The organism is Cupriavidus sp. 207A1 (assembly GCF_057798955.1).
On the sequence record NZ_JBYOJO010000011.1, the window covers coordinates 1 to 56,681 of the forward strand.

Here is a 56,681-nt window from a genome sequence, read left to right on the forward strand (position 1 = left end):
CTGCGTTGTCTGCAGCAGAGAAACGAGATTATGCAGAGCTTTCTTCGTTTCGTCAACCGTTTGCCGCAATCTTTTTTGCTGCCGTCAGCGCTGCAAACTTCGCCGCGCCAACCTCCCGGTCGACCCCACATCCCTTGCTGCGCCTGCCTTGCAGGTGCCGCGTTGTGTTGCGAGGGGGCGAATAGTAAGCGAGCGCGACGGGGTTGGCAAGCGGTTTCTGCGAACCAGCCGAAACTGGCACAAATGCGCCGCTTTCGGCGCTTCTCACTGGAGGCCAGGCTGCTTATAGAATGGCCGTTCCGGCCCGCGGGGCCGCTCTTTGACGAGATGGGGACGTTCGATGACTATCCAAGCGACATGGAAGCCAAGCCAGGGCAACAGCATCTGCCAGCTGACCAACGGCACTGCCGAGTGGCAAGCCGATCTGGACGCTTCCGCCGGCGGCGACACCCGCTACCCGAACCCGCATGACCTGCTGGACTCGGCCCTGGCTGCCTGCACCACCCTGACCTTGCAGCTGTATGCGAAACGCAAGGGCTACGCGGTCACTGACGTCCATGTTTCGGTCGGTCATGAAGAAGCCAACGGCACCTATACGATGCAGCGCGAGGTCAGGGTCAGCGGCGACCTGTCGCCCCAGATCCTCGAAGACCTGCTGCGCGTCGCCAATCGTTGCCCGGTGCACAAGACCCTGTCCGGCCAGGTTTCGATCCAGACCTCGATGGTATGACCGGCGCGCGCCGGTCACGGCAGGGGTTGCCACAGAAAATGAGAATCGTTAGCATTTGAGTTCTCGGGTTCTGACACCGCCTGAGTCAGCAAATGGGTTAGCCGGACACGGCATCCGTGTCCGGCTTTTTTCTTTTGCGGGATGCCGTGTCACGGTCATGACCGCCAGCCGCAATACGCTACGCCGCGATCCCACCCCGTTGACGCAACGCCCATGTGCTGTGTTGGCTGGCCCACCAAGTTCCGTCCGGGAAGTGGTCAAAACGGCGGTGCCGACACACTTTGCACCGCACCGCCGGCTTACCATGGCGAAAAGCAAAAACAATAAAAACGCTTAAATAACGAAGCGAGCGGGGGGATGCCTTGACCAATTTCATTGAAGCCTATTGCGCGCAGATACGGCTTGCGGGCGCCGGCGGCGTGATCGCGAAACCCGTCGTGGTGGCGCGGGACAGCAGCTACGCCATGCACTACGTACCGTGCGAATACCTGAATCCGCAGGCAGCGCTGGTGCTGGTCAGCACCACGCCGGGCCATGCGCACGTGCGGCTGGCCGCCGCGGTGACCGAGGAACTGCTGCGCTCCCATGCGCCGGGCCGTGTAATCCAGCGCGAGAACAAGCGGCGCGTTGAACTGGGCGGCAAGCTGGTACGGCCCAACCTGATCCGCATGCTTGACCACTTCCGCGTGCCGGAGCTGGTGGGGCTGCCGCACGCCGCCGCATTGTGGAACGATGGCTTCGAGCGCCTGCAGCCGCTCGCCCTGTTGCCGCATGCCACCACGCGGCGTGGCCTGGCATTCGATGGCCCGCTGGAAGAACTGCTGGACGCGCCGATGCTGCGCGACGTCTTCGAGACGCAGTTCCTGGGCGCCGTGCGGCAGATGCGCACCGACGCGCTGTATATCGCATTGGGCCGCACCGCCTGGGCCGCGCTGCAGCACGCGGTCACACGCCGGTTGCTGGCGCGCCGCCAGTTGCTGGGAATGATGCCGGTGCCGGCGCGCGCGGGCAGCATGGTGCGTTACTTCCTGCGAGAGATCGCCGCCAGCGCCCTGTCGGCCAAGGATCCGGTTCGGCATCGCGTGGACTGGCTCGACGCAGCCCACGCCGAACTGGAAGCGAATGTCCGCAAACTGCGCGCCTCGGTCCGACCAGAGCCGCCTCCCGCCTACCTGATCGCGTAAGCGGTCGCTCGCATTCATAGTTGTGATCCATAGACCCCACGGAAGAGGGGTCTTGGGACGCCGGTTTGCGTCGATAACGTCTCCTGAGGAATTTGACACTCCTCGCATTCCCGATTTGCGGCCCCTCGTGGGCCGCGATTTTTTTTGTGGTGGTCAGATCGGACAGGGTCCACGGCGCTCGGGCACACGGTTTGCGTTCGGTCCCACGTCTCGTATTCCGCTGATCCGCCATGACGACCACCCATGCGTTGCCCATTGCCCTGTGTGCCACGCTGCTGCTGGCCCCGCTTTCAGCGCCGGCGCAGAGCGGCAAGCCTGGACTTGTCCTTTCCGACCGCAAGCCGGGCGGCGCGCTGCCGAATGACTGGAAAAATTTACCGGTCGCCGAAGGCAAGGCCAGGACCGAGTACCAGCTGGTGACCGAGGGCGGCACCACGGTGCTGCGGGCGCAAGCCAAGGACTCGGCGTCGGCGCTGATGCATGCGGGCAACGTGGACCTGTCGCGCACGCCCGTGGTGGCCTGGCGCTGGAAGGCAGAAGGCGCGATTCCCGGCGCCGACAACCGCGATGGCGCGCGCGAGGACGCGCCGGCGCGGCTGGTGTTCTTCTTCGACGGCGACGCCAGCAAGCTCTCGCTGGGCGACCGCGCCGCGATGCAGCTGGCGAAAACCGTGGCGGGGGAGGAACTGCCCTATGCCACGTTGATGTATGTCTGGTCGACCAGCGCCGCGCCCGGCAGCGTCATCCCCAACCCGCATACCGGCCGCGTGCAGATGATCGTGGTATCCGGCGCCGACGATGCCGGCAAATGGCAGAACTTGCGGCGCAATCTGGCGCGCGACTATGAACGCGTGTTCCACGAGCCGCCCGGACCGCTCAAGGCCTACGGCCTTATGACCGACACCGACAATACCCACGCCGCCAGCCGCGCCTGGTATGGCGATATCCGCTTCCTGCCGGACACCGCGGCGAAGAACTAGACCGGGGCGGGATGCTGTCCGAGGCTCCATCGCAGCGCAGCCGCGACCTCGGGCATCAGTGCGACATCGTCCTTCACGGCGTGTCCGGCGGACAGCAACGCCTCGCGCACGCTGACCACCTTGTCCGCGCCATACCGCCGTTCGCTGCCGATGGCCGCCTCGAAGGCATTGGCGCGCGCATTGATCTGCTCCGGGTCGGCGCTGACCAGCAGCACCGCGTGGGCAAGCACCAGGTGGCGCTGGCCATCGGCCGCCTGCATGGCCGCTGGCGCGCGCCGCCAGTACTGGGCCGTGCCGGCGATCTTGCGGGCGGCTTCGGGCGGGCCCCAGGCGAGGTTGTAGCGGCCGTCGCAAAATGAGCCGGCCACCGCCTGCCAGTGGGTCTCGATGCCGAGCGTTCGCAGCGCGCCGCCGATCACCGCGCACAAGTGCAGGTAGACCGCGTCGCTGAGCGCGCCTGGCGGCTGGCCGACGGCGTAAGCGAGGCTCAGGTTGAGGATGCCGGGCCCTTGCGGAACCAGGCCGCCGCCGGACATGCGCAGGAACACGGGGCAACCCTGCTGCGCGAAATCGGCGCGCGCAGTCTCCAGCGCCGCGTGGCGCAGGTAGGTGCGCGGCACCACCAGCGACAGCGGTGCCTCCCACAACCGTGCCACCTGCCGGCCCTGCGCCGCGAGTTCGAGCAGCGCCAGTTCTTCCTGCAGCGGGTCGCTGCCCGCGTGGTCCGGGGCGACGGTATCGACAAGTTCAAACGGCATCGGTTGGGAAGCTGCCCGGGAATGGCGATGCGCCGAGTCTAGCAACCCTAGGCGTTGAGCGCATCGAAATACGCCAGCGCCTTGGCCGCGTACATCGCGCCGGGGCCGCCACCCATCTCGATATTGACGGCGAGCACTTCGGCCAGTTGCTCGCGGCTCGCGCGATGGCGCAGTGCCTGGCTGGTGTGGAACAGCACGCAGTCGTCGCAGCCCTTCTGCACGGCGAGTGCGACCGCCACCAGTTCCTTGAGTTCGGCGGGCAGGCTGCCCTGTTGCGTGGCAGCCTTCATCACGCCCTGGAAGGCGCTCATGGTGCCGGGCTGGGCCTGGCCGAGCGCGCCGAATTGCTTGTTGATCTCCGCCAGGCGGGTCTTCAGGTCTGTGGTCATGTGTAAGTGTCCTTTGGTAAATCGGCCCCGGGGGCCGCCTGGACGGCGCATGGTGGCGCCGTCCGGGGGCGGCATCAGCCGGCCAGGTGGGTCTTCAGCAGCGCGTTGAAGTCGTTGGCCTTCTCCATCTGGCTCATATGGCCGGCATCGGCAAAGACCTTGACGGTAGCGTCGGGCGGCGCCGCCTCGGCATGCGCGGCCGGGATGATGCGGTCCTGGCCGCCCCACACCACCAGCACGCGCTTGCCGCTGTCGGCCAGGCGCTGGCCCGGCTGCTCGCTCTGCCGGCCGCCGCCGAACAGGCCCTGGCCGAGCGCGGTCAGTGCCTCGTCGACGCCATCGAGCCGCTTGTAGCGCAACAGGTCGTCCAGCATCTGCCGGCTCACCAGCCCCGGGTCGGCAAACAGCAGCTCGACCACGGGCTTGAGCTCGCGCCGCGACTGCGCCTTGACGAAGCCGTCGGTGTAGGCGCTGTTGACGGCTTCGCCGAAGCCAACCGGCGACACCAGCGCCACCGACAGCACCCGCTGCGGCGCATCCACGGCCAACTGCGCGGCCACGCCGCCGCCCATCGAGTGGCCGACCACATGCGCGGCGTCGATCCCGGCTTCGTCCATGAAACGCGCTACAAAGCCGGCCATCTGCGCCAGCGTCGTGCCCGCGAGCCGCGGCGACGACTGTCCGTGGCCGGGCAAGTCGAGCGCCACCACGGTGTACGCGTCGGCCAGGGGATCGAGGTTGAACAGCCAGTTGTCCAGGTCTCCGCCAAAGCCGTGGATGAAGAGCACGGCCTGGGCGCCGTCGCCCTTGCGGGCATAGCGGACCCGGATGCCGTCGACCTCGGCAAACTGGTACGCGCTGGCGGCATCCTCGTCGCCGCTGTCGTCCGCCGGCGTTTCATAAGCCGCGACGTATTCATCGATCTGCGCATCGCTCACCTCCGCAGGGGCCAGCACGCCAAGCAGCGCCTTCACCGGCAGCACGTCGCCGGCCTGCGCCACCTTGCGGCGCAGCGTGCCCGCGTCGGGCGCCTCCACCGCATTGGCGATCTTGTCGGTTTCCACATCGAGGATCGGCATGCCCACGGTGATCTCGGTGCCTTCGTCGACCAGCCAGGCATTGACCGTGCCTTCCTTCATCGACAGGCCCCATTTGGGCATCACGATCGGGGTGATTGCATCCGTTGCCATCAGTGCTTGCCTCCCTTCACGGTCTTGCGCGCGGCATTGACGATCTGTGCCGCACTGGGGATATACAGGTCTTCCAGCGTGGGCGAGAACGGCACCGGGGTATGCGGCGGGCACACCATCTCGATGCCGGCCTTGAGCGCGCCGAAGGCCTGCTGCGCGACCTGCGCCGAGATATCGGTGGCGATATTGCAGCGCGGGCTGGCTTCATCCACGACGACCAGGCGCCCGGTGTTCTCTACCGACTCCAGCACCGTATCCATGTCCAGCGGCGAGAGCGTGCGCAGGTCGACGATCTCGGCCTCGATCCCCTCCTTCGCCAGCGTCGCCGCCGCTTCCAGCGCCCGATGCACCATCAGCCCGTAGGTGACGATCGACACGTCCTTGCCGTCGCGCACGATATTGGCCTCGCCGAACGGGATGGCATAGGCGCCTTCCGGGACATCACCTTCGAGGCCATAGAGGTTCTTGTGCTCGCAGAAGATCACCGGGTCGTTGTCGCGGATCGCCTGGATCAGCAGCCCCTTGGTGTCGTACGGCGTGGACGGGCACACCACCTTCAGGCCGGGGATATGCGTGAACAGCGGCGTCAGCATCTGGCTGTGCTGCGCGGCGGCGCGGAAGCCCGCGCCGACCATGGCGCGGATCACCACCGGGGTCTCGGCCTTGCCGCCGAACATGTAGCGGAACTTGGCGGCCTGGTTGAAGATCTGGTCGAAGCAAACGCCCATGAAGTCGATGAACATCAGTTCCGCGATCGGGCGCATGCCGCACGCCGCGGCGCCGATGGCGGCGCCCACGTAGGCGGATTCGGACAGCGGCGTGTCCAGCAGCCGTTCGCCATGCTTGGCATACAGGCCCTTGGTCACGCCCAGCACGCCGCCCCAGGCGTCTTTCTCGCCGTCTGCGCCGGCGCCGCCGACGATGTCCTCGCCCAGCATGATGACGCTGGGGTCGCGGGTCATTTCCTGGTCGATCGCCTCGTTGATCGCCAGCTTGATGCTCAGTTTGCGAGCCATGTCTGTCTCCTGATAATTGGTTTGCGCGTGGCGGATCAGTAGCTGACGTAGACGTCGGTCAGCAGGTCTTCCGGGCCCGGCTGGGGCGCCGCCTTGGCTTCCTGCACGGCGTGCTCGATCAGCGCGGCGACTTCGCGGTCGATCGCGTCCAGCTCTTCGCGCGCGATCACGCCGGCTTGCGTCACGGTGCGGCCGAACAGCTTCAGGCAATCCTTGTTGGCGCGGATGTCATCGAGTTCGCCGGCAGCGCGGTAGGTCTGCGCATCGCCTTCGAAGTGGCCGTAGAAGCGGACCATCTTGCATTCGAGCAGCGACGGGCCGCCGCCCTCGCGGGCGCGGCGGATGACTTCGCCGGCGGCTTCGTGGACCGCGAAGAAATCGGTGCCGTCGACGGTCACGCCCGGGATGCCGAAGCCCGCGGCGCGGTCGACGTAGCTGTCGACCGCGGTGCCGTAGTCGCGCGAGGTCGATTCGGCGTAGCCGTTGTTCTCGATCACGAAGATCACCGGCAGGTTCCACACCGCGGCCAGGTTCAGGCTTTCCAGGAAGGTGCCCTGGTTGGAGGCGCCGTCGCCGCAGAAGGTAATGCCGACCTCGCCCTTGCCGCGGAACCTGGCCGCCAGCGCGGCGCCGCAGATCAGCGGCGCGCCCGCGCCGAGAATGCCGTTGGCGCCCATCATGCCCTTGGACAGGTCGGCGATATGCATCGAGCCGCCCTTGCCATTGCACGAGCCGCCCTTCTTGCCGTAGATCTCCTTCATCATCGCCACCGGATCGACGCCCTTGGCAATGCAGTGGCCATGGCCGCGGTGCGTGCTGGCAATGCGGTCGCCGTCGTGCAGGTGATGCAGGATGCCGACGCCCGCGGCTTCCTCGCCCGCGTACAGGTGGACGAAGCCCGGGATGTCGCCGCGCGCGAAGTCCACGTGCAGGCGCTCCTCGAAATCGCGGATGGTGCGCATCTTGCGGTACACCGTCAGCAGCGTCTCCTTGTCGAGCGGCAGCGCGCCGCGGGATTGCGCCGGATCTTGCGAAGCTCTGGCTGTCATCTCTGTCTCCTTCGTTTTCAGGTGTTGCACTTCAAGAAAATCGGTGGGTGCGCGGCCCGGCGTGCTCAGGCCAGGGCGTGCTGCGGCACGCTGCGCATCAGCTGGTGGCGCGCCGCGTGGCGCATGCACGCGGCGACGTCGATGCTGCGGAATGCGTGGTCGTGCAGCGTGACGGTGACTTCGTCGTCCGGGCCGAAGGTCAGCTCGCGCTCGCCGTCCAGCGCGACGACGCCGCTGCGCTGGCGCACGCGATGGGGGCGGCCGTGCGCGAGCCGCTGCCAGCCGGCGATGGGAACGGTGCACATCAGGCCTGGCGCAATTGGCGCGCTCAGTTCGAATTCGCCCGCGCCCGGCGCCGCCAGTTCGATCGCAAGGCCGCCCGCTTCGCGCCGACCCACCGGCTCGAGCAAGCCGGCGATGGCCGACAGCCCGATCGCCTCGGGGTCGGCAAAGGACACGTAGACCGCGGCCAGCGTGTCGGTCTTCCACAGCGCGCGCGCGCCGATGAAGTGTTCGTGCGAGATCACCGCGTCGACCAGCGCGATGTCGCGGCGGAAGGTGCCATTGCCGTCGCGGATGACGATGTCCAGGCGCTTGTTCGACGCCAGCGCCTGGCTGGCTGGAATGCGGCCGGTGGCATAGAGGCCGGTGGCGAGCCCGGTGATGGTGGGCTCGCGCATCTCGGGGTAGGCATTGTTGGTGCCGGTCGACAGTCCCGCGATCGGCACCGCGCCGCATTCGCGCACCACGGCGCGGTGGGTGCCGTCGCCGCCCAGCACGATGATCGCGGCCACGCCGGCATCGGCCATGCAGCGCGCGGCATGCAGCGTGTCGTCGACGCGCGAGGCCACCGGCATGTCCAGATACGCGACCTCGGGCAGGCTCGAATCCGGTCCCTGGCGGTGCGCCAGGTGCCGTGCCAGCATGACGCGCAGGCCCTCGCGATCGGGCATCATCAGCACGCGCTGCACGCCGCACGATGACAGCGCGGCCAGCAGCCGCAGCACGATATTGACGCGGTCAGCCAGTTGCAGGCTGTTGGCGTTGGCGATCACGCGGCGGATGTCGCGCGCCGAAACCGGATTGGCGATGATGCCGACCAGCGGCGCATCGGCGAACCTTGGCTGCCCCATTGCCTGTCTCCTGTGTTGTCGTTGTGGTGACAGGCGACTTTGCAATGGCTGTGCCAGTGGCCGGATGGCATCGCGATGGCACAAGGCGGGCGGTTGCGGGGCCCTGGCTTCAGGGATAACCCGCAAAAATCGCTGCCGCTTGCGCCGGGCGAGCGGCCTGGGTGGCCGTCAGGGCGAGACAGGTGTCACAGTGCAGGTGTACGGAGTGGACACGCGTAACGTCTTATCACCGGCGTGGCCGCACGCCTGGCGAAAGCCGGCGTCAAGAGAAATCCGGAAGACGAAAGGCCGCGAACGGCGTCGCAGAAACGGGTACGCCCGGCAGCCGCGCCAGCGCTGCCGGCCTTGCCTACGGCGCAGTGCTACGCCTGCTCCCCGCCGTCGCGCCGGTTAGGCGACTGGATGCCGTAGCGCTCCATGCGCCGGTACAGCGTCATGCGGCTGATGCCGATCTGGCGCGCGACCGCGCTCAGGTTCCAGCCCGAGGCGCGCAGGTACTGCATCAGCAGCATGCCCTCGGGGGGCAGCTGGTGCGGGTCGAACGGGGCGGCGGTGCCGTGGTCCGGGGCGCGATCGGCTGATGCCGGCTGGGCCGCTACGGCAGCCGGTTCGGCGGTGCCGGCGACGGCATCGGGCAGGTCGTGCACGTCGATATAGCCGCCGCTGCAGACCGCGCGCGCGTACTCAAGCACGTTGCGCAGTTCGCGCAGGTTGCCCGGCCAGCGGTGGCGGCGCAGCCGCTCGCTCGCGGCCGGTGACAGCGTCACTGGTTCGACCGCGCCTTCCTGCAGCAGCTTGCGCACCAGCCAGTCCAGGTCGGTGCGGGCGCGCAGCGGCGGCAGTTCGAAGCGCGCGCCGTTCAGGCGGTAGTAGAGGTCCTCGCGGAAGCGGCCGTCGGCCACCAATTGCTCCAGGCGATGGTGCGTGGCCGAAATGACGCGCAGGCGTACCGGCACCGGGCGCGCGGCGCCCACCGGCAGCACCTCGCCCTCGGCCAGCACGCGCAGCAGCCGCGACTGCAGCTCGCGCGGCATGTCGCCGATCTCGTCCAGGAACAGCGTGCCGCCGTCGGCCTCCTGGATCAGCCCGCGCTTGCCGCGCGAGCCGGCGCCCGAAAAGCTGTTGGGCAGGTGGCCGAACAGCTCGCTCTCGATCAGGGTCTCCGGAATCGCCGCGCAGTTCACCGCGACAAAGGGCCCGGCGCGGCGCGCGCTGGCCTGGTGCAGCGCCTTGGCGAAGAACTCCTTGCCGCTGCCGGTTTCGCCCTGGATCAGCAGGTGGATCGGGGAATCGACCAGACGCGCGGCGCGCTCCAGCTGCTGCGCCAGCGCGGCGTCGCCGCCGCTGAGCGCCGCCAGCGGCGCCGGCATCGCCACCTGCGCCGGTGCCGCTGGAGCTTGCCAGCCCAGCGCGGGCGGCATCACGCTCAGGTACAGCAGGCCGCCGCTGCGGTTGAGCGCGACCAGGCGCTGCTCGCTGGGACGCGAGTAGACATAGCGGCCCAGGTCTTCGAGCCGGGCGTCGAACAAGGTCTCGAACGGCTGCCCGAGCACGGTGGCGCCGGGCATGCCGGCCAGTTCGGTTTCCAGCATCAGGCGGGCGCGATGGTTGTGGCCGACGATGCGGCCGGCATCGTCGAGCGCCAGCAGGTATTCCGGGTTGACGTCGACGAACTCGGGCGCAACGTTCAGCTTCAGGATCCAGTCGCGCCGGTGCGCGCGCAGGAAGTTGGCGTTCTCGATATGCGCGGCGTAGATGCGCACCATCTGCAGCGCCAGGCCCTGGCTGTCCTTGGCCTGCGGCGAGACCAGCGCGGAGATGTCGAGGATGGCGTGCAGCGTGCCATGCGTGTCGAACAGCGGCGCGGCGGTGCAGGTCAGCGGGATATGGGTGGCATCGAAATGGTCGGCCTGGTGCACGGTCAGCGCCTGCCCGGTGACCAGCGCGGTGCCGACCGCGCAGGTGCCGGCGCCACTCTCGCTCCATTCCGCGCCAAGGTAGAGGCCGGCGTGGCGCAGCGCGGCATCGGTGTGGGTGTCGCCGATATAGTCGACCGTGACGCCCTGTGCATCGGTCAGCAGCACCACATAGCCCAGCGCCGCCACCTGCGCGTGCAGGCTCTGCAGGCCGTGGCGGGCGATGCGGGCGAAGTCGTCGATGCGTTCCTGGTGTTCGCGCAGGCGCGTCTGCGGCAGGATGCGCGCCTCCTGCATGCGCGAGGGATCGAGCCCGTACTGGTGCACGCAGCGCCGCCATGAATTCTGGATGATCGCGTCATGCGCGATGCGCTCCGCGAGCAGGGCTGGCGGGGATAGGTAGGCGGTGGCCTGGACCACCGTCTCGATGTGCTCGCGTTGCCGCAGGTCCATCGCTGTCTCCTGTCGTCGCTGCCCCTCGGCCCCGGGAGATTGCTTGGGGGCGGCGGATCGGGCGGACTATGCGGGCGCGTGCCCGGGTGGCCACGCCTCTGTCTGGTGTCGGCCTTCTAATGTATCCGAGCGCCTCGGCGCTATGCAAACCAGAACCGGCAGGAAATGAAAGACAGCGGCAGGCGCACGCCGCAAGTGCGGCGTGCGTCATACCGGCAACGGCTCAGAGCGCGGCGTTGGCCTTGAGGCTGCGCGCGGCAGCCGCGGCGATCTCGAACGATCGCAGCCGCGCCTGGTGCTCGTAGATCTGGCCGGTGATCATCAGCTCGTCCGGCTGCAGGTCATCGACAAAGCGCTGCATGCCGGCGCCGACCACATCCGGGTCGCCCACCACGGAGCACGCCAGCGAGCGCCGGATATGGTCAGCCTCGCTCTCGTTCCAGAGCGCTTCGATATCGTCGACCGGCGGGCGCAGCTGCCCCGGCGTGCCGCGCACCAGCGCCAGGAACTGCTGCTGCAGCGAGCTGAACAGCCGGCGCGCCTCGTCGCCGGTATCGGCCGCGAACACATTGAGGCCGAGCATCACGTAGGGCCGGTCGAGCGTCTCGGACGGGCGGAAGGTGCGCCGGTACAGGTCCAGCGCCTGGCGCATGAAGCCCGGCGCAAAGTGCGAGGCGAAGGCGAACGGCAACCCCATCGCCGCGGCCAGCTGCGCGCTGAACAGGCTCGAGCCCAGCAGCCAGATCGGCACCTTCAGGCCGGCCCCGGGCACCGCGCGCAGGCGCTGGCCCGGGCGCACGTCGTCGAAGTAGGCCTGCAGCTCTTCCACGTCCTGCGGGAAGGTATCGGCGCTGTCGCTGGCCAGATGGCGGCGCAGGGCGCGCGCGGTGGCCTGGTCGGTGCCGGGCGCGCGGCCCAGGCCCAGGTCGATGCGGCCCGGATAGAGCGAGGCCAGCGTGCCGAACTGCTCGGCGATCACCAGCGGCGAGTGGTTGGGCAGCATCACGCCGCCCGAGCCCACGCGGATGCGCTGGGTGCCGTTGGCGACATAGCCGATCAGCACCGCGGTGGCGGCGCTGGCGATGCCGGGCATGTTGTGGTGCTCGGCCAGCCAGTAGCGGTGGTAGCCCAGCTGCTCGGCATGGCGCGCCAGGTCGAGCGAGTTGCGCATGGCCTGGCCGGCATCGCTGCCTTGCGGGATGGGGGCGAGGTCGAGCACCGAATAGGCAACGCCGTTGCCGGCGGGGAGAGAGTCGCGATTCATGTCGTGGTCTGGCGGGCGCCACACGTGCGCCGCCGCTGCAATGCGGATGGTTCGCTATGTTAGTGAGCCTGCGCCGATCGTGCTGGCGGCGGCTTTGCGGCCCTGCGGGCGGCGTGGGTATCGCCGGGCGCGGTGGGGCCACAGCCGGGGCGCAAGGATTGAGCCGCGCGCCGCTTGCCCTTACCATTCAGCCCGATGCGAAGGAACGATCGATGACTCTCAAGACACTGGACGGCGCGCTGGCCTTGCTGACCCACTTCACCGTGCGCCAGCCCACCTGGGGCGTGCGCGAGCTGGCCAAGCACAGCGGCGTGCATTACGCCGTAGTGCACCGCGTGCTGGCCACGTTCGCCGCCAACGGCTTCCTGGTGCAGGATTCGGCCACCGGCAAGTATTCGCTGGGGCTGCGGCTGTTCGAGCTGGGGCAGGTAGTGCGCAAGAGCTTCTCGCCCGACGAGATCGTGCGCCCGGTGCTGGAGAAGCTGGCCGCGCAGAGCGGCGAGACCGTGTTCCTGTCGTGGCTCGACGGCCATGAAGGCCTGTGCGTGGGGCTGGTGCACAGCCAGCACCAGCTGCGCTTTTCGATCGAGCTGGGCGAGCGCTTCCCGCTCCATGCCGGCGCGCATGCCAAGGCCATGCTGGCGTTCCAGGACGAGGCCTTCCGCGACGAGGTGTACCGCCAGGGCGTGGCGCGCATGGGTCCGCATACCACGCTGGAACGCGAGCGCATCGAGCAGCAGCTGGCCGAGGTGCGCGAACGCGGCTGGGCGCATACGCGCGAGGAAGCCGCGGCCAGCGTCGCCGGCCTGGCCTTGCCGCTGTGGTCGCGCGACCGCAGTGCGGTGGTGGGCTCGGTCGCCATCGCCGGGCCGCAGCAGCGGCTTGACGACGCCGCCGTGCCGCGGCTGCTGGAAGCGTTGCGCGATGCCAGCGGCCGACTGGAAGACGTGATCGGCTTCGTGCGCTGAGGCCCGCTTGGCGCGCGATCAGGCCAGCAGCGCCTTGCCCACGTCGCCGCCCAGCACGCGCTTGCCAAGCGCGTGTCCCAGGGCCCGGTAGCTCTCCCATTGCGCCTCGTCGAAGAACTGGTCGCCGGTGCCTTGCTGCGGGAAGGCCGGGTGCGTGGCGCCATAATGCCGCACGTCGGCCGGCGCCCATGACACCAGCCGCGGCTTGATCAGCACGATGCGGCAGACGCGCGCGCGCGGCGCCGCGCAGGCCGGGTCGGTGCGGAACACATCGAGCAGCACCGCGCATTTGTCGCCGGCGCCGGCGCTGGACGGCCGGCCCGGCACGAAATCGTCCGGCACGCCGAAGACTCGGCTCAGCACCGGATGCGTGGTGGCGGCCTCGGTATCGACAACGATCTCGAGGCCATGGTCGATGCGCGCCAGGCGGATCAGGTTGGCAAGGTCGCCGAAGCGATAGTCGGGATCGGCCCCGCAGTCGCACAGCACGATCAGCGCGACGTTCCGGCCCGGACGCAGCAGCTCGTAGACGCCGGTGTTGTCGAAATGACCGCCGTCCGACAGGTATTGCCAGCCGCGCCGCGTGCCATGGAAGCGGCCGCTCAGCTCGCACCCCAGGTAATACTGCGTGCGGAAGATGCCGGCGGCCAGCCACGGATGCGTGGCGCGTTCGGGATGGCGCCAGCGCTCGCCCTCGCGCCCGCCGCGACGCGCGTAGCGGGCCGGGAACGACGGCCACCATGTGCCCAGCCGCAGGTTGGCCAGCCCGAGCAGCAGCGATGTGCCTAGCGTCGTGGCACGGCCCAGCCCGGTGGACACCGCCGCGCCCGAGATCGCGATCCAGTCACCCACCGTCAGCGCTTGCGCCAGCTTGCCCGACGAGGGCCATGACAGATCCGGGCAGCACTGCCAGCCATCGACGGTGAAGCGCGCATAGGCGTCCGGCGCGACCGCGCTTGCCGCACCCGGCTGCGGCAGGCCGGCGCCCGGTGCCAGGCACAGCGGCTTGCCCTTGCGGTCGCGCTGGACCAGCTGCTCGGCCGGATCGACGGTCAGGTTCAGCGTCACGTTGATCAGGTGCAGCGGCGCCAGCACGTGCGGATCGTAGTAGGCATTGAGGCTGAGCTGGTCGCCCGGCACGGGCTCGGCCACGCTGAAGCGCGCGCGCCGGCGCCGGTCCGCCACCGGATCGGGATCGGGCGCGGCAAAGCGCTCGCCATTGGATGCGCCAAGGTAAGCGCGCGTGAGGCGCGCCGCGTAGAAAGGTTGCAGCGTGGACAGGTTCAGGAAGCCGGTAAAGCGGCCGGCGACCAGCGCCAGCACCAGTGCCACGGCCGTCAGCGTAGCCAGCGCCGGCCCGGTGTAGGCGGTGCCATACACCAGCCAGTCGACCGGCTCGCGGCCATTCCAGCGCACCCACAGCACCAGCCACGACCACAGCACGTACAGCAGCAAAGCCAGCACCGCCGCGGCCGCCCCGGCCAGCAGCGAAACCGGCAGGCGTGCCCACAATGCCCGCCAGGCAGTACCGGCGCTGCCCTTGCGGCCTTCGTCGAGCCGGCGCGCGCCGTAGCGCACCAGCCAGACCAGCACGCCCAGAGCGCTCGCGGGCAGCGCCACCCCCCACGGATGGCCGGCAGCCTGGGCATACAGGTAAGTGGTGCGCGCGACGGTATCGGCCACGCCCAGTGCCGCCAGCCACAGCGTCAGCGTGACCGCCGTGCGCAGTGCACGCGTGGCCCGCACGCGATAGCCGGACACCGTGCGCGGCTCGCCCTGCAGCATTACCAGGCAGGCCAGCACGCCAAGCCAGGCCAGCACGCCCAGCGCGGCAAAGAGTTGCGCAGGCAGCGGCTGCGCGCCGATCCGTTCCGACCAGTACGCGGCGGCGAGCAACAGCAGTCCCAGCAGCGTGGCCAGCATCGGCGCGGGGCTGAAGAAACGGCCCGGCGCCTGCGGCTCGCTGGCGCGCGGATAGACCAGCCAGTACGCCAGGCCGGGCGGCACCGCGCCGAGCACCACCGTCACCAGCGGCAGCCACAGCAGCGGGCTCCACCAGATCGCGCATTCGCCCTGGTTGAAGGCCTGCCGCGCATCGTGGAGCAGGTCCATCTCATAGCGTCCGAACCCGTACCAGGCGCCCGCCGCGCCGTGCAGCAGCAGCGCCAGCAGCGACAGCAACACCAGCAGCGCGCTGCCGATCACGTAGTGCATCGCCAGCCAGTTGCGCGCCACCAGCGCGGCGGCATAGAGGTTGTCGCCCGCGCCCGTGGGCGACAGGTAGCGGCCGTTCTCGCGCAGCCACGCGACCGCGCCGCGGCCGGGATCGGCGGCATAGGAGACCGAGGTGTGGATGCGCCCTGGCGGCTCGCATTGCAGCGTGTGGTACGCCTCGGCCGCGGCCTGGACCGGGCCGGTGCCGCGGCGCAGGCGACCGGGCACGAACAGGCTGACGAAGAAAGCGCCGAGGTAGCCGCCGCCGCTGACGGTCGACAGGTAATCGAACTGGGCCAGCAGCGAAGCCAGGCCCGGCACGGTCTGCGCCGAGGCGGCGGTGCTTGCCGCGGGGGTCTGGGGCCTGCTGCTGTCCGGCGTCGCAGCCGTGGTGTTGGCCGGCATGTCGGTGCCGGCCAGCGCCTGCATCACGCCAAGGCAGAACGTGGCGCTGCGGATGCCGCCGCCGGACAACGCCAGCGCCCAGTTGCGCTGGCCCTCGTGCGTGCGCGGCGCGATGCCGAGCAGGCGGCGGCGGTGAGCGATGCGGGCCGCTTCGTCGCCGTAACCGTGGTCTTCCGCAGCCATGGGCGCCTCCCGTAGCAGTCGGCCTGCGCCAAGTATAGGCAAGGGCGCATGGGTCGATATTCGCCCCGATCCGGGAGACGACTGCGCGTTAACCCTGATTGTTGCGGTTGACAGCGAGGCCTAGCATTTCTCTGTATCAGAGACGTTGTCTCTTATATAGAGACAACTCAATTCGAAGTTCAGCTCGGCAATGCTCAAGACCCTGGACGGCGCGCTGGCGCTGTTGACCCACTTCACCGTGCGCCAGCCCTGTTGGGGCGTGCGCGACCTGGCGCGCCACAGCGGCGTGCACCATGCCGTGGTGCACCGCGTTCTGGCGACGTTCGCCGCCAACGGCTTCCTGGTGCAGGACGCGCAGGGACGCTACGCGCTCGGGCTGCGCTGGTTCGAGCTGGGCCAGGTCACGCGCAAGACCTTCTCGCCGGCCGAGGTGGTGCAGCCCGCGCTCGAGGCGCTGGCGCGGGAATGCGGTGAAACCGTGTTCCTGTCGTGGCTGGACGGCGACCACGGCCTGTGCACGGACATCGCGCACAGCCAGCACCAGCTGCGCTTTTCGATCGAGGTGGGCCAACGCTTCGCCCTCGAGGCGGGCGCGCATGCCAAGGCCATGCTGGCGTTCCAGCCGGAGGCGTTCCGGCGCCGGCTTGGCGGCGACGCGCCCGGGCTGGAAGCGCGGCTGGCGCAGGTCCGCGCCGACGGCTGGGCCTACACCTGCGAGGAGTCCGCCGCCACGGTGGCCGGGCTGGCGCTGCCGCTGCATCACCGCGACACCCAGGCGGTGGTCGGGTCGCTGGCCATCGCCGGTCCGCTGCAGCGGCTGACGCCGGAGGCGGCGCCGCGCTGGCTGCAGGCGCTGCGCACGGCGCGCAGCACCATCGGCCCGGTGGCCGGTTTCATGCGCTGAGCGCGCGCCAGGCATCACACACAACAGACAAAACCAGACAACACTACGGGGAGCGGTGGAAGACATGACCATGCCAACACAACTGAACGCGCCGATGGCGGCGCCGCCCGCGACACGGACGCGCTTCATGGAGCCCTTGCTGCTGCTGGTCTCCGTGGCGCTGTCCGTGTTCGGCGCCATGATCGGGATGCAGCTGATCGTGTCGCTGGGGATCTCGGCCAACACCTCGATCATCGGCGCGCTGATCGCGATCGTGTTCTCGCGCATTCCGCTCGAGATCACGCGGCGCTTCCGCGTGCTCGAGCGCCAGAACCTGGTGCAGACCGCGATCTCGTCGGCCACCTTCGGCGCCGCCAACTCGCTGATGATCCCGATCGGCGTGCCGTATGCGATGGGCATGCCCGAGCTGGCCACGCCGATGCTGATCGGCGCGGTGATCGCCATGTTCGTCGACGGCGCGATGCTGTACTTCCTGTTCGGCAGCAAGATCTTCCCGGCCACCGGCACCTGGCCGGCCGGCATCGCCACCGCCGAGGCCATCTGGGCCGGCGACCGCGGCGGGCGCAAGGCGGCCTTCCTGGGACTGGGCATCGCCGTGGGCGTGGGCGGCGCATGGCTGGGCGTGCCGATGTCCGCGTTCGGCGCGGCCTTCCTGGGCAACCTGGCGGCACTGACCATGTTCGGCATCGGCCTGCTGGTGCGCGGCTATTCCGTGGCGCTGACCGGCATCGACATCGCCAAGGCCTATATCCCGCACGGGCTGATGATCGGCGCGGGCATCGTCGCGCTGTTCCAGGTGGCCCATGAAATCCGCCGCGCGCGCCACGCCCCGGCGGCCGACGCGCGCACCATCGAAGTTCCGGCCGCGCGCGCCAGCCGCATCCTGTCGGGCGGCTTCCTGGTCTACCTGGCGATCGCGCTGCTGATCTCGGTGCTGGCCGGCCATATCTCGGACATGTCGCTGGGCATGCTGGTGCTGTTCGTGCTGTACGCGGCCTTTGCCGCCTACGTGCACGAGCTGATCGTCGGCATCGCGGCGATGCATTCGGGCTGGTTCCCGGCCTTCGCGGTGGCGCTGATCACGCTGACCATCGGCATCCTGATCGGCTTCCCGCCCACGGCGCTGGCGGTGCTGGTGGGCTTTTCGGCCGCCACCGGCCCGGCCTTCGCCGACATGGGCTACGACCTCAAGACCGGCTACCTGCTGCGCGGCGAAGGCCGCGACATGGAGGCCGAGCTGGCCGGGCGCAGGCAGCAGTTCCTGGCCGCGATGATCGGCTTCGCGGTGGCCGCGGTGGTGGTGCTGGTGTTCCACGGCAGCTTCTTCGCGCAGGGCCTGATCCCGCCGGTGGACCGCGTCTACGCGGCCTCGATCAAGGCGGGCTCGTCGGCCGAGATCGCGCGCAACCTGATGATCTGGGCCGTTCCCGGCGCCCTGCTGCAGTGGCTCGGCGGCTCGAAGCGCCAGCTCGGCATCCTGCTCTCGACCGGCATGCTGATCGCCTCGCCGCTGGCCGGCTGGGCGGTGCTGGCGGGCCTTGCAATCCGCTTCGTGCTGCAGCGCCTGCGCGGCGACAAGCATGTGGCCGAGATGAGCGCCTTCGCCGGCGGCGTGATCGCGGGCGATGCGCTGTTCAGCTTCTTCGGTTCGGTCACCAAGCTGAAGAAGTAAGCCCTACCTGCGGGCGCACGCGCTGCGCCCCTCTGTCATTTCCCGAGACGTTCCATGGATATCCAGGCAATCCGCGCCGACACCCCGCTGACGGCTTCCACCATCTATCTCGATACCGCCGCCGCGTCGATTCCGCCCGACGCCGTGCTCGACGCCGTGCGCAGCTACCTGCTCGACACCGGCCATGTCGGCATCTACCTGCCGGCATTCCGCAAAGAGACCTATGCGCGCGTCGAAGCCGTGCGCGCCACGCTGGCCCGATGGCTGAACTGCGCGGCCGACGAGCTCGCCTTCACCAAGAACGCGACCGAGAGCATTTCGATCGTCGCGCGCGGCATCGCCTGGCAAGCCGGCGATGAAGTGCTGGTGGCCGACACCGAGATGCTGAGCAACCTGCTGCCGTGGCGCCGGCTCGAGCAATCGCACGGCATCGTGGTGAAGATGGTGGCCGCCGATGCCGAAGGCTTGCTGTCGGCCGAGGCATTTGCCGCGGCCATCACGCCGCGCACGCGCCTGCTGACGTTTTCGCACCTGCCCAATTCCACCGGCACGGTGCAGCCCGCCGCGCAGATCTGTGCGGTGGCGCGCCAGCACGGCGTGCTGGCGCTGGTCAACGGTGCGCAGAGCGTGGGCATGCTGCGCTCGGACGTGGCCGAGCTCGGCTGCGATTTCCTCGCCGGCTGCGGCCGCAAGGCGCTGCGCGCGACCGAGGGCTCCGGCTTCCTGTACGTGCGCCGCGAGCTGATCGCGCAGGTCGAGCCGATGCTGGTGGGCTGGTGGAACGGCGCCTATGACCGCGCCACCGGCGCACTGTCGCTGGTGCCGGGCGCGAAGCGCTTCGAAGCGGGCTGCCCGATCGTGCCGGCCATCCTGGGTCTTGGCACCGCCATCGACTACGCCGCCGCGATCGGCATCGACGCCATCGAAGCGCGTGTGCGCGACCTGACGGAATACGCGGTGGCGAAGCTGTCGTCGATCCCCGGCTTCGAGCTGTACGGCCCGGCCGACGTGGCCCAGCGCATCGGCATCGTGCCGTTCAACGTGCGCGGCGTCGACCCGGCCCGCATCGTCGCCGCGCTGGAAGCGCAGCAATGCATCATCGAAGCCGGCAGCTTCATGGCCGATTCGATCCTGGCGCGCTACGGCGTGTCGACCATGGCGCGCGTGTCGCTGCACTACTTCAACACGCATGACGAGATCGACCGCGTTGCCGCGCTGGTGCGCGCAGCGATCGCCTGACCTCACACCTGAACCGACGGAAAGCAAGACATGACCCAACGCATCCTCCTGATGAGCAGCTCGCGCAAGGACAACCTCGGCTATCTCGAGCACGCCGGCGAGCAACTCCACACGCTGCTGAAGCATGAGCCGCGCAAGGTGCTGTTCGTACCGTTCGCCGGCGTGACCTTCAGCTTCGATACCTACGAGGGCATGGTCAGGCCGGTGTTCGAAAAGCTGGGCTACGCGCTGGAATCGATCCATCACAGTGCCGATCCGCTGCGCGCCGTGCAGCAGGCCGAGGCCATCGCGGTCGGCGGCGGCAATACCTTCGCGCTGCTCAAGCGCCTGTATGACGCCGGCATCGTCGAGGCCATCCGCGCCAGGGTGCGCGCCGGCACGCCGTACGTGGGCTGGAGCGCCGGCAGCAACGTCGCCTGCCCGACCATCCGCACCACCAACGACATGCCGATCGTGCAGCCGCCGTCGCTGCGCGCACTGGGACTGGTGCCGTTCCAGATCAACCCGCACTTCATCAGCGGCAAGCCCGCCGGGCACAACGGCGAAAGCCGCGAAGAGCGGCTGGCGGAGTTCCTGCACATCAACGCGCCGGAACAGGTGTTTGCGCTGCCGGAAGGCTCGGCGCTGTATTCCGATGGCACCACCGGCCTGGTGCTGGGCGAGCGCAATGCGCTGTGGTTCCCTGCCGAGGGCAAGGTGGAGACGATGCGCGAGGGCGAGGCGTTCGCGTTATCGCAGATCACTGGGCCGGCGGGGATGGTGGACTGGCCGGGCTTTGAAGTCTGAGTGTTTTCTCCCCTCTCCCATTTATGGGAGAGGGGCGGGGGTGAGGGCGGGAGTCTCCACGAAGTGGCCCGTCGCGATGCTTGCCATGCGCCTGCCCTCACCCCCGGCCCCTCTCCCGCGAGCGGGAGAGGGGAGCACACACTCGCGATGGATCGTGAATCAGCAAGCGAGCCACATCGGGCCACCAAGCCCATAGCAACCAAACAAGAATCCGCCCGCGGGCTGCCCAGCGCAGCCCGCGAGGCCTCCCTTTTGCCTTCTGGAGGAGAAACCACAATGAGCCCAACCCTTCGCCATGCCGTGCGCCTGGTGTTTCCCGCGCTGGTGGCCCTGCCCGCCACCACCATGGCCCAGTCCGGCGTCACGCTGTACGGCGTCATCGATACCGCGCTGACATACCAGACCCACTCCAACCCCGCCGGCGACGCGCAGGTCGGCCTGCAACAGGGCGGCGAAGGCTTCCTGTCCGGCAGCCGCTTCGGCCTGAAGGGCGTCGAGGACCTGGGCGGCGGCGTAAAGGCGGGCTTCGTGCTGGAGAACGGGCTGCTGGCCGATACCGGCCGGCTCGACCAGCAAGGCCAGCTGTTCGGGCGCCAGGCGTACGTGAAGATCGGCAACCGCTGGGGCGAGCTGGCGCTGGGCCGGCAGTACACCACCGCCAACACCATGCTGTACTACGTCGATCCGCTTGGCGTGGGCGCGGCGCCGTCCAATGCGTGGATGGTCTACCTGACCGGCCAGCGCTACGACAACGCCGTCAGCTATACCGGCAATTTCGGCCCGGTGTCGGTGATCGCCGAATACGCGCTGGGCGAGACCGCGGGCAACACCCGCGCGATGTCATCGATGTCGTTTGGCGTCAGGTACGCGGCCGGGCCGATCACCGCGGTCGGCGACTTCCAGCAGACCCGCGACAGCCAGAGCCGCAACGCCAACATCTACCTGGCCGGCCTGAAGGCCGCGGTCGGCCGCGCCAGCCTGTTCGCCAACTACATCCACAGCGACCGCGACGCGGGCTTCGACTCGTCGAAGGGCGGCACCGATACGGCCACCATCACCAGCATGTCGACCGCGGCCACGCCGACCAACCGGGCGGCGATCAGCTCGGTGTTCGGCGGCAGCCGCCACGACGACTTCTTCACGCTGGGCGCGAGCTACGCCGTGACCGGCAACGTCACCCTGACCGGCAGCGTGATGCACAACCGCACCCGCGCCGACAACTTCAGCGGCAACCGAACCACCGCGTATGCCGTTGCCGACTATGCATTCAGCAAGCGCACCGACGCCTACCTGGCGCTGGCCTACGACCGCGTCCACGGCGACTGGTCGGGCCTGTTCGGCAACAACACCACCAGCTGGACCGGCGGCAGCGGCACGCCGCTGGACGGGCGCGACACCCAGACCACGGTGATGGTCGGCCTGCGCCACCAGTTCTGACCGATTTGTAGAACGCCCTGCCCGCACCGCGCGGCGGGGGCAAACTTTGGAGAAAGCCATGGCCCTGCAGCAGACGCTGGTCATTCACGAAGCCCTGGACAGCCCGCACGCCAACGGCGCGCTCGTCAGCGAACTGTTCGCGCCCTACGCCAACGCCGGCGTGTCGGTGCAAGTCACCACGGTCAACAACGCGCCGCCCGAGAACACGGCCAACACCACCGACTTCATCACCATCGTGATCCCGGGCAGCGCCGGCAAGCGCGGCGGCGGCACGGCGCCGACGCTGGGCGTGATCGGCCGCAACGGCGCCATCGGCGCGCGTCCGGAACTGGTGGGGCTGGTGTCCGATGCCGATGGCCCGATCGGCTGCCTGGCGGTGGCGCTGAAGCTGGCGCAGATGAAGGCGCGCGGCGACCACGTGGCGGGCGACGTGATCGTGACCACGCACCTGTCGACCAATGTCTCGATGGTGCCGCACGACCCGGTGCCGTTCATGGGCATGCCGGTGTCGTCCGACACCATGAACGACTACCAGGTGCTGCCGGAAATGGACGCGATCCTGTCGATCGATGCGTCCAAGGGCAACAGCATCGTCAAGCACCGCGGCTTTGCGATCTCGCCGACGGCGATGCAGGGCTATATCCTGCGCGTGGCGCCGGACCTGGTGGCGGCCATGGAGTCGACCACCGGCTGCCCGGCGGTGACCTTCCCGATCTCGCTGCAGGACATCACGCCGTACCACAACGGCCTGTACCACTTCAACAGCATCATGCAGCCGCACGTGGCCACGCAGGCGCCGGTGGTGGGCGTGGCGGTGACGGCGCAGTCGGTGGTGTCGGGCAGCGCGACCTCGGCCAACCACGAGATCGACATCGCCGAGGCGGTGCGCTTCTGCGTCGAAGTGTCCAAGCGCTTCGGCGCCGGCAAGTGCCAGTTCTTCAATGCTGCCGAATGGCAGAAGATCCGCGCGATCTACCCCGACCTGTCGGTGTTCCAGAGCGCCGGCCAGCGCTGAGGGCCGGGGCTCAGCGTCCCGTCGCCTGGCCCGTGCCGGGATGGGTGACGGCGGGCGGCACGGTGGCGCCGTGCCGCCGCTTCCATTCGTCGAAGCCGCCGGCCAGCGCCCAGGTCCTGGGATAGCCGGCCACGCGCAGGCGTTCGGCCAGCAGCGCCGCGGACATCTCGTTCGGGCAGGCGCAATAGACCACGATGTCGGCTTCGGCGGGCGCCACGCCGAGCGCGTCGAGGCTGTCGAGCGCGCCCTGCATGTCGAGCACCATCGAGCCGGGAATGCGCTCCATCGGCACGTCGCCATGGGCGCGCACGTCGATCACGACCGGCAGCGCGCCGGCCAGCCGCCGCGATTCCAGCTCATCCACGCTCATGCGCGGCACTCGCTTCGTGATGCGCAGCAGCCGCAGGCGGCGCCACGAGCGCCAGGCCAGGAATACCAGGAAGGCCCCCACCACCGCCACCAGCGCCATATGGCCGTAGGTGCTGAAGCCCTCAAGAATGGCATCGATGAAGTCGCTGAACACCACGCCGATCAGCAGCCCGCTGCCGGCCCACACCAGCGCGCCGATCGCGTCGTAGAACAGGAATACCGGCAGCGGCGTGCCAGTCATGCCGGCCATCGCGGTCGACAGCGCGCCGGCGCCCGGCAGCAGCTTGGCGACCACCAGCGAGCGCGGCCCCACGCGCAGGTACAGCGACTGGGTCTGGCGGATGCAGGAATCGGGCGAGATCGAGACCTTGCAGATGGTGCGCAGCATCGGCTGCCCCAGCCGGCGCCCGGCGAAGTACCAGCCGGTGTCGGCAATCAGGCAGGCGACGATGACCGCGGCCAGCACCGCGCCGATCGACGGCCCGGTCTCCTGCACGCCCAGCGCGCCGGCGACGAACAGCATCGGATAGGCCGGCACCGGCAGGCCGGCCTGCTCGACCAGTACGTTCAGGAACACCAGCATCAGCCCGTGGTTTTCCAGCAAGGCCTGTAACTCTCCCACCGCTCTCCCCCTTTGGTCCAGGACGCCAGTGTGCCAGCGCCGGGATGCCCGTGGCGCGCCAGCTTTGCATGGTCGGTTCAAATTCGCTGAGTGGATCAGGCGTCATGCGAATTACGTTGTCCGACAACATGGTGCTGTGCCGCCTGCGCCGTACCGTGGGCCACCGACCGTACGACGCACCCAACGTGATGTCATGCACCCGCCGCTCATGCTATCCCTTCTTGCTCTGATGCGTAGAAGGCGTTCCGCTCCCGGCTCCCGGTTAACCCGGGGAACGTCCGTCCCCTATTGCCATCCCAATTTTCTTGTCGTACGATGACTGATAACTCGACTGACCTGCCACGCCGCAGCCAGCCGCTTCTGCCACCCCGGGCCACCGGCCCGCCCTGGATTGCCGCAATGCTCGCACCCAACGAACTCAAGCAAATCGTCTCCGAAGGCCTGCTGTCCTTCCCCATCACCGACTTCGACGCCCAGGGCGACTTCGCGCCGAAGTCCTACGCCGCGCGCCTCGAATGGCTGGCCCCCTACGGCGCCACGGCCCTGTTCGCGGCAGGCGGCACTGGCGAATTCTTTTCGCTGACGCCGCAGGACTACTCGGCCGTGGTCGACACCGCGGTGCGCACCTGCGCCGGCAAGGTGCCGATCCTGGCCGGCGCCGGCGGCCCGACCCGCACCGCCATCGCCTACGCGCAGGAAGCCCAGCGTCTTGGCGCCGCGGGCGTGCTGCTGCTGCCGCACTACCTGACCGAAGCCAGCCAGGACGGCATTGCCGCCCACGTGGAAGAAGTCTGCAAGGCGGTCGATATCGGCGTGATCGTCTACAACCGCGCCAATTCGAAGCTCAACGCCGACCAGCTGGCCCGCCTGGCCGCGCGCTGCCCCAACCTGATCGGCTTCAAGGACGGCGTGGGCGACATCGAAGCCATGGTCAGCATCCGCCGCAAGCTGGGCGACCGCTTCTCCTACCTGGGCGGCCTGCCCACCGCCGAGGTCTATGCCGCGGCCTACAAAGCGCTGGGCGTGCCGGTGTATTCGTCGGCGGTGTTCAACTTCATCCCGAAGACGGCGATGGACTTCTACCGTGCCATCGCCGCGGACGACCACGACACCGTGGGCCGCCTGATCGACGACTTCTTCCTGCCCTACCTGGCCATCCGCAACCGCAAGGCCGGCTATGCGGTCAGCATCGTCAAGGCGGGCGCGCGCCTGGTGGGCCGCGACGGCGGTCCCGTGCGCGCGCCGCTGACGGACCTGACCGGCGAGGAAATGGAGATGCTGGGCGCGCTGATCAACAAGCTCGGACCGCAGTAACCCGGCACGCGGATGGCCAGCGCGCCGTCCCCGCCTCGCATTCCGACCAGCCGGCCGTGGGGCGCATGCCCTCCGGCCGGCTTCCCGTTCCAAACGCTGACAAGGATTCCTTCCATGCAAATCACCGGCGACATGCTGATCGGCGCGCAAGCCGTGCGCGGCACCGAAGCGACGCTGCAGGCGATCAACCCCGCCACCGGCGCGGCGATCGGCCCTGACTTCCACGGTGGCGGTGAGGCCGAGGTCGAGCGCGCCTGCGCGCTGGCCGAAGCCGCCTTCGACACGTACCGCAACACCACGCCCGAACAGCGCGCGGCCTTCCTTGAAGCCATCGCGGCGGGCATCGAGGCGCTGGGCGACACGCTGATCGAGCGCGCCCACCTGGAAAGCGCGCTGCCGATCGCGCGCCTGCAAGGCGAGCGCGGCCGCACCGCCGGCCAGCTGCGCCTGTTCGCCACCGTGCTGCGCGAGGGCCGCTGGCAGCAAGCCACCTTCGACCCCGCGCTGCCCGAGCGCACCCCGCCGCGGCCGGACCTGCGCATGCAGCGCATCGCCATCGGCCCGGTTGCGGTGTTTGGCGCCAGCAACTTCCCGCTGGCCTTTTCCGTGGCCGGCGGCGACACCGCCGCGGCGCTGGCCGCGGGCTGCCCGGTGGTGGTCAAGGCGCACCCGGCACACCTGGGCACCTCCGAGCTGGTCGGGCGCGCAATCCAGCAAGCGGTGCGCGACGCCGGCCTGCCCGAGGGCGTGTTCTCGCTGCTGGTGGGCGCGGGCAATGCCATCGGCACCGCGCTGGTGTCGCATCCGGCGATCCAGGCGGTCGGCTTCACCGGCTCGCGCGCCGGCGGCATGGCGCTGATGCGCGCCGCCAACGCGCGCCCGCAGCCGATCCCGGTGTATGCCGAGATGAGCAGCATCAACCCCGTGTTCCTGCTGCCCGCCGCGCTCGCCGCGCGCGGCGAGGAGATCGGCCGCCAGCTGGTCGAGTCACTGGTGCTCGGGGTCGGCCAGTTCTGCACCAACCCCGGACTGGTGCTCGGCATCGAAGGCCCGGCGCTGGACAAGTTCCGCGCGGCGGCACTGGGCGCGCTGCAAGGCAAGCCTGCCGCCACCATGCTGACGCCCGGCATCCATGCCGCGTATCAGCAGGGCGTGGCCCAGCTGGCATCGCTCGACGGCTTGCAGCGCATCGGCAATGGCGTGGACGCCAGCGGCACCAACCAGGCCCGGCCGGAGATGTTCGAAACCACCGCCGCGCAGTTCCTGGCTGACCACCGCATGCAGGCCGAGGTGTTCGGCCCATCGACGGTGCTGGTGGTGTGCCGCGATATGGAGGAGATGCTGACCGTGGCGCGCCAGCTCGAAGGCCAGCTGACCGCAACGATGCAGCTCGACGACGCCGACCACGCGGCGGCGCAGCGCCTGCTGCCGGTGCTGGAACGCAAGGCCGGGCGCGTGCTGTGCAACGGCTATCCCACCGGCGTCGAGGTGGCGTACGCGATGGTGCACGGCGGGCCGTTCCCGGCGACGTCCGATGTGCGTACGACTTCGGTGGGCGCTACGGCGATCGACCGGTTCCTGCGGCCGGTTTGCTACCAGAACCTGCCGCAGGGGCTGATGCCGGCGGCGCTGCGGAAATAACAAGAGCCATTGAGACGTGCCCCGCCTGGTGCGGGGCTTTTTGCTTTTGGCCACGCCTCCTCTAGGCCCCCGCAAAAAAACGGCCCGCATTCCCCATGCGAGCCATCCCTTGCCAACACCTGCCCCTCAAGCCTCCAGCTTGATCCCCGCCTGCTTCACCACCCCCGCCCAGCGTGTTTGCTCGGCAACAAAGAACTTGCCGGTTTCCCCCGGCGTCATCGTCACCACTTCGGCGCCCTGCGCCACCAGCTGGGCGCGCAAGTCAGGGGCGCGGATGATGCGGATCAGTTCGGCGCTGATGCGCGCCACCATCGCATCGGGCATGCTGGCCGGGGCCATCACGCCCTGCCAGGTGCCCGACTCGAAGTTCGGCACGCCCTGCTCGGCGATGGTCGGCACGTTCTGCAGCAGCGGCATGCGCGTGCGCTTGGACTGTGCGATCAGCTTGAGCTTGCCCGACTGCACATGCGGCAGCGTGGCGAGCATGCCGTTCATCAGCACCTGGGCGCTGCCGCCGACGGTGTCGGCAATGGCTTGCGAGCCGCCCTTGTAGGGCACGTACTGCCACTTGGCGCCGGTGGCCTGCTCCACCGCCACGCCGGCCAGGTGCGGCGCGCTGCCGATGGCGGTCACGGCGAAATTGAGCTGGCTGCGCTGCGACAGCGCCACCAGTTCCTTCACGCTGGTCACCTGCACCGACGGATGCACCACCAGCAGGTGCGGCGAATACGCCAGCATCGACACCGGCTTCAGGTCCTTGGCGATATTGAAGGTCAGCTTGGTGTAGACCGACGGGCTGATCGCCAGCGCGCCGATATCGCACAGCAGCAGCGTGTGGTTGTCGGTCGCCTGAGCGACCAGTGCCGCGCCGACGTTGCCGTTGGCGCCGGGGCGGTTGTCGACCACCACCGACTGGCCCAGCGCCTCGCCCAGCTGCTTGCTGATCAGGCGCGCGATGATGTCCGACGAGCCGCCGGCGGTGTACGGCACCACCAGGCGGATCGGGCGGGTGGGCCAGTCCGCGGCGTGCGCGGCCGACGACAGGCCGGCGAGCGGCCCCGCGGCGAGCCCGGCGGCCAGGGCGGAGGATTGCTTGAGGAAGTTGCGGCGTCCGTAAGTCATGCTGTGGTCTCCAGTCGAGGGCGCGCGCCGGCGCGGCACGATGCACGTGCAGGGCCGGCGCGGTCGGTGCTTTGGTATTGGGTTTTATGGGGCGGTTTTCAGTCCAGCGCGATCTTGCCCTTCTCGATCACGGTCTTCCAGCGCTGCAGCTCCTGCGCCTCGAACTGGTTGAACTGCTCGGGGGTGTTGGCCACCACCTCGAAGCCGCTCTCGGACAGCTTCTGGCGCATCTTGGGGTCGTTCAGCGACGACACCAGCGCGCCGTGCAGGCGGCTCTTGATCTCCGGCGGCAGGCCGCGCGGCGCGGCCACGCCCTGCCACGAGTAGACCTCGACATCCTTGATGCCGGCCTCGGCCATGGTGGGCACATTGGGCAGCACCGGCGAGCGCTTGTCGGAAGTCACCGCCATCGCCTTGAGCTTGCCGGCACGGATGTGCTGCAGCACCGCGTTGACGTTCTGGAACGACACGTCCACCTGTCCGGCCAGCAGGTCCGAGATGGCCGGGCCACCGCCCTTGTAGGGCACGTGCAGGCCGTCGGTGGCGCTCTTCTGCCAGAACAGCGCCGCGGTCAGGTGGTCGGACGAACCGGCGCCGGACGAGGCAAAGCTGACCTTGCCCGGGTTCTTCTTCATGTATGCCACCAGTTCCGCCAGCGTGTTGGCCGGGAACTGCGGGTTGGCCACCAGCACGTTGGGCGCGCGCACCGCCACGGTCAGCAGGTCGAAGTCCTTGGCCGGGTCATAGGCCAGGTTCTTCTGCAGGAACGGATTGACCGCATAGACGCCGATCGACGCCACCATCATGGTGTAGCCGTCGGCCGGCGCGCGCTTGACGTAGGTGGCGCCGATGGCGCCGGTCGCGCCGGGGCGGTTGTCGATCACGAATGGCTGGCCCAGCTTCTCGTTGAGCGGCACCGTCAGCATGCGCGCGATGGCATCGCTGGAGCCGCCCGGCGGGAACGGCACCACCACCGATACCGGACGTTGCGGCCAGTCCTGCGCCGCGGCGCCGGCCGGGCCGATGAAGGTCAGCGCCGCGACCGCGGCGACCGAGCCGAGCGCAACGGCGCGCAGCCAGTGAGGCAGGCGCGGCGCGCCCTGGCGTTGGAATGTGGTCATGGTGTCTCCTGCACTGTTTTTGATGAGAGAGGCCTGCCGCCGCGGGATGGATGAGGGGCAATGGCCGTTGGCGTCGTCGCCGGTGGCGCGTCAGCGCACCATGCACGGCGCCTTGTTGTTGAACTGCCAGCCCGGGATCAGGAACTGCATCGCCGCGGCATCGTCGCGCGCGCCCAGGCCCTTGCGCTGGTACAGCTCGTGCGCGCGCGCCAGCGCATCCGGGTCGAGCTCGACGCCCAGCCCCGGGGTCTTGGGCACCTGCACCAGCCCGCCTTCGATCTGCAGCGGGTTGCGGGTCAGGTGTTCGCCGTCCTGCCAGATCCAGTGGGTGTCGATCGCGGTGACGCGTCCCGGCGCGGCCGCCGCCACGTGCGTGAACATCGCCAGCGAGATATCGAAGTGGTTGTTCGAATGCGAGCCCCAGGTCAGGCCCCATTCGGCGCACATCTGGGCCACCCGCACCGAGCCCTGCATGGTCCAGAAATGCGGGTCGGCCAGCGGGATGTCGACCGACTGCAGCCGCACCGCATGCCCCATCTGGCGCCAGTCGGTGGCGATCATGTTGGTGGCGGTGGGCAGGCCGGTGGCGGTGCGGAACTCGGCCATGATCTCGCGGCCCGAGTAGCCGTCTTCGGCGCCACACGGATCTTCGGCATAGGCCAGCACGCCGCGCTTGTCGCGGCACAGGCGCACGGCGTCCGCCAGCGACCAGGCGCCGTTGGGATCGAGCGTGATGCGCGCCCTGGGGAAGCGCTCGGCCAGCGCCAGGATCGCTTCCATCTCTTCGTCGCCGCGCAGCACGCCGCCCTTGAGCTTGAAGTCATTGAAGCCGTAGCGCTCATACGCCGCTTCGGCCAGGCGCACCACGGCCTCGGGCGTCATCGCCGCTTCATTGCGCAGGCGGAACCACGCGTTGTCCGCGTCCGGCTCGGTGCGGTAGTCCAGCGTGGTGCGCTGGCGCTCGCCGATATAGAACAGGTACCCCAGCATCTCCACCGCGTCGCGCTGCTGGCCTTCGCCCAGCAGCGCGGCCACCGGCACCTCCAGGTGCTGGCCGAGCAGGTCGAGCAGCGCCGCCTCCAGGGCCGTGACGGCGTGGATGGTGATGCGCAGGTCGAAGGTCTGCAGGCCGCGGCCACCGGCGTCGCGGCCGGCAAAGGCGGCACGCACGCGGTTCAGCATGGCCTGGTACTGGCCGATGGGCTGGCCCACCAGCAGCGGGCGCGCGTCTTCCAGGGTCTGGCGGATGCCTTCGCCGCCCGGCACTTCGCCGACGCCGGTATGGCCGGCGCTGTCGCGCACGATCACGATATTGCGCGTGAAGTACGGGCCATGGGCGCCGGACAGGTTCATCAGCATGCTGTCATGCCCGGCAACGGGCACCACGGTCAGTTCGGTCACGACCGGGGTATGGGCGGACGCCATGGAGGCGGCGGTAGGGGTCATCTCGGCAAGGTCTCCGGCTGGCCCCGGGCGTACGATCCTTCACCCGGGCCTTGTGTTGCGTATGTTATCTGTCATCGTATGACTGATAACCCAGTATAATGAGGCATTCTCGGGCCGGTCAAGTCCGGGAAAGCCCGCCCGTATCCCTGAATTCGTACGTAGCTGCCATGCCGAACGCCCAGCCTCTCGCGCCGACCCCGAGTTCCGCCCCGACCCCGTTGCGCCGCCGCGGCCGCACGCTTGCCGAAGAAGTCGTACAAGCCCTTGGCGAGGAGATCCGCCAGGGCCAGCTCAAGCCCGGCGACAAGCTACCCACCGAATCCGAGATCATGGCCACCATGGGCGTGAGCCGCACCGTGGTGCGCGAAGCGCTGTCGCGGCTACAGGCCAGCGGCCTGGTGGAGACGCGCCACGGCATCGGCACCTTCGTGCTGGAACGCCCGGCCGAAGCGCCGTCGCCATTCCGGATCGGGCCGGACACGCTGGGCACGGCCATGGATGTGATGGCGATGCTGGAATTCCGCGTCAGCGTGGAAGCCGAGGCGGCCGGCCTGGCGGCCGCGCGCCGCACCGAGGCGCAACTTGCGGCGATGCGCCAGGCGCTGGACGAGCTCAAGCACGGCGCCGGCGAGGGCAATGACGCGGTAGAGAGCGACTTCGCCTTCCACCTGGCCATCGCGCGCGCCACCGGCAACCGCTATTTCACCGACATCATGGGTCACCTGGGCACCATGGTGATCCCGCGCAGCCGGCTGCAGGTCAGCACCCCCGAGCGCGTGCAGTACCTGGAGCGGGTCAGCATCGAGCACGAGAACATCTACGACGCGATCGAGCGCCGCGACCCCGACGCCGCCAAGGCCGCCATGCGCATGCACCTGACCAACAGCCGCGAGCGGCTGCGCAAGGCGTCCGGCTCGGCCGGCCCGCAAGGCTGAGGCGGGACGCGCGTGCGGCGGGCATGCGCCGGCAAGTCATACGATGTCTAATGAATAGTGACGGCGGCGCCCGCCGCTAAGGCGTCAACCGGCAGCGGCGCGCGAAGTCGACCAGTTCGACCAGCGACGACACCTGCAGCTTGTTCATGATGCGGGCCTTGTAGCTGCTGACGGTCTTGTTGCTGATAAAGAGGCTTTCGCTGATGGCCTTGTACGACATGCCGCGCGCCAGCATCTGCAGCACCACCAGTTCCTTGTCGGACAGCCGCCGCAGCATCTCGTCGTCGGCCGACATCGACTGGCGCGGCGCGCCGCCGCGGCCCAGCACCGGGAACACGGTATAGCCCGCCAGCACGGCCTCGACCGCGCGCAGGATTTCCTTGATGTCCTGGGTCTTGCTGACGAAGCCCTGCGCGCCCGCCTGCCACGAACGGCTGACGAACACGGCCGGGTCCAGCGCCGTCACCACCAGGATGCGCACCTGCGGATGGATCGCGCGCAGGCGCGGCGCCACGTCGAGCCCGCTCGAGCGCGGGATGTCGAGGTCGAGCAGCACCAGGTCCGGCATGCGTGCGCGCACCATTTCGATGGCGCATTGCCCGTTGTCCGCCTCGATCACCTCGTCGACGCCAAGCAGTTGCGACAGATGGTGCCGAAGCACCAACCGCATCGCCGGATGGTCGTCAACGATCAGGATGGTTGTCATGCGCGGGGTCCAGGTTCTAGGCAGGCATCGGCGGAGGCAACATCCCGATGCTGGAACGGGCTGGCAGGAACGGCGCATGCCGGTGCGCGATGCCACGCCAGTATAGGGAGCCGCAGGCGCGCACAGGATGGGAGGAATCCGCTTCGGTTGCAGCGAAAATCCTAGGCCCGCCTCAGACGCGCGGGACCGTGCGCGGGCCGCCCCGAAGCGCGTGTCCCTGCCCGCGGCAGGGGCAACGGGGAGCGGCCAGTGGTGCTACTCTATTCGGGCGTGTTTCATCCATGGAGAACACTGTGCCCCGCAAGACCCCCATCGAGCGCTACCGCAATATCGGCATCAGCGCGCATATCGACGCCGGCAAGACCACGACGACCGAGCGCATCCTGTTCTACACGGGCGTCAACCACAAGCTTGGCGAAGTGCACGATGGCGCGGCCACCATGGACTGGATGGAGCAGGAGCAGGAGCGCGGCATCACCATCACCTCGGCCGCCACTACCGCCTTCTGGAAAGGCATGGCCGGCAATTATCCCGAGCACCGCATCAACATCATCGATACGCCGGGGCACGTCGACTTCACCATCGAAGTCGAGCGCTCCATGCGCGTGCTGGACGGTGCCTGCATGGTCTACGATGCCGTCGGCGGGGTGCAGCCGCAATCCGAAACCGTCTGGCGCCAGGCCAACAAGTACGCGGTGCCGCGCATCGCGTTCGTCAACAAGATGGACCGCATCGGCGCCGACTTCTTCCGCGTGCAGACGCAGATTGCCGAGCGCCTGCGCGGCCGCGCCGTGCCGATCCAGATTCCGCTGGGCGCCGAGGACCACTTCCAGGGCGTGGTCGACCTGGTCAAGATGAAGGCCATCGTCTGGGACGAGGCCAGCCAGGGCGTGCGCTTCGAGTACCAGGACATCCCCGCAGACCTGCTCGCCACCGCGCAGGAATGGCGCGACAAGATGGTCGAGGCCGCCGCCGAGGCCGACGAGGCGCTGCTGAACCAGTACCTGTCGGGCGAGCCGCTGACCGAGGACCAGATCAAGCAGGGCCTGCGCAAGCGCACCATCGCCAACGAGATCGTGCCGATGCTGTGCGGCAGCGCCTTCAAGAACAAGGGCGTGCAGAGCATGCTCGACGCGGTGATCGACTACCTGCCGTCGCCCGCCGACGTGCCCGCCATCCTGGGCCACACCGAGGACGACCGCGAGGCCGAGCGCCACCCCAGCGACGACGAGCCGTTCGCCGCGCTGGCGTTCAAGATCATGACCGACCCCTTTGTCGGCCAGCTGATCTTCTTCCGCGTGTATTCCGGCGTGGTCAGTTCGGGCGACAGCGTCTACAACCCGCTCAAGGGCAAGCGCGAGCGCCTGGGGCGCATCCTGCAGATGCACGCCAACGTGCGCCAGGAGATCAAGGAAGTGCGCGCCGGCGACATCGCCGCGGCGGTGGGCCTGAAGGAGGCCACCACCGGCGACACGCTGTGCGACCCCGACAAGGTCATCATCCTGGAGCGCATGAGCTTTCCCGAGCCGGTGATCTCGCAGGCGGTGGAGCCGAAGACCAAGGCCGACCAGGAGAAGATGGGCATCGCGCTGAACCGGCTGGCGCAGGAAGACCCGTCGTTCCGCGTGACCACGGACGAAGAGTCCGGGCAGACCATCATCTCCGGCATGGGCGAGCTGCACCTGGAAATCCTGGTCGACCGCATGCGGCGCGAATTCGGCGTCGAAGCCTCGGTCGGCAAGCCGCAGGTGGCGTACCGCGAGACCATCCGCCACGCCGCGCGCGACGTCGAGGGCAAGTTCATCAAGCAGTCGGGCGGGCGCGGCCAGTACGGCCACGTGGTGCTGAACCTGGAGCCGATGCCGCATGGCGGCGGCTACGAGTTCGTCGATGCGATCAAGGGCGGCGTGGTGCCGCGCGAGTTCATCCCCGCGGTGGACAAGGGCATCCGCGAGACCATGCAGTCGGGCGTGCTGGCGGGGTACCCGGTGGTCGACATCAAGGCCACGCTGGTATTCGGCTCTTACCACGACGTCGACTCGAACGAAAACGCGTTCCGCATGGCCGGCTCGATGGCGTTCAAGGAAGGCATGCGCCGCGCCCGGCCGACGCTGCTGGAGCCGATGATGGCGGTCGAGGTGGAGACGCCCGAGGAATTCACCGGCAACGTGATGGGCGATCTGTCGTCGCGCCGCGGCATGGTGCACGGCATGGAAGACATCGCCGGCGGCGGTGGCAAGATCGTACGCGCCGAAGTGCCGCTGGCGACCATGTTCGGCTACTCCACCACGCTGCGCTCGCTGACACAGGGACGCGCGACCTTCACCATGGAGTTCAAGCACTACGCCGAGGCCCCGGCCAATGTGGCGGAAGCGGTGATCTCGGCGAAGCGGGTGGGCTGAGGCGTCCGCCCCCGGCCGGTGTGTGGCGACCGAGTTCGTTGACGCGCCGGCCCTCTCCTCCACCCCTCTCCCGCATGCGGTAGAGGGGGCACGCCAGCGGCCTGATCAGGCCAGCAACCAGCGCCGGACGAAGCACTTTTCAAGGGCGCTGACCCAGTGCGGGTAAACTACGCCCGGTTCGCCGCGCCGGGGACGACCCGGCATGCGCCTTCCAAGCCCGATCGGCCATTGCCGAAAAACGCTTGCCGAAGCGGGCGCCGGCGAACCCGCTCCATGGCCTTCGGGCCGCTCCCGTGGCGCCGGCAAGCGGCGCTGCCCAAGGCTTGCCCGGCAATACTGCCGGCATTCGCCGACCCTCCAGGCATCGTCGCCCGCTTCGACCCTCGCCCGGGCCACGCATCCGTTGCGCCAGGCCCGATGACGACCCGCGTGCCCCCGCGCGGGACTGGAACCCGCAGGCCATCGGCCTGACGGATCCGCTCCGGCACGCTACCGCGCCGTCCGGATCCGGCCCTCCGGAGGACCCTCCATGAAGAAGACAGCCAGCCACTGGCTGCCGGCGGCCGGGCTGTTGCCCGTCGCTGCCCTTATCACTGCCCTCACCGCGGGGCGCGCCCATGCGCAGCCGGGCGTCACCGTCTATGGCATCGTCAGCACGGCCGTGCGCTACACCTCGAACCTCGACGGCCATCACCACGACCAGGCGGCGCTGGTCTCCGGCGGCATGGTCGGCAGCCGCTTCGGCCTGAAGGGCGACGAAGACCTGGGCGGCGGCCAGCACGCCATCTTCCAGCTCGAGGCCGGCATCGGCAGCGACGACGGCCGCGCCAGCTACCAGGCGCTGTTTGGCCGCCAGGCCTATGCCGGCCTGGCCGGCGACTGGGGCAGCCTGACCTTCGGCCGCCAGTACAACGCCCTGAACAATATCGGCTGGGCCTTCAATCCGCTGGACCAGGGCTGGGGCAACTTCTGGTCCGATCCGATCTACCTGGGCGGCGACATCTTCTTTCAGGACTATCGCATCGACCACAGCGTGGTCTACAAGAAGAGCGCCGGCCCGCTGACGCTGCAACTGGACTACGGCGCCGGCGGGCAAGCCGGCAGCCTGGCGCGCGGCGCCACGCTGGGCGGCGGGTTGATGCTGCAGCAGGGCGCGCTGGCGCTGGGCGCGGCCTATGACCAGCGCCGCAGCGCCGACGGCGGCAGCACGGTACGCAACTACGCCGTGGGCGGCTCCTACGCAGCCGGCAAGGCCACCTTCTACGTGGGCCACATGGGCCGGCGCGAATCGGCGCGAAATCCGGCCGTGGGCGGCGCGCGCTTCAACATCGCCTTCGCCGGGCTGGGCTACCAGCTCACGCCCGCGCTGCATGTATCCGGCGCCTATTACCGCTACTGGCAGCGCGGCCACGTGACCACGCAGTTCCTGCAGGTGCCGGTGCTGCTGGGCAGCGGCAACGCCGACAGCGTCGCGGTGGTGGCCGACTACGCCCTGTCCCGGCGCACCAGCCTGTACCTGGAAGCCGACGTGGTGCGCGCGCGCGGCGGCGCGGTCGGCCGCGAGACCGAGTACTGGGCTGGCACGCCCGCCACCGACGTGGCGCGCAGCACGCGCGTGGGCGTGATGCTTGGCATGCGGCACCACTTCTGAAGCGGCTGCCGAATGCCGCGCGGCGTCCGTGCGGATGCGTTGTTTTTGCAAGCCACGCGAAAGAATTACCTCCGCGGGGGGTGCCAACGGGCGCGCAGCGGGGCGATCCACGTGGAAACCACGGCAAAGCGGCGCAGGCATGGTCATTGCGCACGCCAAGCATTCCACCGTCTCGCGACAAGGAGCACAGCATGCAAACGCAACCTCCCAGCAGTCAAGGCGCAGCCATCGTCGGTTCCGGCGTGGGCGAAGGCCCGGGCCCGGAAGTGATGGCGGCTTCCAGCCTGGATGGCACCAAGGCCTATTCGTCCGATGGCGAACATGTCGGCAAGATCTCCGAGATCATGCTGGACGTGCCGCACGGGCGCATTGCCTATGCGGTGCTGACCACCGGCGGCTTCCTCGGCATGGGTGACACGCTGCACGCCATTCCGTGGAACGCGCTGGTCATGGATACCGACGAAAAGTGCTTCCGGATCGCCGTGACGGCGGACCGGATCAAGTCCGCGCCGGGCTTCAACAAGGACAGCTGGCCGAGCATGGCCGACCCGCAGTGGGGCAAGTCGCTGCACGAATACTACGGGCGCGACCCGTACTGGGTCTCTCCGCCGCTGTAAGCCCACAGTAAGCCCGCGGCAGGCTGATCGCAGCACGCTGCGAACCAGGGCCGCGAGTGCGCCGCGACAGGCGCCTCGCGGCCCGCTTGCATTGCACGGCAAGGCTAGGCACAGTCTGCCAAGACGCGCGGGCCGGACGCCGGGGCCGGCGTGCCCGAGAGACCACCATGAGGACACCCGCCGCCAGCATGACGCCCCTGCCATCTCCGCCGACCCTGGCCGAAACCGCAACCGCCGGCGCCAGCGCAGCGCCCGTCCCGCCCGGCGACATGCCCGGCTTTCTCTCCGGCGGTGGCGAGATGGGCGCGCTGATGCGCGGCTTCGACTGGGACTCGACCCCGCTCGGGCCCCCGCAAGGCTGGCCGAACAGCCTCAAGACCGCGATCCGCATCATGCTGACCTCGCGCCAGCCGATCTGGATCGGCTGGGGCGACGCCCTGCACTTCTTCTACAACGACGCCTACAAATCGATCATCGGCGGCAAGCACCCCGGCGCGCTCGGCCAGCCCACCTCCGTGGTGTGGCGCGAGATCTGGCCCGAGATCGGCCCCCTGCTGGCCACTGCCATGACCGGCAGCGAAGGCACCTTCGTCGAGCAGAAGCTGCTGATCATGGAGCGCAACGGCTACCCGGAGGAAACCTACTACACCTTCTCTTACAGCCCGGTGCCGGACGACCACGGCGGCACCGGCGGCATCATCTGCGCCAACAGCGACGACACGGAGCGCGTGCTGGCCGAGCGCCAGCTGAACGTGCTGCGCGACGTGGCGGCAACGGCCAGCGAGGCGCGCGCCTGGCGCGACGCGTGCGGGCGCGCCATGGCGGCGCTGTCGTCGGACCCGCGCGACATCGTGTTCGCGCTGCTGTACATTGCCGAGCCCGGCGCACGCGCGCTGCAGCGCGCCGGCGCCATCGGCATCGGCGTCGATAGCGGCCACCCGGGCGCGCCCGCGCAGATCGCGCTGGACGCGCACTGGCCGTGGCCGGTGGCCGAAGTCCTGGCGCAGCAGCAGCCGGTGCTGCTCGACGGCCTGGCGGAGCGCTTCGCCGTACCGCTGCCGGGCGGTGCCTGGGGCGTGCCGCCGTCGCGCGCGGCCGTGATCGAGGTGGCGCCGTCGGGCAGCGCGTCGCATCGCGGCGTGCTGGTGGTCGGCCTGAATCCGTTCCGCCTGTTCGACGAGCGCTACCGCAGCTTCCTGACGCTGGCGGCGGGGCAGATCGGCGCCGCCATGCATTCGGCTCTGGCCTATGAGGCGGAGCGCAAGCGCGCCGAGGCGCTGGCCGAAATCGACCGCGCCAAGACCGCGTTCTTCTCCAATATCAGCCACGAGTTCCGCACGCCGCTGACGCTGATGCTGGGCCCGCTGGAAGAACTGGTGCGCCGCGCCGGTTCCGGCGAGGACCGCGCCATGCTGGAGATGACGCATCGCAACGGGCTGCGCCTGCTCAAGCTGGTCAATGCGCTGCTGGACTTCTCGCGCATCGAGTCCGGCCGCGTGACGATGCGGCGCCAGCCCACCGACGTGGCCGCGCTGACGGCGGACCTGGCCTCGCTGTTCCGCGCCAGCGTGGAAGCGGCCGGCATCACGCTGCGGGTCGACTGCCCGCCGCTGTGCCCGCCGCTGGCGCACGCCGTGGCGGTGGACCGCGACATGTGGGAGACCATCGTGCTGAACCTGGTCTCCAACGCCTTCAAGTTCACCTTCGCCGGCACCATCACCGTGGCGGTCGCGCCGCAGGGCGACGACGCCGTAGCGCTGACCGTGCGCGACACCGGCATCGGCATCCCGGCGGCGGAACTGCCGCGCATCTTCGAGCGCTTTCATCGCGTCGAAGGCGCCCAGGGCCGCAGCATCGAAGGCAGCGGCATCGGGCTGGCGCTGGTGCAGGAACTGGTGCGGCTGCATGGCGGCACCATCGACGTGCAGAGCACCCCCGGCGAGGGCACCTGTTTTACCGTGCGCCTGCCGGCCGGCGCCGACGTAGCCATGGATGCGGCCACTGAGGTGGCTGCGGAGGCCGACGCCGCGCCGCCGGCCAGCAGCGTGCAGGCGCGCGCCTATGTCGAGACCGCGCTGCGCTGGCCGCAGGTACAGATGCCGCCGGCAACGACCGTGGCAGCGGATGAGCTTCCGTTGTCCGCCCCGCAAGGCGCGGCCGACGCCGCAGCCGGCGAGGCGGCGCATGGCAGCGCCCTGGTGCTGGTGGTGGACGACAACGACGACCTGCGCGACTACATGCGCCGCCTGCTGGGCGCCGCCGGCCATCGCGTCGCCGTGGCCGCCGACGGCGAGGCCGCGCTGGCGCTGGCGCGCGCGCACGCGCCGGCACTGGTGGTGTCGGACGTGATGATGCCGCGCCTGGACGGCTTTGGCCTGGTGCGCGCGCTGCGCGCCGATGCCGCGCTGAGCGACACGCCGGTGCTGCTGCTGTCCGCCCGCGCCGGCGAGGAGGCGCGCGTCAGCGGCCTGGGCAGCGGCGCCGACGACTACCTGGTCAAGCCCTTCTCCGCGCGGGAATTGCTGGCGCGCGTGGCCAGCAATCTGCGCCTCTCCGAACTGCGCCGGGCCACCGAGCGCCGCCTGCAGGAACTCAACGCCTCGCTGGAGCGCCGCGTCGCGCAGGCCGTGGCCAACCATGACCGGCTGTGGGAGCTGAGCGAAGACCTGCTGATCGTGGCGCGCTTCGATGGCTGCCTGCAGCGGGTCAGTCCGGCGTGGACGCGCACGCTCGGCCACGCGCCGCAGCAGGTGCTGGGACGCGCGTATCTATCGTTTATCTACCCTGACGACCTGGCCGGCGCGAGTGCGCAGCTGGACGCCCTGCGCCACGATGGCGTGCCGGTGCGCTTTGAATGCCGGCAGCAGCGCGCCGACGGCGCACTGCGCTGGCTGGCCTGGACGCTGTCGGTCGATCCGGCCAACGGCCATGTCCATGGCGTCGGCCGCGATGTCACCGGCGACCGCGAAGCGCAGGCCGCGCTGCGCCACGCCGACGAGGCCCTGCGCACGGCGCAGAAGATGGAGGCGATCGGCAACCTGACCGGCGGCGTCGCGCATGATTTCAACAACCTGCTGCAGGTGATCGGCGGCAACCTGCAGTTGCTGACGCGCGACCTCGCCGGCGATGACCGCGCCGGGCCGCGCCTGCGCAACGCGCTGGCCGGGGTCGCGCGCGGCGCCAAGCTGGCATCGCAGCTGCTGGCGTTCGGGCGGCGCCAGCCACTGGCGCCGCGGGTGGTCAACCTGGGCCGGCTGGTGCGCACGCTGGACGACATGCTGCGCCGGGCGCTGGGCGACGGCATCGAGGTCGAAACCGTGGTCGCGCCCGACCTTTGGAACACGCTGGTCGACCCCTTCCAGGTCGAGAATGCGCTGCTGAACCTGGCGATCAACGCGCGCGACGCCATGCAAGGGCACGGGCGCCTGACCATCGCGGCGCGCAATGCGCGGCCGGGCGAAGCCACCAACGAAACCGCCAACGAAGCCGCGCCAGCCGCGCCGATGCAGTATGTGCTGCTGTCGGTCACCGACACCGGCGTGGGCATGGCGCCCGAGGTGCAGGAACGCGTGTTCGAGCCCTTCTTCACCACCAAGCCCGAGGGCCAGGGCACCGGCCTGGGGCTGAGCATGGTGTATGGCTTTATCCGCCAGTCCGACGGACACGTGAAGATCGCCAGCGAGCCCGGGCGCGGCACCACGGTCACGCTGCTCCTGCCGCGCGTGCTTGAGGACGAAGACCCGGATATCGAACTGGACGCAGGCCCGGCGCGCGGCGGCAGCGAGACCGTGCTGGTGGTGGAAGACGACGAGGACGTGCGCGCCACCGTGGTCGAGATGCTCGCCAGCCTGGGCTACCACGTGCTGCGCGCGCGCGACGCGCACAGCGCGCTGGCCATCGTCGAGCGTGGCGTGCCGGTGGACCTGCTGTTCAGCGACGTGGTGATGCCCGGCCCCCTGCGCAGCACGGAGCTGGCGCGCAAGCTGCGCGAACGGATGCCGGACGTGGGCGTGCTGTTCACCTCGGGCTATGCCGACAGCGTCATCGTGCATGACGGACGCCTCGATGCCGGCATCGAACTGCTCAGCAAGCCCTACACGCATGAGGCGCTGGCACGCAAGGTGCGCCATGTGCTGGCAAATCGCAGCCAGCGCGCCGCGACGGCCGCGGCGGGCCAGCACCCGGCGCCAGTCGGCCACGCGCCGGACGTCGCGCCGCTGCGCGTGCTGTGCGTCGACGACGACGCGCTGGTACGCGCCGGCACCGCGGAAGTGCTGCGTGCCTATGGCGTGCACGCGCTGGAAGCGGACAGTGAGAGCGCGGCGCTCGCCGTGCTGGCCGGCAACGCGGTCGACGTGCTGCTGACCGACGTCGCCCTGGCCGGGGATTCCGGCGTGGACCTGGCGCTGGCAGCACGCTCGCGCCATCCGGGGCTGGGCGTGGTGTTCGCCACCGGCTACGCGCTGGAGTTGACGCCGGCACAGCGCGCCACGCTGGGCGCGGTGGCGGTGCTGCGCAAGCCCTATCCGCCGCAGACGCTGCTCGAAGTCCTGCGCGATGTCGTCGCCGAGATCCGGGGCGATGCCGCGCGGGCCGAAGCGCCCGGCCGGCCACAACCGGCAAGCTGAGCACGCCGCGGCGCGAGCGTCAGGCGCCGCGGCTCAGCCGGCAAGCCGCCAGGCGGCGCCGGCCAGCCCGACGAGCGCCACGCCGGGCAGCAGGCGCGGCACCGCGCGCGGCGCGTAGGACAGGCCCAGCGCCACGACGATGGCACTGGCCGTCAGCGTGCCCACCCACGACACCGTGCCCATCGGCCCGCCCTGCGCGGCGATATGCAGTCCCAACGCCAGTGCCAGCGCCACCGCGCCCTGCAGGCGCAAGCGCGCCACCGCGCCGCGCGACGGCATGCTGCCGCGGCCATGGATATCGGCATGATGGCGCTCGAGCGACAGCGCCAGCGCGGCAAACCCGGCCAGCGACAGCGCGAACCCAGCCAGCGCGTTCATGCGGCCTCCTGCGTGGTGGCGGCGACGTTGCGCGGCCGCGATGCCACGCGTGCGCCCACGGCTTGCCGGCGGCCCGTGATCCAGGCCGCGGAGCCAAGCGCCAGGCCCAGCGCCAGCGACACCAGGTCGAAGCCGGCCACGGCCGCCGGACCATGCCCCTGCAGCAGGGTCACGCCCAGGTGCGAGCCGGTGGTCAACGCATTGAGCAGCGGGAGGGTGCCGAACAATGCCGCGCCCGCCCACAGCTGCGCGCGCCACATGCCGCGCGTGGGCCGGCACAGCGCCAGCAGCGCGCACGCAGCCCAGGCCATGAAGAACCAGCGGATCTCGGCCTCCGGCCGCTGCGCCATTGCCACCGGCAACAGCCGGTTGGCCCAGAAATAGCTTGCAAAGGCCACCGGCAGGCCGGCGATGGCGCCGATATTGAGCGCCTCGACCAGGCGCAGCCCGAACCCGGGCCGGCCCCGCGCCGCGATCGCCCTGGCCTGCTGCTGGCGCGTGCGCACCGCCCACAGGATGGCGCCGGTGGCGACCATGGCGCAGCCCGCCAGCCCGCACAGGAAGAACAGCGCGCGCAGGCCGGGGGGCGCAAAGCTGGCGATATGCAGGCCGGTCATGACGCTGCGCGTCATTTCGGCGGCGGACTTGTCTTCGGCATACGCGCCCAGCAGGGCGCCGCTGGCACCCGCAAATTCGAGCGCGAGCGGATCGTGCGAGAGCGTATCGGGCTCGGCGCGCGAGAGCGTCACGGTCGCGTTGGCATCGCCCGGCAGGTTGACCACGATGCGGCGCACCTGCCCGCCCTGCCACGCGCGCCCGGCCTGCGCCATCATGTCCGGCACGCTCGCCAGCGGCGCGGCCGTGCCGGCGGCCTTGGGTGGCAGCGGACGCAGCCTGGTCTGCGCCTGGAACGCGCGCAGGTCGCCGCCGTATGCCGCCTCGACGCCCCACGGCATGTACATCAACAGCAGCGTGACCAGCCCGGTGTAGGTGATCATCAGGTGGAACGGCAGCGGCAGCACCGCCAGCGCGTTGTGCGCATCGAGCCAGGAGCGCTGGCCCTTGCCGCGCCGGAACGTAAAGAAGTCGGCAAAGATGCGGCGATGGGTGATTACGCCGCTGACGATCGCCACCAGCATGAACATGGCGCAGAAGCCGGCGATCCAGCGCGCCCACTTGGCCGGCATGTAATGCAGGTCGAAGTGCAAGCGGTAGAGGAACTCGCCGCCGCGGGTCTCGCGCGCGGCCTGCAGCGGCGCACCGGTGGCCGGATCGAGCAGGCGCGTGTCGAAGCGGCGCGGCTTGCCGTCGGCATCGCGCGGCGCCTGCCCCGGCTTGTAGGTCCACAGCACATTGACCGCGTCGCGCCGCGCATCGGGCAGCGTGACGATCCAGCGCGCGGCATCGGGCGCCTGATGCTCCAGATAGCCCAACGCGTTTTGTGCCATCTGCGCGGCCGGAACCTGCGCGGCATCGGCGGGCGCAGTGCGATGCAGCTCCGGCCGCATCCACAGCGAAATCTCTTCCTTGTAGTAACTGGCGGTGCCGCCGCAAAACATCAGGAACAACACCCAGCACACCAGCAGGCCGCTCCAGGTGTGGAGCCATGCCATCGACTGCCTGAATCCCGCGCGCATCACGCCCCCCGTCCGAGCGCCAGCATGGCCGACAGCAGCGCGGCCGGCAGCGCCAGACCCGCCCATGCACGCCAGGCGCTACGCACCGCAAACACCCAGACCGCCGCGCCGGCATAGATGGCGAACGACAGCAGCGTCGCCGTGGTCACGGCATCGTGCCGCGCCATCGGCAGATAGCGCGCCAGCACCGCGGTGGCCAGCGCGGCCAGCGCATAGCCGCCGGCAATGGCGGCAACGGCGCGCACGCCCACGCCCGCGCGATAGCGCCACCCGCTAGCCTGCAGCGCCTTGCTCACGCCGGCACCCGCAGCGCCACATATGCGGCGGCATTTTCAGCGCGAGCGGCGTGGCTGAGAGGACAAAGATGGCAAGCGGCAAAGGAAGCGGCGGGCATAGAGCGATGCGGGCAGGAAACGACCACAAATGATAACAATTCGCATTTCCAACCTCAAGGCAATCCCTGCCCGCCGCCTGGACAGAGCCGCGATTCGTTTTTCAATTTTTTTGAACAACACTGACAATGAATGTCGGCAGAAAGCATCACGGCGTTCGCTATAGTTCTGCTCATGGCAGCGCGACACAAACAAACAGCGCCGCTACATACAATCAACAATTTTGAATTCGTTTTAGGAGAACATCATGTCGAACGCCAAGCTCGAAGTCCTGACCCCGCGCAACAGCCAGTTGATCATCATCGACCATCAGCCGCAGATGGCCTTCGGGGTCCAGTCGATGGACCGCCAGGCCATGAAGAACAACGTGATCGGACTGGCCAAGGCGGCCCGGGTGTTCGACGTGCCGACCACCATCACCACGGTCGAGAGCGATTCGTTCTCGGGCTACACCTACCCCGAGTTGCTGGATGTGTTTCCCGGCAAGCAGACCCTCGAGCGCACTTCGATGAATTCGTGGGACGACCAGAAGGTGCGCGACGCACTGCAGGCCGCCGGGCGCAAGAAGGTGGTGGTGGCCGGACTCTGGACCGAAGTCTGCAACACCACCTTCGCGCTGAGCGCGATGCTGGAAGGCGACTACGAGATCTACATGGTTGCCGACGCCTCGGGCGGCACCAGCAAGGAAGCGCACGACTACGCCATGCAGCGCATGATCCAGGCCGGCGTGGTGCCGGTGACGTGGCAGCAGGTCCTGCTGGAGTGGCAGCGCGACTGGAAGAACCGCGACACCTATGACGCCGTCACCGGCATCGCCAAGGAACACTCGGGCGCCTACGGCATGGGCATCGACTACGCCTACACCATGGTGCACAAGGTCGCGCAACGCACCGCCACGCCGCACGCATCGATCGCCCCGGTCCACGCACCGGTGATCGAGCGCTGATCCACTCAGCCAGCCTCTGACAGGAGACCACACCATGAAGCCAAGCCGAAGCCTCGCCCATGGCGCGCTGCTGCTCGGATGCTGGCTGGCCATCGGCACCTCGAGCCTGGCCGCCGCGGCCATCGTCGCGCAGACGCTGGCCTGAGCGGCGGTACGCTGCCGGCAAGACGCCGCAGCCGCGGCCCGGCTAGCGCCGGTGCGCGAACATCGACATATGCCGGCCGATATGGTCGAGCAGTTCCAGCGCTGCCGCGGGCAGGGGCCGTCCGGCCTTCACCAGCAGCCGGGCCTGGGTGCCTGAAAACAAGGGATGGTCCAAAGGCACCACCGCCAGCGTGCCCGCCGCGATCTCGCGATACGCGGCGAACTCGCCGATCAGCGTCATGTACTGGTCGTAGGCGACGAACTGCTTCAGCGCGGTCAGTGAGTTGCTGACCAGCGTCGCGCGGATCGAGACGTTCTCGGCGAACTCGACCATACGCAAGGCATGGCCAACGCCGAACGATGCCGGCATCATGGCCAGCGGATAGGCCTGCAGGTCGGCGACACTGGCCACGCCGCCGCGCAGCGCCAGCGGGTGGTCGGGCCTGACCAGCAGCACCACCGGCTGCGACGCGCTCGCGCGATACTCGATGCGCGGGTGCGGCGGCGGATTGTAGGCCAGGCCGATATGCGCGCGGCTTTCCGCCACTTCCTCCAGCACGCCATCGACCGCAAGGATGTCCATGCGGATATCCAGGCGCGGATAGCGCGCACAGAACCGTGCCAGCACTTCGTTGACGAGCAGGTCGACATAGCCCTCGCTCAGGACCAGCCTGACCTCGCCTTGCTGCAACCCCTGCAGCGCGTGCAGCTGGTCTTCCAGCTTCTCCTGGTGCGAACGGTAGCCGCGCCAGAATTCCACCAGGTGCGCCGCCGCGGCGGTGGGCCGCAGCCCGCGTGGCTCGCGCTCGAACAGCAGCGCGCCCAGCTCTTCCTCCAGCAGCCGGATCTGCCGCGTGATCACCGAGGGCGATGTGTTCAGGCTGTCCGCCGCGCCGCGGATGGTGCCGTGCGCCAGCACTTCACGGAAGTATCGCAGCCGCTGCTGATTGATCTCTCGCATGTCGAACGCCTGTTCCGCCGTTTTTCCGCAGCGGTAACGATACCCGAACGCGCCTTGCCTTGCTTGCCATGGGCAGCGTGGGCCACCTCGACCGGTGCGTTGCCCGGAACAGAACGAAGTGTGGCCTGAGTTGCTGTTTGCCAGCCCGCCCGCGGCTGCCACGATTCAGCACACGAGGGACACGACCAAGCCCCACCGAGCCCACCGGGCCGCAACCACACCGGAGACAGCGAGCATGCTAGCCATCCCTACCGCGGGCGCCATGGACGGCGCTTCCAGCCTTTACAGCCGGATCAACTGGCGCCTGTTGCCCTTCCTGCTGGTCTGCTACCTGTTCGCCTACCTGGACCGGGTTAACGTCGGCTTTGCCAAGCTGCAGATGCAAAGCGACCTGGGCTTTTCCGACGCGGCCTACGGCGTGGGCGCCGGCATCTTCTTCGTGGGCTATGTGCTGTTCGAACTGCCGAGCAACCTGATGCTGCCGCGGGTCGGGGCCCGCAAGACCTTCAGCCGGATCCTGGTGCTGTGGGGGCTTACCTCGGCCTGCATGGTGTTCGTGCGGGACGTGCCGACGTTCTACGCGTTGCGCTTCCTGCTCGGCGTGTTCGAGGCCGGCTTCGCGCCCGGCATGATCTATTACCTGTCGTGCTGGTACGGTCCGCAACGCATGGCGCGCGCCATCGCCATCGTGTTCCTGGCGGGACCGATCGGCGGCATCGTCGGCGCGCCGGCGTCGGCATGGCTGATGACCGCGCTGGCGGGCTATGGCGGACTGGCGGGCTGGCAATGGATGTTCCTGGTCGAGGGCCTGCCTTGCGTGCTGCTCGGCATGCTGGCGCTGTCGCTGGTGCCGGACCGCCCGGCGCAGGCGAGCTGGCTCAGCGACGCCGAACGGCGCCTGCTGGAAGCCGAACTGGGGCCGGTCGCCGCGCACAAGCATGGCTTCGGCGCCGTGGCCCGCGATCCGCGCGTCTATGTGCTGGCGCTGGCCTACTTCTGCATCATCGCGGCGATCTACGCCATCAGCTTCTGGCTGCCGACCATGATCAAGGCGCAGGGCGTGGACGATACCGTGCGGCTGGGCTGGTACGCGGCCATCCCATACGTGGCGGCCGCGTTCGGCATGTACTACATGGGCCGCAAGTCCGACCGCTCGGGCGAGCGGCGCCTGCACTGCGCGCTGCCGGCACTGGCGGCAGCCATGCTGCTGGCGGCCTCGGTGCTGGCGGACGGCAACCTGGTGGCGACGCTGGTGCTGCTGACGCTCGCCACCATGGGACTGTGGATGGCGTACACCGTGTTCTGGGCCATGCCGGCCGAATACATCCAGGGCCCGGCGGCGGCGGGCGGCATTGCGCTGATCAACACCATCGGCCTGTCGGGCGGCTTCTGGGGACCGGCCACCATCGGCTGGACCAAGACCGCGACCGGCAACCTCCATCTCGGCATGCTGATGATGGCCGCGTTGCCGCTGCTGGCGGCCGTCATCATCCTGTGCAACAAGCTGCCCGCACGCCGCTGATGCGGCATCGCGACGCCGTGATCCCGACCATCACTCACCAAGGAGCTCCCGTGCAACTTCATCTTTCAACCTGGGCGGAGATCGAGCAATACCTGGGCCGCAGCCGTACCATCGTGATCCCCATCGGCTCGAACGAACAACATGGCCCGACCGGGCTGCTCGGCACCGACTGGCTGTGCCCGCAAATCATTGCCGGCGAGGCGGAGCAGCAGGCCGATATCCTGGTGGCGCCGACCTTCAATATCGGCATGGCGCAGCATCACCTGGCATTCGCCGGGACGATTTCGCTGCGTCCGTCGACCTTCATCGCCGCGATCGGTGACTGGGTACGCTCGCTGGCAGGACATGGCTTCGAGAAGCTGTTGTTCCTGAATGGCCATGGCGGCAACGTTGCCTCGATCGATGCGGCCTTCTCCGAGCTCTACGCCGAAGCCAGCTTCGCCAGGCGCCGCGCCGGCTTTGCGCTGAAGCTGTGCAACTGGTGGGACCTGCCTGGCGTGGGCGAGCTGGCGCGCGACCAGTTCCCGACCGGCCACGGCTCGCACGCCACGCCTTCCGAAATCGCGATCACCCAGTGGGCCTTTCCGGATGCGCGCAAGCATGCCGACTATGCACCACGGATCGCGCCCAGCGGCCCGATACGCGAGGCGCTGGACTTCCGCGCGCGCTATCCGGACGGCCGCATCGGCTCGGACCCCGGACTGGCAACGGCCGAGAAAGGCGCTGCTCTGGTCCGGCTGGCGGCGCAGAGCCTGGTCCGGGAACTGGACGCGTTCGGCCGCGAACCGATGCCGGACTGAGGTCGCGGGCAGGCGTATGGGGGGCTGCGGGCCGGGACTGGTTACGTCATGTATCAAGTCCTGTTCCCGCCGATGGCTTTATCGCGTGCCGGCGAGCCCCTAGAGTCTGCCGTGTGAGCCATGACACCTTTGGATTGGGAGCCACCATGTCTGTCCAGCAACGACTCGCGGCGCGCGGCCTGGCACTGCCGCAACCACCTCAACCTTTGGGCAGCTATACCGCGGTCAGCCAGGCCGGCGACCTGCTGTTTATTTCCGGGCAGCTGCCGCTGCAGGACGGCAAGGTGATGTGGCAGGGCCAGGTCGGCAAGGACCTGAGCGTCGACGAAGGCAGGCGTGCCGCCGAACTGGCCGCGCTCAATGTGCTGGCGCAGATCGACGCGCACTTGGGCGGCTTTGCGCGGCTCGATCACCTCGTGCGGGTCGACGGCCACATTGCCAGCGCGCCCGGATGGTTCGCGCAGCCGGCGGTGCTCGACGCGGCGTCGGACCTGTTCCGCGACGTGCTGGGCGACAAGGCCGGCCACGCGCGCACGATCTCTTCGCACCTCCAGCAGCCGGGCAATGCGGCCGTGATCCTGGTGGTCATCGCCCAGGTCCGGCCGGCATGAGCCGACTGCTACGCCGAGAATTTTTCAAGCAGGAAGTCAACGAAGACCCGGACCCGGCGCGTGACATGGCGCGCGGACGGGTATAGCAGCACGAACGGGCGCGCGCTGCCTCCGTATTCGCGCAGCACTTCCACCAGCGTGCCGTCGCGCAGGTCCTGTTCCACCACGAAGCGATAGGTCTGGAACAGGCCGGCGCCGGCGCGCACCAGCGTGGCGCCGCCAAGGATATCCTCCGACGCCGTGTACGTGCCGGTCGTGACGATATCGGTTTCCGTGCCGTCGACCTGGAGGGTCCAGGGAATCCTGCGTCCGCTGCTGGGGCGCTCGAACTGGATGCACTCATGCCGCAGCAGATCTTCCGGCGTTTGCGGCGTGCCGGCCTGCCGCAGGTACGCGGGCGCCGCCACCACCACCAGTTCGGCGTCCTCGAGCTTGCGCGCGATCAGGTTCGAGTCGTCCGGCGCGCGTCCGCGCACGCACAGGTCATAGGTGTCATCGGCGAAATCCACATTGCGGTTGCTGATGTGCACGTCGATCTGGACCTCCGGATACCGGGCCCGGAATGCCGGCAGCACTGGCAACACGCGGTAGTGGGCATACGGCGTCGGCAGGCTGATGCGCAGCCGCCCGGCCGGCGTCGCATGCTGGCCGCCGATCTGCCGCTCGGCATCGACCAGCTGCGCCAGCGCGGCGCGGCTCTGCTCGAAGTACAGGCGGCCTTCGTCGGTCAGGCGGATCTGCCGCGTGGTGCGCACGAACAGCCGCACGCCAAGCCTCTCCTCCAATCGCTGCACGGTACGGCTGACTGCGGGCGGCGTCACGCCGGCGGCGACCGCGGCCGCGGTAAAGCTGCCCAGTTCCGCGGCCAGGCAAAACAGTTCGATGCTGCCGAGCTGGAGGTCATCGAATTGGCGTTTCATGGCTTCCCCCTGCTGGTGACGGACCTCGCCCGGTATCCGGGGCAGTCGCCATCATAGGTTCGCGCCCCGACGAAGTCGACTGACGCGCCCGTGCATTAGTACGCGCCGCGCATAACTGTTTGTCCGGCCGGTGCCTTCGAAAGCCCGACCCGAGCCTCTAGATTGGAACCCATCGGCGCCGCGGGCCCGATCGGCACGCTAGCCGGACCAACCTACATCGAGGTGAAAACATGAGTGCAGCACAGAAAGTCGTCGTCATCACAGGCGCATCGCAGGGCATCGGCGCGGAACTGGTCAAGGCCTTCCGCGAACGCGGCGATCGCGTCGTCGCCACGGCGCGCAGCATCCGGCCGTCCGAAGACCAAGACCTGCTGGCCGTCGCCGGAGACCTGGCCGACCCGGCCACCGCGCGCCGCGTCATCGCCGAGGGCGTGGCCAGATTCGGCCGGATCGATACGCTCGTCAACAACGCCGGCATCTTCGTCGCCAGGCCGTTCACCAGCTATACCGGCGCGGACTACGCCGCGGTCACCGGCATCAACCTGGCCGGCTTTTTCCATATCACGCAGCTGGCCGTCGCCGAGATGGAGAAACAGCGCAGCGGCCACGTGGTCAGCATCACCACCAGCCTGGTCGACCATGCCCTCAGCGGGGTGCCATCGGTGCTGGCGTCACTGACCAAGGGCGGCCTGAACGCGGCCACCCGGTCGCTGGCGATCGAATACGCCCGCACCGGCATCCGCGCCAACGCCGTCTCGCCCGGCATCATCAAGTCGCCGATGCACCCGGCCGAGACCCACGCGGCCCTGGGCGCGCTGCACCCGATGGGCCATATGGGCGAGATGCGCGATATCGTCGACGCCGTGCTGTACCTGGATTCGGCGCCGTTCGTGACCGGCGAGATCCTGCACGTCGACGGCGGGCAGAGCGCCGGCCATTGACCACGCGGCATGCGACCGCGGCAGCCCAGGGCTGCCGCGGTCATGACATGCAGGATGGGGGCTGCCTCGCGATGAGGCAGCCCCTTGCTTCAGACCAGCCGGGTCTCGACGTGGATGTTGCCGCCCAGCGCCCTGGAGTACGGGCAGGTCTGGTGCGCGGTATCGACCAGTGCCTGCGCCAGCTCGCGCTCGATGCCGGGAATGCTGACATTGAGTCGGGCCTGCAGCAGGTAGGCGTCGCCCGCCGTGCCCAGGTCGACCTCGGCGTCGACCGACAGGTCCGACGGCAGCTTGACCTGCCGCTTGCCGGCGGCCAGCCCGATCGCGCCGATAAAGCACGCCGACCAGCCCGCTGCCAGCAATTGCTCCGGGTTGGTGCCCGCGCCGCGCGAGCCTGGCGAGGACAGCTGCAGGTTCAGGCGGCCGTCGTCGCTGCGCGCCTCGCCGTCGCGGCCGCCCGCGGTGATGTGGACCTTGCCGGTGTACAGCACTTTCTCGATACGGGTCATGTCTGGTTCCTGTTGGATGGTGTTGGTGGTGATGAAGCAGGCCGGCGCGCCGGCCCGCACGGCTCAGGCGTAGGCGCCGTCGAGATACGGATCGACGCTGCGCGCCGGGTCCGCCGACACACCGCTGCGGTCGAGCCCGGCCACGGAGCGGGCGCCGTCGGTGTAGGGATCGACGTTGCGGGCGCCATCGCTGTACGGGCTGCGCGGCTCCTGCACCGAGCGCGCGCCCTCGCTGTACGGGTCGCGGGCATCCACCGCGCTGCGGGCACCGTCGGTGAACGGGTCGCGTGCGCCGGCGGCAGAGAAGCTGGCGGCCTGGGCGCCGGCAGCGGCGGCAGCGAGGGCGAGGGCGAGGACAAAGCGGCGGGCGATTTGGGTAGTCATGATCGGCTTCCTTAAGTACACGTTGAGGGTTGAGCGGGCCGGCTTTCGCTTTCGGGGTATCCGACGCCGCGGCCACGGAACGTATTTAAGGTGACCGGTGTATCGGCCATGTAGCCAATGCGGGCCGCCTTTGTCAGCCGCCGTGTCGCAGCGGAGGCGGGATACAAAGCGGTACAAAGTGACGGCCTGGCGCGCGACCGTCGCCGCGGCTAACTGGCTGCCGCGCCTTGCCCGGCACCCAGGCCGAGGCGCCCTGCCTCCTCGCGCAGCGCGCGCACAAACGCGTGCACGACCTCGCCCGCCCCGCCCTGGCGCCATACCGCGCCCACCGGCCCGAACGATTCGGCGTCGGCCACCGGCAGCACGCACAGCAGACCCAGCGCTTCGAGGTGGCGCGCCATCGCGCCGGAACAGACCCCGATGTAATCGGTGCCGCGCAGCACCGACTCCAGCGTCAGCACGGAACCGGTTTCCACGCGCGGCTGCAGCCCGGCAGCGCCGCGTTCCAGCAGCACGGTGTCGAGCCGGGTCCGCATCAGCGTTTCGCGCGGCGGCATCGCCCACGGAAAATCGAACAGGTCGCGCCAGGCGATGCGCTGGCGTCCGGCCAGCGGATGATGACGTGCCACCACCACGCCGATGCCATCCTCGAACAGCACCTCGTGCGCCAGGTGGGGGCCATAGGCACGCGCGTCGATGGAGCCGACGATGACGTCGTAGTCGCGCCGCTCGAGCCGCTCCAGCAAGGTATTGAAGACGCCTTCCGTGACCGCGATCTGCACGTTGGGCTGCGCCTGCTGGAAGCTGACGATGGCGCGCGGCACCAGGTGCGCCACGCCGGCAAAAACGCTGCCCACATGCAGCCGCGCCACCGCGCCCTTGGCAATCGAGCCCAGTTCTTCATGTGCGCGCGACACCTCGCCCAGCACGCGGACCGCCAGCTTGCGCACCGCCTCGCCGGCGGGCGTGAGCTGCAGCCGCCGCCCGCGCACCAGCAGCCGCGCGCCGGCGAGCGCTTCCATCTCGCCCAGCCAGTGCGACATCGCCGATTGCGTCATGTGCAGCCGCTGCGCCGCCGCGGACAGCGTCCCGGCGTCCAGCAGGATCAGGAAGGATTCGAGATGCCGCATGCGCAGCCGGCGCGCCCAGGCCACGCTATCCGCAGGTTCAGTCATGAGTGTTTACTAATATATCTATCGGAACAATTCACTGGCGCTCATGGTAAGCCAATTCAATAATGCGCAGGAGTTCCCGGGCCTTCTCAGCTTCCTCACATTGTTCTCAGGCTTTATACCTATGAAGAAACTCTCAGTTGTTTCGCACCTGGCCGTGGCGGCAATCGGCCTGGGCCTGGCGCTGCCCGCCTGGAGCTGCGGCGAGGCGGGCTCGAACCGGCCCATCCGCCTGGTGGTATCCCAGCAAGCCGGCGGCAGCACCGACACCATCGCGCGCATGTGGGCCGAGCATGCCGGCAAGGAACTCGGCACCACGGTGGTGGTGGAGAACAAGCCCGGCGCCGGCGGCGTCATCGCCGCCAAGTCGGTGCTGGCGCAACCGGCGGACGGCTGCACGCTGTTCCTGGCGGGCGTGTCGCAGATGGTGCTGAACAAGTTCGCCTACGCGCCGCTAGCCTATTCGCCCGAGAAGGATTTCACACCGGTGGCGACGCTGACCAACGTGCCGTTCGTGCTGGTGGCCAATCCGCAGACCGGGCTACGCACGCTGGACCACCTCAGCGAAGCGGCGCGCGCCAAACCCGGTGCGATCAATTTCGCCTCGTCGGGACTTGGCAATTCGACCCACCTCGTGGTCGAGATGCTGCTCAAGCAGCGCGGCCTGCGCATGACCCACGTCCCCTACAAGGGCGAGCCTGACGGTGTGATCGCCACGGTCTCGGGCGAAACGCAGGTGATGGCGCCGGTGCTCAGCACCGCCTTGCCGCAGATTCGCGCCGGCAAATTGGTGCCGCTGGTGGTGTTCGCCGCCAAACGCGTGCCGGACCTGCCCGACGTGCCGGCAGCGCCGGAAATCGGGCTGAAGGGCTTCGAGGACATCGGCTGGTCGGGCATCGCCGCCAAGGCCGGCACGCCCGCGGAACCGATCCGGCGCATGCATGCGGCCACGCAGAAATTCCTCTCGGATCCCACGGTGGTCGACAAGCTCCGCGCGATGCAGGTCACGCCGATGCCAGGCCCGGTCGGCAAGCTGGCCGAGCTGACCGCGCGCGACACGGTCAAGTGGAAGGACGCCATCGGCGACCTGAACCTGCGCGCCAACTGAAGCCCACCCGACACCAGATCCCGAGGTAACAATGAAAAAAGGCATGGTCGTCTGCCCGCAGCCCGAGGCGGCGGAAGCAGGCATCGAAATCCTGCGGGCCGGCGGCAATGCGGCGGACGCCGCGGTCGCCTGCGCGTTTGCCCAGGCCGTGGTCGATCCGCTGATGTGCGGCATCGCCGGGTTCGGCACGGCCGCGGTGTATATGCCGTCGCACCAGGCACACGAGTACATCGACTTCCACGCCACCGCGCCGGCACGCGCCACCCCGGACATGTGGGCCGACAAGCTGGAAGGCGAGGCCCGCGACGGCTTCGGCTTCTTCGTCAAGGACCGGCTCAACGACATCGGCTACCAGTCGGTCGCCACGCCGGGCACGCTGCGCGGCCTGGAGGCAATTCACCGCGGCTATGGCAGGCTGCCGTGGCGGGAAGTCATCGCGCCGGCGATCCGCTGGGCGCGCCAGGGCTATTTCGTGCGGCCGGGGATGTATTCGTTCTGGATCGACGAGGGCACGCTGGGCCGCGCCAGCAACCGTGAACGCCTGGCGTACAGCGCCGATGGCCGGCGCCTCTATTGCCGTGAAGACGGCTCGCCCAAGACCATCGGCACGCCGCTGCACAATCCAGATTTCGGCGACACGCTCGAGCAGATCGCGCGCGAGGGCGCGGACGCGTTCTATCTGCACGATATCGCCGGGCGCATCGTCGCCGACATGGAGGCCAACGGCGGGCTGCTGTCGCGCGCAGACCTGGCGGGCTACCGGGTCGAGCGCACCGCGCCGCTGGCCGGCACCTATCGCGACCGCACCATCACCACCAACCAGCCGCCGGGCGGCGGCGTGATGCTGATCGAGATGCTGAACATCCTCGAGCGCTTCGACCTGGCCCGGATCGGCCACAACACCGCGGAATACCTGCGCATTGTCTGCGAGGCGATGAAGGCGGCCACGCGCGACAAGGATCTGCACGTCGGCGATCCGGCCTTTGTCGAGGTGCCGCTGGCGCGCCTGCTCGACAAGGGCTATGCCCGCGAGCTCGCCGCGGGCATCGTTGCCGGCGACAGGATCGACATTGCCCGCGTCAATCCCGGCCATGTGGTGCCGCGCGATACCACGCATCTGTCGGTGGTCGATGGCGAGGGCAACTGCATTGCGCTGACGCATTCGCTGGCGATGCCGTCGGGGGTCATGACGCCGGGCCTCGGCTTCCTGCACAACGGCTGCATGGGCGTGTTCGATCCGCGCCCGGGCCGCGCGGGCAGCATCGCGCCGGGCAAGCGGCGCTTCACCTCGTCGTGCCCTTCGATCGTGTTCCGCGACGGCAAACCGGAGATCGTGCTTGGCGCACCGGGCGGCACCCAGATCGCGATGGGCGTGCTGCAGGCCATCCTGAACGTGGTGGACTTCGGCATGGCGATGCAGCCCGCCGTGTCGGCGCCACGCTTCTCGTCGACCAGCAATGCCATCGACGTCTGCAACCGGATTCCGCGCTATCTCACCGCGGAACTGGAAGCGCAAGGCTATGAGGTGATTCGCAATCCGTACAACTACACCATTGCCTGGGTGCACGCGATCCGGCTGGTGAACGGCGAGCTCGATGGCGGCGCGGACCCCGGGCGCGACGGGGTGGCGCTGGAGACGGCGATCGCCTGAGCGGGTGTCGCAGAACGGAAATCACGCCTGCCGAAAAATTTTCCTTGTAATGAGATCGATTCCCATTTACTATTCGATCACTGCCTGACGCACGGTGCACCGAAGCAAGCACCGGACGGCGCGGGCAGACCGGCCAGGCTGGCACCGCGCGGCACGCGTCGGCACCCAGCGCTGGCAGGCACGACAGATTTCCGGATGCCGTCCTCGCGGCCTTCGATACCGACTTTTGTGGGGACCGCTCCGTCACGCGGAGCGTTTGGTAGTAGCCAGTCTCCGGAAGATCGGGAAAGCAACCAGACCCCGCTTTCCCGATCGCGTCTTCCGGCGGCAAGCCAGGCCACCTTTTTATTCCGCGCGCCGTGCAGGCACGTCGCGCCGCCAGGGACGAGGGCGCCAGCGCCCGGCCGGCCCTGGCGCTTCCCGCCTGAAATTCCGCCAAGCCACCGACGCCGTGCCCCGTGCGGCGCCAGGCCGGGCGCCGCCCTGACTGCGGGGCGCCAGCCGCAGCATGCCTATGCCATCCGCCATGTCATCCGAGAGCACCAACCCGAGCCATCTCAAGCGCGCCGGCCTGAAGGCGACGTCGCCGCGGATGCGCATCCTCGAAGTGTTCCGCACCAGCGCCAGGCGCCACCTGAGCGCGGAAGATGTCTACCGCATCCTGCTCACGCAGGACGAGGATGCCGGGCTGTCGACGGTCTATCGCGTGCTCAACCAGCTGGTGCAGGCCGATATCCTGCTGCGCCACAGCTTCGAGTCGGACCACGCCGTATTTGAACTGAACGAAGGCGGTCACCACGACCACCTGATCTGCGTGGCGTGCGGCCGCGTGGAGGAATTCCGCGACGAGCGCATCGAGCAGCGCCAGCGCCAGGTCGCCGCCGACAACGCCTTTGAGCTGCGCGAGCATATGCTGGTGCTGTATGGCGTGTGCCCGCAATGCCGCGCCGGCGCCGCCGACGAAGCGCGCGTGCCGGAACTGCCGGCCAGCGCCTGATCCCCCGCCGCATGTTGCGCGCCTGACGGAGCCATCCATGGAGCGCCTGACCAAACCCCTGTCCGAACTGAAGCACCTGATCAACCTGTGCCTGCGCCAGGAACCTGGCTGCCAGGACTGCCAGCTGCGCGCGGTGTGCGTGCACCGCC

Annotated in this window: 48 protein-coding genes (1 of these 48 running past the window's edge); 26 read left to right on the forward strand and 22 right to left on the reverse strand. The window is 69.0% G+C overall.

The genetic code is table 11. From position 1 onward, the window contains the following. Positions 1–340 precede the first annotated feature (340 nt). The 3 genes from AC3FMM_RS19935 (at position 341) to AC3FMM_RS19945 (ending at position 2,894) form a co-directional block, all read left to right on the forward strand. The gene (locus tag AC3FMM_RS19935; RefSeq protein ID WP_115682180.1) at positions 341–730 is read left to right on the forward strand and encodes an OsmC family protein; all 390 of its coding nucleotides are present in this window, start codon (positions 341–343) and stop codon (positions 728–730) included. Between the two features lie 362 nt (positions 731–1,092). Next, a complete protein-coding gene (locus tag AC3FMM_RS19940; protein ID WP_115682179.1) occupies positions 1,093–1,914 on the forward strand; it encodes a hypothetical protein in 822 nt (273 codons plus the stop codon). Between the two features lie 230 nt (positions 1,915–2,144). Then, positions 2,145–2,894 (forward strand): DUF3047 domain-containing protein, encoded by a 750-nt coding sequence (locus AC3FMM_RS19945; RefSeq protein ID WP_172581805.1) that lies wholly within the window; start codon positions 2,145–2,147, stop codon positions 2,892–2,894. On the opposite strand, the gene AC3FMM_RS19950 is transcribed toward AC3FMM_RS19945, so the two are convergent. The 8 genes from AC3FMM_RS19950 to AC3FMM_RS19985 form a co-directional block, all read right to left on the reverse strand. Further along, entirely contained in the window at positions 2,891–3,652 is a 762-nt protein-coding gene (locus AC3FMM_RS19950) for a lipoyl protein ligase domain-containing protein (RefSeq protein ID WP_116313666.1), read from the reverse strand. The two genes, AC3FMM_RS19945 and AC3FMM_RS19950, sit on opposite strands and share 4 nt — an antisense overlap. 47 nt (positions 3,653–3,699) lie before the next feature. Next, complete coding sequence (locus AC3FMM_RS19955) at positions 3,700–4,041, reverse strand: carboxymuconolactone decarboxylase family protein (RefSeq protein WP_111520933.1); 342 nt, start codon at positions 4,039–4,041, stop codon at positions 3,700–3,702. 74 nt (positions 4,042–4,115) lie between these two features. Next, positions 4,116–5,231: an acetoin dehydrogenase dihydrolipoyllysine-residue acetyltransferase subunit gene (locus AC3FMM_RS19960; RefSeq protein WP_326346242.1), complete on the reverse strand. Its 1,116-nt coding sequence runs from the start codon at positions 5,229–5,231 to the stop codon at positions 4,116–4,118. Next, entirely contained in the window at positions 5,231–6,247 is a 1,017-nt protein-coding gene (locus AC3FMM_RS19965; RefSeq protein WP_488687347.1) for an alpha-ketoacid dehydrogenase subunit beta, read from the reverse strand. The genes AC3FMM_RS19960 and AC3FMM_RS19965 overlap by 1 nt, the downstream gene beginning before the upstream one ends. Positions 6,248–6,282: 35 nt before the next feature. After that, a complete protein-coding gene (locus AC3FMM_RS19970; RefSeq protein WP_115711922.1) occupies positions 6,283–7,296 on the reverse strand; it encodes a thiamine pyrophosphate-dependent dehydrogenase E1 component subunit alpha in 1,014 nt (337 codons plus the stop codon). 65 nt (positions 7,297–7,361) lie between these two features. Continuing rightward, positions 7,362–8,429 (reverse strand): ATP-NAD kinase family protein, encoded by a 1,068-nt coding sequence (locus AC3FMM_RS19975; protein WP_116313668.1) that lies wholly within the window; start codon positions 8,427–8,429, stop codon positions 7,362–7,364. 362 nt (positions 8,430–8,791) lie between these two features. Continuing rightward, the gene (locus AC3FMM_RS19980) at positions 8,792–10,798 is read right to left on the reverse strand and encodes a sigma-54-dependent Fis family transcriptional regulator (RefSeq protein WP_116313669.1); all 2,007 of its coding nucleotides are present in this window, start codon (positions 10,796–10,798) and stop codon (positions 8,792–8,794) included. A gap of 223 nt (positions 10,799–11,021) precedes the next feature. Then, positions 11,022–12,062, reverse strand: a complete 1,041-nt coding sequence (locus tag AC3FMM_RS19985) for an LLM class flavin-dependent oxidoreductase (RefSeq protein WP_326346244.1) — start codon at positions 12,060–12,062, stop codon at positions 11,022–11,024. Between the two features lie 212 nt (positions 12,063–12,274). Between AC3FMM_RS19985 and AC3FMM_RS19990 the strand changes: the two genes are divergently transcribed. Continuing rightward, positions 12,275–13,030, forward strand: coding sequence for an IclR family transcriptional regulator (locus AC3FMM_RS19990; RefSeq protein WP_115711914.1), 756 nt, complete (start codon positions 12,275–12,277; stop codon positions 13,028–13,030). Positions 13,031–13,048: 18 nt separating this feature from the next. On the opposite strand, the gene AC3FMM_RS19995 is transcribed toward AC3FMM_RS19990, so the two are convergent. Further along, a complete protein-coding gene (locus AC3FMM_RS19995; protein WP_488687348.1) occupies positions 13,049–15,832 on the reverse strand; it encodes a hypothetical protein in 2,784 nt (927 codons plus the stop codon). A 190-nt stretch (positions 15,833–16,022) separates the two neighbouring features. Here AC3FMM_RS19995 and AC3FMM_RS20000 point away from each other — a divergent pair, with 190 nt between their 5' ends. The 6 genes from AC3FMM_RS20000 (at position 16,023) to AC3FMM_RS20025 (ending at position 22,885) form a co-directional block, all read left to right on the forward strand. Further along, a complete protein-coding gene (locus AC3FMM_RS20000; protein WP_115711910.1) occupies positions 16,023–16,736 on the forward strand; it encodes an IclR family transcriptional regulator in 714 nt (237 codons plus the stop codon). Between the two features lie 64 nt (positions 16,737–16,800). Beyond that, the gene (locus AC3FMM_RS20005; RefSeq protein ID WP_116313672.1) at positions 16,801–18,408 is read left to right on the forward strand and encodes an OPT/YSL family transporter; all 1,608 of its coding nucleotides are present in this window, start codon (positions 16,801–16,803) and stop codon (positions 18,406–18,408) included. Positions 18,409–18,462: 54 nt separating this feature from the next. Then, positions 18,463–19,647, forward strand: coding sequence for an aminotransferase class V-fold PLP-dependent enzyme (locus tag AC3FMM_RS20010; protein WP_414249236.1), 1,185 nt, complete (start codon positions 18,463–18,465; stop codon positions 19,645–19,647). A 30-nt stretch (positions 19,648–19,677) separates the two neighbouring features. After that, positions 19,678–20,433 (forward strand): dipeptidase PepE, encoded by a 756-nt coding sequence (gene pepE / locus AC3FMM_RS20015; protein WP_488687349.1) that lies wholly within the window; start codon positions 19,678–19,680, stop codon positions 20,431–20,433. 276 nt (positions 20,434–20,709) lie between these two features. Beyond that, positions 20,710–21,870, forward strand: a complete 1,161-nt coding sequence (locus tag AC3FMM_RS20020; protein ID WP_115711906.1) for a porin — start codon at positions 20,710–20,712, stop codon at positions 21,868–21,870. Positions 21,871–21,928: 58 nt separating this feature from the next. Beyond that, the gene (locus AC3FMM_RS20025; RefSeq protein WP_116313676.1) at positions 21,929–22,885 is read left to right on the forward strand and encodes a DUF1177 domain-containing protein; all 957 of its coding nucleotides are present in this window, start codon (positions 21,929–21,931) and stop codon (positions 22,883–22,885) included. A 10-nt stretch (positions 22,886–22,895) separates the two neighbouring features. Here AC3FMM_RS20025 and AC3FMM_RS20030 read toward each other — a convergent pair whose 3' ends face one another. Further along, on the reverse strand, positions 22,896–23,876 hold the full coding sequence (locus AC3FMM_RS20030; protein WP_115682168.1) for a DedA family protein/thiosulfate sulfurtransferase GlpE: 981 nt from the start codon (positions 23,874–23,876) through the stop codon (positions 22,896–22,898). A 399-nt stretch (positions 23,877–24,275) separates the two neighbouring features. Here AC3FMM_RS20030 and kdgD point away from each other — a divergent pair, with 399 nt between their 5' ends. Next, the gene (gene kdgD / locus AC3FMM_RS20035; RefSeq protein ID WP_111520918.1) at positions 24,276–25,190 is read left to right on the forward strand and encodes a 5-dehydro-4-deoxyglucarate dehydratase; all 915 of its coding nucleotides are present in this window, start codon (positions 24,276–24,278) and stop codon (positions 25,188–25,190) included. Positions 25,191–25,304: 114 nt separating this feature from the next. Next, entirely contained in the window at positions 25,305–26,831 is a 1,527-nt protein-coding gene (locus AC3FMM_RS20040; protein ID WP_116313677.1) for an aldehyde dehydrogenase (NADP(+)), read from the forward strand. A gap of 126 nt (positions 26,832–26,957) precedes the next feature. Here AC3FMM_RS20040 and AC3FMM_RS20045 read toward each other — a convergent pair whose 3' ends face one another. The 3 genes from AC3FMM_RS20045 to gudD form a co-directional block, all read right to left on the reverse strand. Continuing rightward, positions 26,958–27,953, reverse strand: a complete 996-nt coding sequence (locus AC3FMM_RS20045) for a Bug family tripartite tricarboxylate transporter substrate binding protein (RefSeq protein WP_115682166.1) — start codon at positions 27,951–27,953, stop codon at positions 26,958–26,960. A gap of 98 nt (positions 27,954–28,051) precedes the next feature. Next, on the reverse strand, positions 28,052–29,074 hold the full coding sequence (locus tag AC3FMM_RS20050; protein ID WP_326346251.1) for a Bug family tripartite tricarboxylate transporter substrate binding protein: 1,023 nt from the start codon (positions 29,072–29,074) through the stop codon (positions 28,052–28,054). Positions 29,075–29,164: 90 nt separating this feature from the next. Beyond that, the gene (gudD, locus tag AC3FMM_RS20055) at positions 29,165–30,520 is read right to left on the reverse strand and encodes a glucarate dehydratase (RefSeq protein ID WP_488687350.1); all 1,356 of its coding nucleotides are present in this window, start codon (positions 30,518–30,520) and stop codon (positions 29,165–29,167) included. 167 nt (positions 30,521–30,687) lie between these two features. Here gudD and AC3FMM_RS20060 point away from each other — a divergent pair, with 167 nt between their 5' ends. After that, the gene (locus tag AC3FMM_RS20060) at positions 30,688–31,455 is read left to right on the forward strand and encodes a FadR/GntR family transcriptional regulator (protein WP_115682163.1); all 768 of its coding nucleotides are present in this window, start codon (positions 30,688–30,690) and stop codon (positions 31,453–31,455) included. A gap of 76 nt (positions 31,456–31,531) precedes the next feature. Here AC3FMM_RS20060 and AC3FMM_RS20065 read toward each other — a convergent pair whose 3' ends face one another. After that, complete coding sequence (locus AC3FMM_RS20065; RefSeq protein ID WP_026164172.1) at positions 31,532–32,161, reverse strand: response regulator transcription factor; 630 nt, start codon at positions 32,159–32,161, stop codon at positions 31,532–31,534. 293 nt (positions 32,162–32,454) lie between these two features. On the opposite strand from AC3FMM_RS20065, the gene fusA reads away from it, so the two are divergent. The 4 genes from fusA (at position 32,455) to AC3FMM_RS20085 (ending at position 41,459) form a co-directional block, all read left to right on the forward strand. Further along, the gene (gene fusA / locus AC3FMM_RS20070; RefSeq protein WP_116313678.1) at positions 32,455–34,563 is read left to right on the forward strand and encodes an elongation factor G; all 2,109 of its coding nucleotides are present in this window, start codon (positions 32,455–32,457) and stop codon (positions 34,561–34,563) included. A 529-nt stretch (positions 34,564–35,092) separates the two neighbouring features. Next, positions 35,093–36,214, forward strand: a complete 1,122-nt coding sequence (locus AC3FMM_RS20075) for a porin (protein WP_488687351.1) — start codon at positions 35,093–35,095, stop codon at positions 36,212–36,214. 191 nt (positions 36,215–36,405) lie between these two features. Then, complete coding sequence (locus tag AC3FMM_RS20080) at positions 36,406–36,831, forward strand: PRC-barrel domain-containing protein (RefSeq protein WP_062804057.1); 426 nt, start codon at positions 36,406–36,408, stop codon at positions 36,829–36,831. 167 nt (positions 36,832–36,998) lie between these two features. Then, complete coding sequence (locus AC3FMM_RS20085; protein WP_488687352.1) at positions 36,999–41,459, forward strand: response regulator; 4,461 nt, start codon at positions 36,999–37,001, stop codon at positions 41,457–41,459. 33 nt (positions 41,460–41,492) lie between these two features. Here the strand turns inward: AC3FMM_RS20085 and AC3FMM_RS20090 are convergent, their stop codons facing one another. From AC3FMM_RS20090 to AC3FMM_RS20100, 3 genes are read right to left on the reverse strand one after another with little or no spacing between them, the layout of a single operon-like run. Further along, complete coding sequence (locus tag AC3FMM_RS20090; protein ID WP_116313680.1) at positions 41,493–41,837, reverse strand: DUF3325 domain-containing protein; 345 nt, start codon at positions 41,835–41,837, stop codon at positions 41,493–41,495. Next, positions 41,834–43,474 (reverse strand): PepSY-associated TM helix domain-containing protein, encoded by a 1,641-nt coding sequence (locus AC3FMM_RS20095; protein ID WP_488687353.1) that lies wholly within the window; start codon positions 43,472–43,474, stop codon positions 41,834–41,836. The genes AC3FMM_RS20090 and AC3FMM_RS20095 overlap by 4 nt, the downstream gene beginning before the upstream one ends. Continuing rightward, positions 43,474–43,770, reverse strand: a complete 297-nt coding sequence (locus tag AC3FMM_RS20100) for a DUF3649 domain-containing protein (RefSeq protein ID WP_252680337.1) — start codon at positions 43,768–43,770, stop codon at positions 43,474–43,476. Before AC3FMM_RS20100 ends, AC3FMM_RS20095 begins: the two co-directional genes overlap by 1 nt. A gap of 343 nt (positions 43,771–44,113) precedes the next feature. Here AC3FMM_RS20100 and AC3FMM_RS20105 point away from each other — a divergent pair, with 343 nt between their 5' ends. Beyond that, positions 44,114–44,812: a hydrolase gene (locus AC3FMM_RS20105; RefSeq protein WP_115682157.1), complete on the forward strand. Its 699-nt coding sequence runs from the start codon at positions 44,114–44,116 to the stop codon at positions 44,810–44,812. A gap of 187 nt (positions 44,813–44,999) precedes the next feature. On the opposite strand, the gene AC3FMM_RS20110 is transcribed toward AC3FMM_RS20105, so the two are convergent. After that, on the reverse strand, positions 45,000–45,917 hold the full coding sequence (locus AC3FMM_RS20110; RefSeq protein ID WP_116314711.1) for a LysR family transcriptional regulator: 918 nt from the start codon (positions 45,915–45,917) through the stop codon (positions 45,000–45,002). A 235-nt stretch (positions 45,918–46,152) separates the two neighbouring features. Between AC3FMM_RS20110 and AC3FMM_RS20115 the strand changes: the two genes are divergently transcribed. The 3 genes from AC3FMM_RS20115 (at position 46,153) to AC3FMM_RS20125 (ending at position 48,850) form a co-directional block, all read left to right on the forward strand. After that, positions 46,153–47,439, forward strand: coding sequence for an MFS transporter (locus AC3FMM_RS20115; protein WP_115711890.1), 1,287 nt, complete (start codon positions 46,153–46,155; stop codon positions 47,437–47,439). Positions 47,440–47,489: 50 nt separating this feature from the next. Further along, positions 47,490–48,239, forward strand: coding sequence for a creatininase family protein (locus AC3FMM_RS20120; RefSeq protein WP_115711888.1), 750 nt, complete (start codon positions 47,490–47,492; stop codon positions 48,237–48,239). 146 nt (positions 48,240–48,385) lie between these two features. Beyond that, positions 48,386–48,850 (forward strand): RidA family protein, encoded by a 465-nt coding sequence (locus AC3FMM_RS20125; protein WP_488687354.1) that lies wholly within the window; start codon positions 48,386–48,388, stop codon positions 48,848–48,850. An 8-nt stretch (positions 48,851–48,858) separates the two neighbouring features. Here AC3FMM_RS20125 and AC3FMM_RS20130 read toward each other — a convergent pair whose 3' ends face one another. Continuing rightward, complete coding sequence (locus AC3FMM_RS20130) at positions 48,859–49,770, reverse strand: LysR family transcriptional regulator (RefSeq protein ID WP_488687355.1); 912 nt, start codon at positions 49,768–49,770, stop codon at positions 48,859–48,861. A gap of 230 nt (positions 49,771–50,000) precedes the next feature. Here AC3FMM_RS20130 and AC3FMM_RS20135 point away from each other — a divergent pair, with 230 nt between their 5' ends. Continuing rightward, entirely contained in the window at positions 50,001–50,711 is a 711-nt protein-coding gene (locus tag AC3FMM_RS20135) for an SDR family NAD(P)-dependent oxidoreductase (protein WP_115682151.1), read from the forward strand. An 89-nt stretch (positions 50,712–50,800) separates the two neighbouring features. Here AC3FMM_RS20135 and AC3FMM_RS20140 read toward each other — a convergent pair whose 3' ends face one another. The 3 genes from AC3FMM_RS20140 to AC3FMM_RS20150 all read right to left on the reverse strand — a co-directional run bounded on the left by AC3FMM_RS20140 (position 50,801) and on the right by AC3FMM_RS20150 (position 52,779). Continuing rightward, on the reverse strand, positions 50,801–51,220 hold the full coding sequence (locus tag AC3FMM_RS20140; RefSeq protein WP_116314712.1) for an organic hydroperoxide resistance protein: 420 nt from the start codon (positions 51,218–51,220) through the stop codon (positions 50,801–50,803). Between the two features lie 63 nt (positions 51,221–51,283). Then, entirely contained in the window at positions 51,284–51,604 is a 321-nt protein-coding gene (locus AC3FMM_RS20145; RefSeq protein ID WP_488687356.1) for a hydroxyquinol 1,2-dioxygenase, read from the reverse strand. Positions 51,605–51,813: 209 nt separating this feature from the next. Then, positions 51,814–52,779, reverse strand: a complete 966-nt coding sequence (locus AC3FMM_RS20150) for a LysR family transcriptional regulator (protein WP_240987744.1) — start codon at positions 52,777–52,779, stop codon at positions 51,814–51,816. 121 nt (positions 52,780–52,900) lie between these two features. On the opposite strand from AC3FMM_RS20150, the gene AC3FMM_RS20155 reads away from it, so the two are divergent. From AC3FMM_RS20155 to AC3FMM_RS20170, 4 genes are all read left to right on the forward strand, one after another. Then, positions 52,901–53,884, forward strand: a complete 984-nt coding sequence (locus AC3FMM_RS20155; protein ID WP_115711884.1) for a Bug family tripartite tricarboxylate transporter substrate binding protein — start codon at positions 52,901–52,903, stop codon at positions 53,882–53,884. A gap of 43 nt (positions 53,885–53,927) precedes the next feature. Next, positions 53,928–55,535 (forward strand): gamma-glutamyltransferase, encoded by a 1,608-nt coding sequence (gene ggt / locus AC3FMM_RS20160; RefSeq protein ID WP_488687357.1) that lies wholly within the window; start codon positions 53,928–53,930, stop codon positions 55,533–55,535. 508 nt (positions 55,536–56,043) lie between these two features. Then, positions 56,044–56,532 (forward strand): ferric iron uptake transcriptional regulator, encoded by a 489-nt coding sequence (gene fur / locus AC3FMM_RS20165; RefSeq protein ID WP_115711880.1) that lies wholly within the window; start codon positions 56,044–56,046, stop codon positions 56,530–56,532. Between the two features lie 37 nt (positions 56,533–56,569). Further along, on the forward strand, positions 56,570–56,681 hold the beginning of the coding sequence (locus tag AC3FMM_RS20170) for a hypothetical protein (protein ID WP_062804044.1). 146 nt of this gene lie beyond the right edge of the window; 112 of the gene's 258 nt are visible here — the first part of the coding sequence; its start codon is at positions 56,570–56,572; its stop codon lies off the right edge, out of view.

What these genes read in the sequence shown, in the direction of transcription:
- AC3FMM_RS19935 (WP_115682180.1), top strand. Translation starts at nt 341, where the DNA reads ATGACTATCCAAGCGACATGGAAGCCAAGCCAGGGCAACAGCATCTGC.
- AC3FMM_RS19945 (WP_172581805.1), top strand. Translation starts at nt 2,145, where the DNA reads ATGACGACCACCCATGCGTTGCCCATTGCCCTGTGTGCCACGCTGCTG.
- AC3FMM_RS19950 (WP_116313666.1), bottom strand. Translation starts at nt 3,652, where the DNA reads ATGCCGTTTGAACTTGTCGATACCGTCGCCCCGGACCACGCGGGCAGC.
- AC3FMM_RS19955 (WP_111520933.1), bottom strand. Translation starts at nt 4,041, where the DNA reads ATGACCACAGACCTGAAGACCCGCCTGGCGGAGATCAACAAGCAATTC.
- AC3FMM_RS19960 (WP_326346242.1), bottom strand. Translation starts at nt 5,231, where the DNA reads ATGGCAACGGATGCAATCACCCCGATCGTGATGCCCAAATGGGGCCTG.
- AC3FMM_RS19965 (WP_488687347.1), bottom strand. Translation starts at nt 6,247, where the DNA reads ATGGCTCGCAAACTGAGCATCAAGCTGGCGATCAACGAGGCGATCGAC.
- AC3FMM_RS19970 (WP_115711922.1), bottom strand. Translation starts at nt 7,296, where the DNA reads ATGACAGCCAGAGCTTCGCAAGATCCGGCGCAATCCCGCGGCGCGCTG.
- AC3FMM_RS19975 (WP_116313668.1), bottom strand. Translation starts at nt 8,429, where the DNA reads ATGGGGCAGCCAAGGTTCGCCGATGCGCCGCTGGTCGGCATCATCGCC.
- AC3FMM_RS19980 (WP_116313669.1), bottom strand. Translation starts at nt 10,798, where the DNA reads ATGGACCTGCGGCAACGCGAGCACATCGAGACGGTGGTCCAGGCCACC.
- AC3FMM_RS19985 (WP_326346244.1), bottom strand. Translation starts at nt 12,062, where the DNA reads ATGAATCGCGACTCTCTCCCCGCCGGCAACGGCGTTGCCTATTCGGTG.
- AC3FMM_RS19990 (WP_115711914.1), top strand. Translation starts at nt 12,275, where the DNA reads ATGACTCTCAAGACACTGGACGGCGCGCTGGCCTTGCTGACCCACTTC.
- AC3FMM_RS19995 (WP_488687348.1), bottom strand. Translation starts at nt 15,832, where the DNA reads ATGGCTGCGGAAGACCACGGTTACGGCGACGAAGCGGCCCGCATCGCT.
- AC3FMM_RS20000 (WP_115711910.1), top strand. Translation starts at nt 16,023, where the DNA reads ATGCTCAAGACCCTGGACGGCGCGCTGGCGCTGTTGACCCACTTCACC.
- AC3FMM_RS20005 (WP_116313672.1), top strand. Translation starts at nt 16,801, where the DNA reads ATGACCATGCCAACACAACTGAACGCGCCGATGGCGGCGCCGCCCGCG.
- AC3FMM_RS20010 (WP_414249236.1), top strand. Translation starts at nt 18,463, where the DNA reads ATGGATATCCAGGCAATCCGCGCCGACACCCCGCTGACGGCTTCCACC.
- pepE (WP_488687349.1), top strand. Translation starts at nt 19,678, where the DNA reads ATGACCCAACGCATCCTCCTGATGAGCAGCTCGCGCAAGGACAACCTC.
- AC3FMM_RS20020 (WP_115711906.1), top strand. Translation starts at nt 20,710, where the DNA reads ATGAGCCCAACCCTTCGCCATGCCGTGCGCCTGGTGTTTCCCGCGCTG.
- AC3FMM_RS20025 (WP_116313676.1), top strand. Translation starts at nt 21,929, where the DNA reads ATGGCCCTGCAGCAGACGCTGGTCATTCACGAAGCCCTGGACAGCCCG.
- kdgD (WP_111520918.1), top strand. Translation starts at nt 24,276, where the DNA reads ATGCTCGCACCCAACGAACTCAAGCAAATCGTCTCCGAAGGCCTGCTG.
- AC3FMM_RS20040 (WP_116313677.1), top strand. Translation starts at nt 25,305, where the DNA reads ATGCAAATCACCGGCGACATGCTGATCGGCGCGCAAGCCGTGCGCGGC.
- AC3FMM_RS20045 (WP_115682166.1), bottom strand. Translation starts at nt 27,953, where the DNA reads ATGACTTACGGACGCCGCAACTTCCTCAAGCAATCCTCCGCCCTGGCC.
- AC3FMM_RS20050 (WP_326346251.1), bottom strand. Translation starts at nt 29,074, where the DNA reads ATGACCACATTCCAACGCCAGGGCGCGCCGCGCCTGCCTCACTGGCTG.
- gudD (WP_488687350.1), bottom strand. Translation starts at nt 30,520, where the DNA reads ATGACCCCTACCGCCGCCTCCATGGCGTCCGCCCATACCCCGGTCGTG.
- AC3FMM_RS20060 (WP_115682163.1), top strand. Translation starts at nt 30,688, where the DNA reads ATGCCGAACGCCCAGCCTCTCGCGCCGACCCCGAGTTCCGCCCCGACC.
- AC3FMM_RS20065 (WP_026164172.1), bottom strand. Translation starts at nt 32,161, where the DNA reads ATGACAACCATCCTGATCGTTGACGACCATCCGGCGATGCGGTTGGTG.
- AC3FMM_RS20075 (WP_488687351.1), top strand. Translation starts at nt 35,093, where the DNA reads ATGAAGAAGACAGCCAGCCACTGGCTGCCGGCGGCCGGGCTGTTGCCC.
- AC3FMM_RS20080 (WP_062804057.1), top strand. Translation starts at nt 36,406, where the DNA reads ATGCAAACGCAACCTCCCAGCAGTCAAGGCGCAGCCATCGTCGGTTCC.
- AC3FMM_RS20085 (WP_488687352.1), top strand. Translation starts at nt 36,999, where the DNA reads ATGAGGACACCCGCCGCCAGCATGACGCCCCTGCCATCTCCGCCGACC.
- AC3FMM_RS20090 (WP_116313680.1), bottom strand. Translation starts at nt 41,837, where the DNA reads ATGAACGCGCTGGCTGGGTTCGCGCTGTCGCTGGCCGGGTTTGCCGCG.
- AC3FMM_RS20095 (WP_488687353.1), bottom strand. Translation starts at nt 43,474, where the DNA reads ATGCGCGCGGGATTCAGGCAGTCGATGGCATGGCTCCACACCTGGAGC.
- AC3FMM_RS20105 (WP_115682157.1), top strand. Translation starts at nt 44,114, where the DNA reads ATGTCGAACGCCAAGCTCGAAGTCCTGACCCCGCGCAACAGCCAGTTG.
- AC3FMM_RS20110 (WP_116314711.1), bottom strand. Translation starts at nt 45,917, where the DNA reads ATGCGAGAGATCAATCAGCAGCGGCTGCGATACTTCCGTGAAGTGCTG.
- AC3FMM_RS20115 (WP_115711890.1), top strand. Translation starts at nt 46,153, where the DNA reads ATGCTAGCCATCCCTACCGCGGGCGCCATGGACGGCGCTTCCAGCCTT.
- AC3FMM_RS20125 (WP_488687354.1), top strand. Translation starts at nt 48,386, where the DNA reads ATGTCTGTCCAGCAACGACTCGCGGCGCGCGGCCTGGCACTGCCGCAA.
- AC3FMM_RS20130 (WP_488687355.1), bottom strand. Translation starts at nt 49,770, where the DNA reads ATGAAACGCCAATTCGATGACCTCCAGCTCGGCAGCATCGAACTGTTT.
- AC3FMM_RS20135 (WP_115682151.1), top strand. Translation starts at nt 50,001, where the DNA reads ATGAGTGCAGCACAGAAAGTCGTCGTCATCACAGGCGCATCGCAGGGC.
- AC3FMM_RS20140 (WP_116314712.1), bottom strand. Translation starts at nt 51,220, where the DNA reads ATGACCCGTATCGAGAAAGTGCTGTACACCGGCAAGGTCCACATCACC.
- AC3FMM_RS20145 (WP_488687356.1), bottom strand. Translation starts at nt 51,604, where the DNA reads ATGACTACCCAAATCGCCCGCCGCTTTGTCCTCGCCCTCGCCCTCGCT.
- AC3FMM_RS20150 (WP_240987744.1), bottom strand. Translation starts at nt 52,779, where the DNA reads ATGACTGAACCTGCGGATAGCGTGGCCTGGGCGCGCCGGCTGCGCATG.
- AC3FMM_RS20155 (WP_115711884.1), top strand. Translation starts at nt 52,901, where the DNA reads ATGAAGAAACTCTCAGTTGTTTCGCACCTGGCCGTGGCGGCAATCGGC.
- ggt (WP_488687357.1), top strand. Translation starts at nt 53,928, where the DNA reads ATGGTCGTCTGCCCGCAGCCCGAGGCGGCGGAAGCAGGCATCGAAATC.
- fur (WP_115711880.1), top strand. Translation starts at nt 56,044, where the DNA reads ATGCCTATGCCATCCGCCATGTCATCCGAGAGCACCAACCCGAGCCAT.